The sequence below is a fragment of the Rhizobium sp. 11_C7_N12_5 genome (genome assembly GCF_051811145.1).
GTDB lineage: Bacteria > Pseudomonadota > Alphaproteobacteria > Rhizobiales > Rhizobiaceae > Rhizobium > Rhizobium lusitanum.
The window spans coordinates 1,015,697-1,070,686 of record NZ_JBPWPY010000001.1; the positions used below are offsets into that span (position 1 = coordinate 1,015,697).

General features: G+C 60.1%; 56 protein-coding genes and 4 tRNA genes (2 of these 60 only partly in view). 38 read left to right on the top strand and 22 right to left on the bottom strand.

All coding sequences use genetic code 11. The annotated features are described in order from the left end of the window. The 6 genes from rnr to AB8B29_RS04945 all read right to left on the bottom strand — a co-directional run. Positions 1 to 2,236: the 5' portion of a ribonuclease R gene (rnr, locus tag AB8B29_RS04920; protein ID WP_037194288.1), read on the bottom strand. 143 nt of this gene lie to the left of the window's left edge; the window shows 2,236 of its 2,379 coding nt (coding positions 1-2,236); its start codon is at positions 2,234 to 2,236; its stop codon lies beyond the left edge, outside the window. After that, a complete protein-coding gene (gene topA / locus AB8B29_RS04925) occupies positions 2,233 to 4,905 on the bottom strand; it encodes a type I DNA topoisomerase (protein ID WP_037194447.1) in 2,673 nt (890 codons plus the stop codon). The genes rnr and topA overlap by 4 nt, the downstream gene beginning before the upstream one ends. Positions 4,906 to 5,080: 175 nt before the next feature. Further along, entirely contained in the window at positions 5,081 to 6,229 is a 1,149-nt protein-coding gene (gene dprA / locus AB8B29_RS04930) for a DNA-processing protein DprA (RefSeq protein ID WP_037194290.1), read from the bottom strand. Then, positions 6,229 to 6,846 (bottom strand): glycerol-3-phosphate 1-O-acyltransferase PlsY, encoded by a 618-nt coding sequence (plsY, locus tag AB8B29_RS04935; RefSeq protein WP_037194292.1) that lies wholly within the window; start codon positions 6,844 to 6,846, stop codon positions 6,229 to 6,231. The genes dprA and plsY overlap by 1 nt, the downstream gene beginning before the upstream one ends. A 33-nt stretch (positions 6,847 to 6,879) precedes the next feature. Beyond that, positions 6,880 to 8,169 (bottom strand): dihydroorotase, encoded by a 1,290-nt coding sequence (locus AB8B29_RS04940; protein ID WP_037194294.1) that lies wholly within the window; start codon positions 8,167 to 8,169, stop codon positions 6,880 to 6,882. Beyond that, positions 8,166 to 9,122, bottom strand: coding sequence for an aspartate carbamoyltransferase catalytic subunit (locus tag AB8B29_RS04945; protein ID WP_037194296.1), 957 nt, complete (start codon positions 9,120 to 9,122; stop codon positions 8,166 to 8,168). Before AB8B29_RS04945 ends, AB8B29_RS04940 begins: the two co-directional genes overlap by 4 nt. A 185-nt stretch (positions 9,123 to 9,307) precedes the next feature. Here AB8B29_RS04945 and AB8B29_RS04950 point away from each other — a divergent pair, with 185 nt between their 5' ends. The 6 genes from AB8B29_RS04950 (at position 9,308) to AB8B29_RS04975 (ending at position 13,673) form a co-directional block, all read left to right on the top strand. Continuing rightward, positions 9,308 to 10,966, top strand: a complete 1,659-nt coding sequence (locus AB8B29_RS04950; protein WP_047639229.1) for an acyl-CoA dehydrogenase family protein — start codon at positions 9,308 to 9,310, stop codon at positions 10,964 to 10,966. 93 nt (positions 10,967 to 11,059) lie between these two features. Then, positions 11,060 to 11,305, top strand: coding sequence for a type II toxin-antitoxin system ParD family antitoxin (locus AB8B29_RS04955; protein WP_037194300.1), 246 nt, complete (start codon positions 11,060 to 11,062; stop codon positions 11,303 to 11,305). A 48-nt stretch (positions 11,306 to 11,353) separates the two neighbouring features. Continuing rightward, complete coding sequence (locus tag AB8B29_RS04960; protein WP_439006672.1) at positions 11,354 to 11,512, top strand: hypothetical protein; 159 nt, start codon at positions 11,354 to 11,356, stop codon at positions 11,510 to 11,512. A 149-nt stretch (positions 11,513 to 11,661) separates the two neighbouring features. Beyond that, positions 11,662 to 12,279, top strand: coding sequence for a GNAT family N-acetyltransferase (locus AB8B29_RS04965; protein ID WP_047639230.1), 618 nt, complete (start codon positions 11,662 to 11,664; stop codon positions 12,277 to 12,279). A 104-nt stretch (positions 12,280 to 12,383) separates the two neighbouring features. Beyond that, positions 12,384 to 13,040, top strand: coding sequence for a TetR/AcrR family transcriptional regulator (locus AB8B29_RS04970; RefSeq protein ID WP_047639231.1), 657 nt, complete (start codon positions 12,384 to 12,386; stop codon positions 13,038 to 13,040). A gap of 300 nt (positions 13,041 to 13,340) precedes the next feature. Beyond that, a complete protein-coding gene (locus AB8B29_RS04975; protein ID WP_037194307.1) occupies positions 13,341 to 13,673 on the top strand; it encodes a DUF6105 family protein in 333 nt (110 codons plus the stop codon). Here AB8B29_RS04975 and ruvX read toward each other — a convergent pair. Beyond that, positions 13,610 to 14,104 (bottom strand): Holliday junction resolvase RuvX, encoded by a 495-nt coding sequence (gene ruvX, locus AB8B29_RS04980; RefSeq protein WP_047639232.1) that lies wholly within the window; start codon positions 14,102 to 14,104, stop codon positions 13,610 to 13,612. The genes AB8B29_RS04975 and ruvX overlap by 64 nt on opposite strands. Positions 14,105 to 14,221: 117 nt before the next feature. Here ruvX and AB8B29_RS04985 point away from each other — a divergent pair, with 117 nt between their 5' ends. The 3 genes from AB8B29_RS04985 (at position 14,222) to gatA (ending at position 16,847) form a co-directional block, all read left to right on the top strand. Next, complete coding sequence (locus tag AB8B29_RS04985; protein WP_047639233.1) at positions 14,222 to 14,932, top strand: metal-dependent hydrolase; 711 nt, start codon at positions 14,222 to 14,224, stop codon at positions 14,930 to 14,932. A gap of 86 nt (positions 14,933 to 15,018) precedes the next feature. Next, positions 15,019 to 15,306, top strand: a complete 288-nt coding sequence (gene gatC / locus AB8B29_RS04990) for an Asp-tRNA(Asn)/Glu-tRNA(Gln) amidotransferase subunit GatC (protein WP_037194314.1) — start codon at positions 15,019 to 15,021, stop codon at positions 15,304 to 15,306. 59 nt (positions 15,307 to 15,365) lie between these two features. Then, positions 15,366 to 16,847 (top strand): Asp-tRNA(Asn)/Glu-tRNA(Gln) amidotransferase subunit GatA, encoded by a 1,482-nt coding sequence (gatA, locus tag AB8B29_RS04995; protein WP_047639234.1) that lies wholly within the window; start codon positions 15,366 to 15,368, stop codon positions 16,845 to 16,847. Here the strand turns inward: gatA and AB8B29_RS05000 are convergent. After that, positions 16,825 to 17,250, bottom strand: coding sequence for a hypothetical protein (locus tag AB8B29_RS05000; protein ID WP_162740609.1), 426 nt, complete (start codon positions 17,248 to 17,250; stop codon positions 16,825 to 16,827). The genes gatA and AB8B29_RS05000 overlap by 23 nt on opposite strands. Positions 17,251 to 17,350: 100 nt before the next feature. Here AB8B29_RS05000 and AB8B29_RS05005 point away from each other — a divergent pair, with 100 nt between their 5' ends. Continuing rightward, the gene (locus AB8B29_RS05005) at positions 17,351 to 19,174 is read left to right on the top strand and encodes a DUF4139 domain-containing protein (RefSeq protein ID WP_439006195.1); all 1,824 of its coding nucleotides are present in this window, start codon (positions 17,351 to 17,353) and stop codon (positions 19,172 to 19,174) included. Positions 19,175 to 19,250: 76 nt separating this feature from the next. Here the strand turns inward: AB8B29_RS05005 and AB8B29_RS05010 are convergent, their stop codons facing one another. Further along, entirely contained in the window at positions 19,251 to 19,508 is a 258-nt protein-coding gene (locus tag AB8B29_RS05010; protein ID WP_047639237.1) for a YjhX family toxin, read from the bottom strand. 299 nt (positions 19,509 to 19,807) lie between these two features. Here AB8B29_RS05010 and AB8B29_RS05015 point away from each other — a divergent pair, with 299 nt between their 5' ends. The 6 genes from AB8B29_RS05015 (at position 19,808) to AB8B29_RS05040 (ending at position 23,954) form a co-directional block, all read left to right on the top strand. After that, entirely contained in the window at positions 19,808 to 20,317 is a 510-nt protein-coding gene (locus tag AB8B29_RS05015; RefSeq protein ID WP_037194321.1) for a GNAT family N-acetyltransferase, read from the top strand. A gap of 87 nt (positions 20,318 to 20,404) precedes the next feature. Next, complete coding sequence (gatB, locus tag AB8B29_RS05020; RefSeq protein WP_047639238.1) at positions 20,405 to 21,910, top strand: Asp-tRNA(Asn)/Glu-tRNA(Gln) amidotransferase subunit GatB; 1,506 nt, start codon at positions 20,405 to 20,407, stop codon at positions 21,908 to 21,910. Positions 21,911 to 21,914: 4 nt separating this feature from the next. Then, the gene (locus tag AB8B29_RS05025; protein WP_047639239.1) at positions 21,915 to 22,418 is read left to right on the top strand and encodes a GNAT family N-acetyltransferase; all 504 of its coding nucleotides are present in this window, start codon (positions 21,915 to 21,917) and stop codon (positions 22,416 to 22,418) included. Between the two features lie 18 nt (positions 22,419 to 22,436). After that, on the top strand, positions 22,437 to 22,904 hold the full coding sequence (locus tag AB8B29_RS05030) for a GNAT family N-acetyltransferase (RefSeq protein ID WP_047639240.1): 468 nt from the start codon (positions 22,437 to 22,439) through the stop codon (positions 22,902 to 22,904). Positions 22,905 to 23,010: 106 nt separating this feature from the next. Next, positions 23,011 to 23,409 (top strand): NADH:ubiquinone oxidoreductase subunit NDUFA12, encoded by a 399-nt coding sequence (locus tag AB8B29_RS05035; protein WP_037194329.1) that lies wholly within the window; start codon positions 23,011 to 23,013, stop codon positions 23,407 to 23,409. Between the two features lie 104 nt (positions 23,410 to 23,513). Next, positions 23,514 to 23,954, top strand: a complete 441-nt coding sequence (locus AB8B29_RS05040) for a DUF2155 domain-containing protein (protein WP_047553400.1) — start codon at positions 23,514 to 23,516, stop codon at positions 23,952 to 23,954. A gap of 67 nt (positions 23,955 to 24,021) precedes the next feature. Here the strand turns inward: AB8B29_RS05040 and AB8B29_RS05045 are convergent, their stop codons facing one another. From AB8B29_RS05045 to AB8B29_RS05075, 7 genes are all read right to left on the bottom strand, one after another. Next, positions 24,022 to 24,573, bottom strand: a complete 552-nt coding sequence (locus AB8B29_RS05045; protein ID WP_439006198.1) for a DUF1062 domain-containing protein — start codon at positions 24,571 to 24,573, stop codon at positions 24,022 to 24,024. Between the two features lie 199 nt (positions 24,574 to 24,772). Continuing rightward, positions 24,773 to 25,542, bottom strand: a protein-coding gene (locus AB8B29_RS05050) for an IS5 family transposase (protein WP_423742918.1) whose coding sequence is annotated in 2 segments (ribosomal slippage) — positions 24,773 to 25,203 and positions 25,203 to 25,542 — 771 coding nt in all. Because the reading frame shifts where the segments join, the coding sequence is not laid out codon by codon here. A gap of 322 nt (positions 25,543 to 25,864) precedes the next feature. After that, positions 25,865 to 26,479 (bottom strand): leucyl/phenylalanyl-tRNA--protein transferase, encoded by a 615-nt coding sequence (gene aat / locus AB8B29_RS05055; protein ID WP_037201325.1) that lies wholly within the window; start codon positions 26,477 to 26,479, stop codon positions 25,865 to 25,867. Between the two features lie 3 nt (positions 26,480 to 26,482). Beyond that, a complete protein-coding gene (accC, locus tag AB8B29_RS05060; RefSeq protein WP_173410718.1) occupies positions 26,483 to 27,835 on the bottom strand; it encodes an acetyl-CoA carboxylase biotin carboxylase subunit in 1,353 nt (450 codons plus the stop codon). A gap of 4 nt (positions 27,836 to 27,839) precedes the next feature. After that, positions 27,840 to 28,301, bottom strand: a complete 462-nt coding sequence (gene accB, locus AB8B29_RS05065) for an acetyl-CoA carboxylase biotin carboxyl carrier protein (RefSeq protein WP_037201323.1) — start codon at positions 28,299 to 28,301, stop codon at positions 27,840 to 27,842. A gap of 24 nt (positions 28,302 to 28,325) precedes the next feature. Beyond that, positions 28,326 to 28,763, bottom strand: a complete 438-nt coding sequence (aroQ, locus tag AB8B29_RS05070) for a type II 3-dehydroquinate dehydratase (protein ID WP_034486834.1) — start codon at positions 28,761 to 28,763, stop codon at positions 28,326 to 28,328. Positions 28,764 to 28,947: 184 nt separating this feature from the next. Next, positions 28,948 to 29,715, bottom strand: coding sequence for a DsbA family protein (locus AB8B29_RS05075; protein ID WP_113118414.1), 768 nt, complete (start codon positions 29,713 to 29,715; stop codon positions 28,948 to 28,950). A gap of 209 nt (positions 29,716 to 29,924) precedes the next feature. On the opposite strand from AB8B29_RS05075, the gene AB8B29_RS05080 reads away from it, so the two are divergent. Next, on the top strand, positions 29,925 to 31,082 hold the full coding sequence (locus AB8B29_RS05080) for a pyridoxal phosphate-dependent aminotransferase (protein ID WP_439006199.1): 1,158 nt from the start codon (positions 29,925 to 29,927) through the stop codon (positions 31,080 to 31,082). A gap of 159 nt (positions 31,083 to 31,241) precedes the next feature. On the opposite strand, the gene AB8B29_RS05085 is transcribed toward AB8B29_RS05080, so the two are convergent. Beyond that, complete coding sequence (locus AB8B29_RS05085) at positions 31,242 to 34,142, bottom strand: ribonuclease E/G (RefSeq protein WP_113118413.1); 2,901 nt, start codon at positions 34,140 to 34,142, stop codon at positions 31,242 to 31,244. 641 nt (positions 34,143 to 34,783) lie between these two features. Between AB8B29_RS05085 and AB8B29_RS05090 the strand changes: the two genes are divergently transcribed. The 3 genes from AB8B29_RS05090 (at position 34,784) to prfB (ending at position 40,010) form a co-directional block, all read left to right on the top strand. Continuing rightward, positions 34,784 to 36,034 (top strand): N-acetylmuramoyl-L-alanine amidase, encoded by a 1,251-nt coding sequence (locus AB8B29_RS05090; RefSeq protein ID WP_439006673.1) that lies wholly within the window; start codon positions 34,784 to 34,786, stop codon positions 36,032 to 36,034. Positions 36,035 to 36,292: 258 nt separating this feature from the next. Further along, positions 36,293 to 38,752 (top strand): penicillin-binding protein 1A, encoded by a 2,460-nt coding sequence (locus tag AB8B29_RS05095; RefSeq protein WP_047640963.1) that lies wholly within the window; start codon positions 36,293 to 36,295, stop codon positions 38,750 to 38,752. 126 nt (positions 38,753 to 38,878) lie between these two features. Then, positions 38,879 to 40,010, top strand: a protein-coding gene (prfB, locus tag AB8B29_RS05100; RefSeq protein WP_112442694.1) for a peptide chain release factor 2 whose coding sequence is annotated in 2 segments (ribosomal slippage) — positions 38,879 to 38,947 and positions 38,949 to 40,010 — 1,131 coding nt in all. Because the reading frame shifts where the segments join, the coding sequence is not laid out codon by codon here. A gap of 69 nt (positions 40,011 to 40,079) precedes the next feature. On the opposite strand, the gene AB8B29_RS05105 is transcribed toward prfB, so the two are convergent. Further along, positions 40,080 to 40,853, bottom strand: coding sequence for an NAD kinase (locus AB8B29_RS05105; RefSeq protein ID WP_037201309.1), 774 nt, complete (start codon positions 40,851 to 40,853; stop codon positions 40,080 to 40,082). Between the two features lie 168 nt (positions 40,854 to 41,021). Between AB8B29_RS05105 and AB8B29_RS05110 the strand changes: the two genes are divergently transcribed. From AB8B29_RS05110 to AB8B29_RS05120, 3 genes are all read left to right on the top strand, one after another. Continuing rightward, positions 41,022 to 41,097: transfer RNA gene (locus tag AB8B29_RS05110), tRNA-Thr, on the top strand. 131 nt (positions 41,098 to 41,228) lie between these two features. After that, positions 41,229 to 41,498 (top strand): hypothetical protein, encoded by a 270-nt coding sequence (locus AB8B29_RS05115; RefSeq protein ID WP_037201307.1) that lies wholly within the window; start codon positions 41,229 to 41,231, stop codon positions 41,496 to 41,498. Positions 41,499 to 41,644: 146 nt separating this feature from the next. Then, the gene (locus AB8B29_RS05120; RefSeq protein ID WP_051964339.1) at positions 41,645 to 41,938 is read left to right on the top strand and encodes a hypothetical protein; all 294 of its coding nucleotides are present in this window, start codon (positions 41,645 to 41,647) and stop codon (positions 41,936 to 41,938) included. Between the two features lie 11 nt (positions 41,939 to 41,949). Here the strand turns inward: AB8B29_RS05120 and AB8B29_RS05125 are convergent, their stop codons facing one another. From AB8B29_RS05125 to rlmB, 3 genes are all read right to left on the bottom strand, one after another. After that, positions 41,950 to 42,744, bottom strand: coding sequence for a class I SAM-dependent methyltransferase (locus AB8B29_RS05125; RefSeq protein WP_037201304.1), 795 nt, complete (start codon positions 42,742 to 42,744; stop codon positions 41,950 to 41,952). A 111-nt stretch (positions 42,745 to 42,855) separates the two neighbouring features. Next, positions 42,856 to 43,554 (bottom strand): protease inhibitor Inh/omp19 family protein, encoded by a 699-nt coding sequence (locus AB8B29_RS05130; RefSeq protein ID WP_047640960.1) that lies wholly within the window; start codon positions 43,552 to 43,554, stop codon positions 42,856 to 42,858. A gap of 39 nt (positions 43,555 to 43,593) precedes the next feature. Then, entirely contained in the window at positions 43,594 to 44,502 is a 909-nt protein-coding gene (rlmB, locus tag AB8B29_RS05135) for a 23S rRNA (guanosine(2251)-2'-O)-methyltransferase RlmB (RefSeq protein ID WP_047553216.1), read from the bottom strand. A 199-nt stretch (positions 44,503 to 44,701) separates the two neighbouring features. On the opposite strand from rlmB, the gene AB8B29_RS05140 reads away from it, so the two are divergent. From AB8B29_RS05140 to AB8B29_RS05160, 5 genes are all read left to right on the top strand, one after another. Continuing rightward, positions 44,702 to 44,786, top strand: a tRNA-Tyr gene (locus tag AB8B29_RS05140). Positions 44,787 to 44,812: 26 nt separating this feature from the next. Next, positions 44,813 to 44,886, top strand: a tRNA-Gly gene (locus AB8B29_RS05145). A 307-nt stretch (positions 44,887 to 45,193) separates the two neighbouring features. Further along, the gene (locus AB8B29_RS05150) at positions 45,194 to 45,616 is read left to right on the top strand and encodes a DUF3597 domain-containing protein (protein ID WP_047553219.1); all 423 of its coding nucleotides are present in this window, start codon (positions 45,194 to 45,196) and stop codon (positions 45,614 to 45,616) included. A gap of 406 nt (positions 45,617 to 46,022) precedes the next feature. Then, positions 46,023 to 47,198 (top strand): elongation factor Tu, encoded by a 1,176-nt coding sequence (gene tuf / locus AB8B29_RS05155; protein ID WP_034507401.1) that lies wholly within the window; start codon positions 46,023 to 46,025, stop codon positions 47,196 to 47,198. 70 nt (positions 47,199 to 47,268) lie between these two features. Continuing rightward, positions 47,269 to 47,778: an AAA family ATPase gene (locus AB8B29_RS05160; protein WP_047640969.1), complete on the top strand. Its 510-nt coding sequence runs from the start codon at positions 47,269 to 47,271 to the stop codon at positions 47,776 to 47,778. Positions 47,779 to 47,811: 33 nt separating this feature from the next. On the opposite strand, the gene AB8B29_RS05165 is transcribed toward AB8B29_RS05160, so the two are convergent. Beyond that, the gene (locus tag AB8B29_RS05165) at positions 47,812 to 48,318 is read right to left on the bottom strand and encodes a GrpB family protein (protein ID WP_037201291.1); all 507 of its coding nucleotides are present in this window, start codon (positions 48,316 to 48,318) and stop codon (positions 47,812 to 47,814) included. A gap of 143 nt (positions 48,319 to 48,461) precedes the next feature. Here AB8B29_RS05165 and AB8B29_RS05170 point away from each other — a divergent pair, with 143 nt between their 5' ends. The 10 genes from AB8B29_RS05170 to rplL all read left to right on the top strand — a co-directional run. Next, entirely contained in the window at positions 48,462 to 49,355 is an 894-nt protein-coding gene (locus AB8B29_RS05170) for an NAD-dependent epimerase/dehydratase family protein (protein ID WP_037201290.1), read from the top strand. Positions 49,356 to 49,681: 326 nt separating this feature from the next. Beyond that, positions 49,682 to 50,368: a glycosyl transferase gene (locus AB8B29_RS05175; protein ID WP_037201288.1), complete on the top strand. Its 687-nt coding sequence runs from the start codon at positions 49,682 to 49,684 to the stop codon at positions 50,366 to 50,368. Between the two features lie 5 nt (positions 50,369 to 50,373). Next, entirely contained in the window at positions 50,374 to 51,249 is an 876-nt protein-coding gene (locus AB8B29_RS05180; protein WP_081938879.1) for a 3-deoxy-manno-octulosonate cytidylyltransferase, read from the top strand. Positions 51,250 to 51,463: 214 nt separating this feature from the next. Then, positions 51,464 to 51,539 (top strand) — tRNA-Trp (locus AB8B29_RS05185). A gap of 198 nt (positions 51,540 to 51,737) precedes the next feature. Continuing rightward, complete coding sequence (secE, locus tag AB8B29_RS05190) at positions 51,738 to 51,938, top strand: preprotein translocase subunit SecE (RefSeq protein WP_034513461.1); 201 nt, start codon at positions 51,738 to 51,740, stop codon at positions 51,936 to 51,938. Between the two features lie 18 nt (positions 51,939 to 51,956). Beyond that, positions 51,957 to 52,487: a transcription termination/antitermination protein NusG gene (nusG, locus tag AB8B29_RS05195; RefSeq protein ID WP_034513460.1), complete on the top strand. Its 531-nt coding sequence runs from the start codon at positions 51,957 to 51,959 to the stop codon at positions 52,485 to 52,487. 212 nt (positions 52,488 to 52,699) lie between these two features. After that, positions 52,700 to 53,131, top strand: a complete 432-nt coding sequence (gene rplK, locus AB8B29_RS05200) for a 50S ribosomal protein L11 (protein ID WP_037201287.1) — start codon at positions 52,700 to 52,702, stop codon at positions 53,129 to 53,131. Between the two features lie 4 nt (positions 53,132 to 53,135). Beyond that, the gene (gene rplA / locus AB8B29_RS05205; RefSeq protein ID WP_037201285.1) at positions 53,136 to 53,834 is read left to right on the top strand and encodes a 50S ribosomal protein L1; all 699 of its coding nucleotides are present in this window, start codon (positions 53,136 to 53,138) and stop codon (positions 53,832 to 53,834) included. A gap of 329 nt (positions 53,835 to 54,163) precedes the next feature. Continuing rightward, entirely contained in the window at positions 54,164 to 54,682 is a 519-nt protein-coding gene (gene rplJ / locus AB8B29_RS05210; RefSeq protein ID WP_034513455.1) for a 50S ribosomal protein L10, read from the top strand. 58 nt (positions 54,683 to 54,740) lie between these two features. Next, positions 54,741 to 54,990, top strand: the 5' portion of a protein-coding gene (gene rplL, locus AB8B29_RS05215) for a 50S ribosomal protein L7/L12 (RefSeq protein ID WP_034486692.1). 128 nt of this gene lie beyond the right edge of the window; the window shows 250 of its 378 coding nt (coding positions 1-250); the start codon lies at positions 54,741 to 54,743; its stop codon lies off the right edge, out of view.

Genomic DNA, 54,990 nt, shown 5'->3' on the forward strand with positions numbered 1-54,990 from the left:
GCGGCACGGCCTCCACCAGCCGTACGCTCACCTCGTCGCCAAGGCGATAACCGAGCCCCGTCTTCTCGCCTGTCAGCGCCTGATGCGCCTCGTCATAGATGAAGTAATCGGTGCCGAGCGTAGATATAGGGATGAAACCGTCGGCGCCATAGTCCGGCAGGGTGACAAAAAGTCCCGACTTGGTGACGCCGCCGACGCGCGCCTCGAATTCCGCGCCCACACGCCCGGCGAGATGATGGGCGATCAGCCGGTCGACGGTCTCGCGTTCCGCCGCCATGGCGCGGCGCTCGAATGTCGAGATTTCCGCGGCGATGTCGTCGAGGGCAGCTTCCTCATCCGACGTGATTCCACCTTCGCCGAGGCCAAGCGAGCCGACGAGCGCGCGATGTACGATCAGATCCGCGTAGCGGCGGATGGGAGACGTGAAATGGGCGTATTTCATCAGGTTCAGGCCGAAATGCCCGATATTATCAGGGCTGTAGATCGCCTGGCTCTGCGAGCGCAGCACCATCTCGTTGACCATGGTCTGATGCGGCGTCCCATCGGCTTTCGCCAGAATGCCGTTGAAGCTGTTGGCCCGGACATTGCCGCCCTTGGGCAGCGATATGCCGAGTGTCGCCAGGAATTCGCGCAGCACTTCCTGCTTGGCGAGCGTTGGGCCGTCATGGATGCGAAAGATAAGTCCCTGTTTCTTCTTCTCCAGCGTCTCGGCCGCAGCCACGTTCGCCTGGATCATCATTTCTTCGATGAGCTTGTGCGCATCGAGGCGCGGCGGCACGACGACGCGATCGACGGTGCCGTCGGGCTTCAGCAGGATCTTGCGCTCCGGCATATCCAGTTCGAGCGGCTGGCGCCGCTCGCGGCCCTTCTTCAGGATTTCATACGCGTGCCAGAGAGGTCTAAGGATCGGCTCCAGCATCGGCCCGGTCTTGTCGTCGGCTTGGCCGTCGATCGCCGCCTGCGCCTGCTGGTAGGAAAGCTTGGCGGCACTCTTCATCATGATGCGATGGAAGGTGTGTCCAGCCTTGCGGCCTTCTCTGGAGAAGATCATCCGGACGGCGAGGGCAGGGCGATCGACGCCTTCCTTGAGCGAGCAGAGATCGTTGGAAATGCGCTCTGGAAGCATCGGCACGACACGGTCGGGGAAATAGACCGAATTGCCGCGCTTCAGCGCCTCGCGATCAAGCGGGGAATTGGGGCGCACATACCAGGAAACGTCGGCAATGGCGACCGTGACGATAATGCCGTCGGGATTGTCAGGCGAGGGGTCCATTTCGGCGTAGACGGCATCGTCGTGGTCCTTCGCGTCGGCCGGATCGATGGTGATCAGCGGCAGGCTGCGCCAGTCCTCGCGATGCGACATGCTCGCCGGCTTGGCTGCATCCGCCTCCGCGATCACGGCGGCTGGGAATACGTGCGGAATGCCGTGCGCGTGGATGGCGATCATCGAGATCGCCTTTTCCGAGGCGACGGAGCCGACGACCGACAGTACCTTGGCGCGCGGCAGGCCGAAACGGCCGAGGCGGGCCACTTCGACTTCGACCAGATCGCCGTCCTTGGCTTCGCCGGTATAGTCCGGATCGATTACCATTTCCTCGCCGCGCCGTTCGATCGGCATCAGCCGGCCGCCGCCACCTGGCGTCTCGCGGAAGACGCCCATGGACGCGCCCCTCCGCTTGTCGATGACCTTGATGATGCGCGCGGTATAGGCCGGACCGCCACGATCCACCGCCGAGAAGATCTTGGCAAGGATGCGGTCGCCCATGCCGGCGACGGGCGCCTTGCCCTTGCCGTTGCGGCCGGCGGGCGAGGAGGATTGCTTGATCATCACGGCCGGCGCCACGCCGTTTTCCTCGGCCCACTCAGCGGGGCGGCCGATCAATCCGCCATCCTTGTCGCGCGTGGTGATATCAAGAACGGCGATCGGCGGCAGAGCGCCGGGGCGGATGAGCGACTTGCGGCTCTTCTGCACCATGCCGTCTTCTTCGAGCTCGCGCAGGAGATTCTTCAGCTCGACACGGCTCTCACCCTTCAATCCGAAGGCCTTGGCGAGTTCGCGCTTCGAAGCCTGCTGCGGATGCTCGGCGATGAAGCGCAGGATGATTTCGCGCGGCGGCAACGTGCCGTGAACGATCGCCATCATCGGCTCGGCGTCGCCGCTTGCCTTACCGGCGCGGCCGGGCTTGCCGGAACGTCGTTCCGACGATGAAATCCTGCCGCGTGGTTCTCTGCTCACTCTGCGCTCTTCTTTTTCGCTGCCGTCTTGGCCGCAGGCTTCTTTGCAGCTGCTTTCGGCTTGGCGGTCGTTTTCGTCACTTTTGCGCCGGCGGCCGCAGTCTTTGCCTTGGCGGGCGCCCTCTTCGTCGTGCCGCCGCCCTTGCCGGTCTTTGCAACGATCAGAGCCAGGGCTTCCTCGACTGTGATCGCCTGCGGGTCCGTGCCTTTCGGCAGGGTAGCGTTGACTTTGCCCCAGTTGACATAGGGGCCGTATTTCCCGTCACGAACGGTAATCGAGCCGCCGCCGTCCGGATGCGCGCCGAGATCCTTCAATGCAGCCGGCGTACCACCGCGTGCTCCGCCACCTGCCTTGCTCTGCTTTTCGGCAAGGACTGTCACGGCGCGGTTCAGGCCGACGGTGAAGACATCCTCGACGGTTTCGAGGTTGGCATAGCTGCCGTCATGCAGCAGGAACGGCCCGTAACGGCCGATGCCGGACGAGATCATCTTGCCGCTTTCAGGATGTTTGCCGATATCGCGCGGCAACGAGATCAACGCCATCGCTTTCTCGTAATCGATATCCTCGGGCTTCCAGCCCTTCGGTAGCGAGGCGCGCTTGGCATCCTTGCCATCGCCGCGCTGGATATAGGGTCCGAAGCGACCGGAACGCAGCGTCAGCTCTTCGCCGGTGACCGGATCCGCGCCGAGTGCCTTCGGCTCGTTCAGACCGGTGGATTCGGCTTCGGCGCCGCCTTCCGAGGAGAGCTGGCGCGTATAGTTGCATTCCGGATAGTTCGAGCAGCCGACGAAGGCGCCGTATTTGCCGAGCTTCAGCGACAGGTTGCCCGTGCCGCACACCTGGCAGATGCGCGGATCGCTGCCATCCTCGCGCTTCGGGAAGACGAGCGGCGCCAGCGCCTCGTTCAGCGCGTCGAGCACATTGGTGACGCGCAGCTCCTTCGTGTCCTCGATCTGGGCGAAGAAATCGCGCCAGAAATCGCGCAATACGTCCTTCCAGTTCAATTCGCCAGCGGAGATGCGATCGAGCTTTTCTTCCAGATCGGCAGTGAAGTCGTATTCGACGTATTTGGTGAAGAAGCTTTCGAGGAAGGCGGTCACCAGCCGGCCCTTGGCCTGCGGCACCAGCTTTCGCTTGTCGATCGTCACATAGTCACGGTCGCGCAGCGTCGCCAGCGTCGCCGCATAGGTCGACGGGCGGCCGATGCCGAGCTCTTCCATCTTCTTGATGAGCGAAGCTTCCGAATAGCGCGGCGGCGGTTCCGTGAAGTGCTGCGTCGAATTGATCTTCTGCTTGGCGAGGTTTTCGCGCGCATTGATCTCGGGCAGACGGCCATCTTCGTCGTCGGCATCGTCGCTCTGCTCGCCGTCTTCCTTCTGGTCGGTGTAGGCGGCAATGAAACCGTCAAAGCGGATCACGGAGCCGACGGCGCGCAGGCCGGCCTTCTCGCCGGCATTGTCGGCGAGAATCTCGACGGTGGTGCGCTCGATCTCGGCGGAGGCCATCTGGCTGGCGATGCCGCGCTTCCACACGAGGTCATAGAGTCTCAGCTGGTCGGCATCGAGGAATTTGCGGACGCGGTCCGGTGTGCGATCGAAATCCGTCGGGCGGATCGCTTCGTGTGCTTCCTGGGCGTTCTTCGCCTTGGTCGAGTAGAAGCGCGCCTTTTCCGGCAGGTAGCGGTTGCCGAATTGATCGGCGATCGCCGCGCGTGCCGCATCGATCGCTTCCGGCGCCATCTGCACGCCGTCCGTACGCATATAGGTAATGAGACCGACGGTCTCACCGCCGATGTCGACACCTTCATAGAGCTTCTGTGCGACCTGCATGGTGCGCGAAGCGGAGAAGCCGAGTTTGGAGGAAGCGGCCTGCTGCAGGGTGGAAGTGGTAAACGGCGGGCTCGGATTGCGCTTGACGGGCTTTGCCTCGACGCTGTCGACGACATAGGCGGCGCCTTCCAGCAACGCCTTCAGCTTGCCGGCCTCTTCGCCGTTGCCAATCGCGCGCGGCTGCAGGCGTTTGCCGTCGGCGGACACGAGGCGAGCCTCAAATTCGTCGCCGCGCGGCGTCTTCAGGATGGCCGAAAGGTTCCAGTATTCTTCCGAAATGAAGCGCTCGATTTCGGATTCACGGTCGCAGACGAGGCGAAGCGCGACAGACTGCACACGGCCGGCCGAGCGGGCGCCGGGCAGCTTGCGCCACAGAACCGGCGACAGATTGAAGCCGACGAGATAATCGAGGGCGCGGCGGGCGAGATAGGCGTCGACCAGCGGCACGTCGATGTCGCGCGGGTCGGCCATCGCGTCGAGCACGGCCTTCTTGGTGATGGCGTTGAAGACGACGCGCTTCACGGGCTTGCCGTTGATCACACGCTTCTTGTTGAGCAGGTCGAGCACATGCCAGGAAATCGCTTCGCCTTCGCGATCCGGGTCGGTCGCTAGAAACAGGCCGTCGGCGGATTTCACCGCGTCAGCGATGTCCTTCATGCGCTTTTGCGAAGCGCCATCGACTTCCCAGAGCATTTCGAAGTCCTGGTCCGGCAGCACCGAACCGTCTTTGGCGGGCAGGTCACGCACATGGCCGAAGGAGGCAAGAACCTTATATCCGGGTCCCAGATATTTGTTGATTGTCTTAGCCTTGGCAGGCGATTCTACCACTACAACGTTCATCATTAAGTCTCTGAATAGGAGGTCGTGCCGAAACAAGGCACGGGAGAAGCCGAGTTTTTTCGTCTCCCCGGCCCTCCGACATGGACAGGGAAATCGTCGCGGTCAAGAGGCGATGTCAATTTTTGCGCCTGGCGCGACGATGCGATGCTTAGAATTGGTATGCGCGTCACAGTTTTCAATCCAGCATGGAGAGCGACACGAGCCCGCCGGGATGGCGATGCAGCCGGCCGGCCATATCGAGCTCGAGAAGAACGGAATGGATCGAGGATATCGGCAGGCCTGTATGCCTGACGATGTCGTCGATCTCGACCGGTGTCGGCCCGAGCGCATCGACGATGTGATCGCGTTCAGCATCAGCGGGCGGTGCGGAGAACGGTTTGCTCCGTTCGACTGGCGCTTCGGAAGGGCGAGGGCGGAAGAGATCGGGCTCAGCCAGCGGCCGCAGAGCATCGACGATATCGTTCGGCGTGGTCACGATCATCGCGCCGTCCTTCAGCAGGCCGTTGGTGCCTTCGCAGCGCGGATCGAGCGGCGAGCCGGGAACGGCAAAGACCAGCCGGCCGAATTCGCCGGCAAGGCGCGCGGTGATGAGCGAGCCGGAGCGGGTCGCCGCCTCGATGACGACGACGCCGAGCGAGATGCCCGATATCAACCGGTTGCGGCGCGGGAAGTCGCGAGCCCGCGGCTCCCATCCGAACGGCATTTCGCTGACTGCAAGCCCGTTGCCGTCCCATATGTCGTTGAGCAGGCCGATATTCTCAGGCGGGTAGGGCTGATCCAGCCCGCCGGCCATGGCGGCGATCGTGCCGGTCTCGAGGCTGGCGCGATGGGCTGCCGTATCGATGCCGCGGGCAAGCCCGGAGATGACAACGTATCCGGCCTCGCCGCAGGTGCGGGCGATCATTGCGGTGAACTTGGCCCCGCTGATCGAGGCATTGCGCGAGCCGACGATGCCGATTGCCGGACGGGTTGCCGTCGGGACATTGCCTTTGACCGCAAGAAGCGGTGGCGCGCCATCGATCTCGCGGAGCGCGGGCGGATAATCCGGCTCGCCGATGCCGACGAAGCGCGCACCGAACCGATGCATCGCTTCCAGTTCCCGCAGAGCGTCGCGCTCGTCGGCAATGCGGATCGCCCGCGTCGAGCCGCCGCGCTGGGAAAGCTCCGGTAGCATGGCAAGCGCCGCCTCTGCCGAGCCGTAGTGATTGATGAGATGGCGAAAGGTGGATGGACCGACATTGTCGGAGCGGATAAGCCTGAGCCAGGCGATCCTTTGTTTTTCGGTCAGCGCAACTCCGGTCCGTCTTGCGCTGCCTGTATCCATTACCCCTTCGCTCCGATCTTGCCTTCCGTTCCGGCCGCCAGCCGGGCGATGTTGGCTCTGTGTTTGTACCAGGAGATGACCGTCATCAGCGCCATGGCGCCGGCGATCTTGTCGACGCCCAATATCCACAATACAACCGGGATGGCAAGGGTTGCAACCAGCGCGGAGAGTGACGAGTAACGGGTGGTGAAGGCGATGGCGAGCCAGACGATCGCGAAAATCAAGGCCATCAGCGGAGCCAGACCGAGCAGGATGCCCAGATAGGTCGCAACGCCCTTGCCGCCCTTGAAGCCGATCCAGACCGGGAAGATATGACCGATGAAGGCCGCGAAACCGGCGAGCACCGCGGCGTCATTGCCGAAGAAATGCGCGACGATCAACACGGCGACGGTGGCCTTGAAGGCGTCGAGCAGCAGGGTGGCGGCCGCAAGCCCCTTGTTGCCGGTGCGCAGCACATTGGTTGCGCCGATATTGCCCGAGCCGATCTTGCGGACGTCACCGAGGCCTGCCATGCGCGTCAGCAAGAGGCCGAACGGGATGGAGCCGAGCAGGTAGCCGATGACGAGGGCTGCCAGCGCTGTCTCCGGGGTAAGCTGCCAAGTCCAGAAATCCGCCATCACGTCTTGTTCTCCGTAAACCCTGGGCCTGCTCTAGAGACTGTGAACCAGCTTGCCGGCGACATAGGTTGCAACCGCCCGGCCGCTCATTCTTGCATCCTCGAAAGGTGTATTCTTCGAGCGCGACAGAAGCATTTCTTTGGCGACAAGCCAAGGCTCGTCGAGATCGATCAAGGCAATATCCGCCTTCGCGCCCGGCTTCAGCGTGCCGGCATCGAGACCGAAGATCTGGGCCGGCCGCGTCGACAGGGCATCGATCAGCCGCATCAGGCTGATCTCACCGCTATGATGGAGGCGAAGGGCGGCGGCCAGCAGCGTTTCCAGCCCGACTGCGCCGTCCTCAGCCTCTGCGAACGGCAGGCGCTTGGTGTCCACGTCCTGCGGGTCGTGTGAGGAAACGATGATGTCGATGGTGCCGTCCGCCAGCGCCTGGATCATGCCCGTGCGGTCGTCCTCGGACCGCAGCGGCGGGTAGAGCTTGAAGAAGGTGCGGTATTCGCCGATGTCGTTCTCGTTCAGCGCGAGATTGTTGATCGAGATGCCGCAGGTGACCTTGGCGCCGCGCGCGCGGGCAAGGCGGATGGCTTCAGCCGATTCAGGCACGGAAATCATGGCGGCGTGATAGTGGCTGCGCGTCAGCGCCGCAATGCGCAGGTCGCGCTCGAGCGGGATGAGTTCGGCCTCCTTCGGGATGCCTGACAGCCCGAGCCAACTCGCAAGCAACCCTTCATGCATGACGCCGTTGGCGCCGAGATACTTGTCGCGGGTCTCGCAGGAAATGACCGCGCCGAATTCCCGCGCATAGGTCATCAGCCGCCGCAGGACCTGTGTGTCGTAGACTGCGGAATGCGCATCGGTGAAGGCAACCGCGCCGGCCGCCCGCAGAAGGCCGATTTCCGTCATCTCCTCGCCGGCAAGACCCTTGGTGAGGGCGGCGGCCGGATAGACATTGACGACCGCGGTGTCGCGCGCCGTCTTTCTGACGAATTCCACCAGGGCGATGTCGTCGATGACGGGATGGGTGTCCGGCATCATGATGAAGGAGGTGACGCCGCCGGCCGCGGCCGCGCGGCTCGCCGAGGCGATCGTTTCGCGATGCTCGCCGCCAGGCTCGCCGACATGGACGCGGGCGTCGACCAGACCCGGCACGGCCACGAGGCCGGTGCAATCCCGTACCGTCGCGCCCTTCGGCGTCGGGTGGCCTTTCGCATCCTTGCCGGCGGCGACGATGATGCCGCCTTCGACCACGATCGCACCGACCTCGTCGAGATTACGGGAGGGGTCGATGATGCGGACATTCTGCAGGACGATCGAGTTGTTCATGCGCCTGATACCTCGCTGCGAGGTCCTTGGTTCTGTGAGACGAGCAGCACTTCCATGACTGCCATGCGCACGGCGACACCCATTTCCACCTGCTCGGCGATGACGCTTTGAGGACCGTCGGCCACCTCGGATGCGATCTCGACCCCTCGGTTCATCGGCCCCGGATGCATGACGAGCGCATCCTCCTTGGCAGCTTTGAGCGTCTCGGCGTCCAGCCCGTAAAAATGATAGTATTCGCGCACCGATGGCACGAAGGCGCCGGACATGCGTTCGCGTTGCAGCCGCAGCATCATGACGACGTCGGCATCCTTCAGCCCTTCCTTCATCGAATGGAAGACCTCGACGCCCATGTCGGCAATGCCCGCGGGCAGCAGGGTAGCGGGCGCCACGACGCGGACACGAGCGCCCATGGCGTTCAGGAGCAGGATGTTGGAACGGGCAACGCGCGAATGCAGCACGTCGCCGCAGATGGCGACGATGATGCGCGAGAGCTTGCCTTTCGCGCGGCGGATCGTCAGCGCGTCGAGCAGCGCCTGGGTCGGATGTTCGTGCTGGCCATCGCCGGCGTTTACGACTGAGCAGGAGACCTTCTGCGCCAGCAGCGCAGCGGCACCTGCGCTCGAATGACGGATGACGAGCACATCCGGCCGCATGGCGTTCAGCGTCATCGCCGTATCGATCAGCGTTTCGCCTTTTTTCACGGACGAATTGCCGACCGACATATTCATCACATCGGCGCCAAGCCGCTTGCCGGCCAGCTCGAAGGAGGACTGGGTGCGCGTCGATGCTTCAAAGAAAAGATTGATCTGCGTGAGACCGCGAAGCGTCGACGTCTTCTTCTCACGCTGGCGGCTTATCTTGACCGCCTCGTCGGCCTTGTCGAGAAGATAGGTTATATCCTGCTCGGTAAGACCCTTGATGCCGATGAGGTGGCGGTGGGGAAAGAAGACCATGGACCTGCCCTCTGGATGTCGTCAGGGGGTCTATAGAGAGGGAGCGCCAAAGGGGCAAGCGCGCGCATGTGACAAGGTCGCGTGTTCCCCATGCAATTTCGCTCGAATCCGGTTACAGCAGCTATGCTGTTAGGAGACAAAACTTCCGGTTTCCTTTTGCAACCCTCTTGCTCTAAAAGCGAAATATGACCCAACAGACCCGGACTGATGACCCATTTGCCGACCTGAACCAGCCGAGCCTCTGGTCCGGCATCAATGCCTATCGTTCCGATCCGTTGATAGTCGATCTGACCTCCGGCCTGCCGCGTTCGACACGGGAAGACCTGGAGCAGCTCGGTCGCTTCGTCACCTCGCACGAGGCGCAGGAACTGGCGCGCATGGCGAACCAGGGCACCCCGCAACTGCGCACCCACGGTCCGCGCGGCGAGCGTCTCGATGTGGTCGAATTCCATCCGGCCTGGCACGCGCTGATGCGCCGTTCGATGTCGTCGGGCCTGCATTCCTCGATCTGGGATGCGCAGGCCGATCCCGAAGCGGTGGGGCAGTCGCACAAGGTGCGCGCGGCCCGCTTCTATCTGACCGCGCAGCTCGAATGCGGCCATCTCTGCCCGCTGACGATGACCAGCGCGTCCGTGGCAGCCATGATGGCGTCGCCAGCCGTCCAGAAGGACTGGGCGCCGAAGATCCTGTCGCGCAGATATGATTCTTCCAACAAGCCGGCCATGCAGAAGACAGCCGTCACCATCGGCATGGGCATGACGGAGAAGCAGGGCGGCACCGATGTGCGCGCCAACCGGACGGCCGCCGACAAGGTGAGCGAGGGCATCTACAGGCTCTCCGGCCATAAATGGTTCATGTCGGCGCCGATGAGCGACGCCTTCATCATGCTGGCCCAGACCAAGGAGGGCCTTGGCTGTTTCCTCGTGCCGCGGCTGCTCGAGGATGGCTCGGCCAACGGCCTGCAATTCCAGAGGCTGAAGGACAAGCTCGGCAATCGCTCGAACGCCTCCTCGGAGGTCGAATTTACCGACACCTTCGGCTTCCTGCTCGGGACGCCCGATGCCGGCATCCGCACGATCCTCGACATGGTGACGCTGACACGGCTCGATTGCGCGCTGGCGTCGGCCGGCATCATGCGGGCTTCGTTGGCCGAAGCCGTGCATCATGCGCGCGGCCGCAGCGTCTTCGGCAAGATGCTGGTCAAACAGCCGATCATGACGCGCGTGCTCGCCGACATGGCGCTCGATGTCGCTGCCGCGACTGCGCTCGCCTTCCGTTTGGCCGAAGCCTTCGACAAAGCGAGCGGCAGCACTGAAGACGCCGCCTACGCCCGCGTCATGACGCCGGTCGCCAAATACTGGTGCTGCAAGATCGCTCCGGCGCTGATTTATGAAGCGATGGAGTGCATCGGCGGCAGCGGCTACATCGAGGAGCGCCCGATCGCCCGCCATTACCGGGAAGCACCGGTCAATGCGATCTGGGAAGGGTCCGGCAACGTCATGGCGCTCGACGTTCTCAGAGTCTTGAACCGGGGCAAGGACCTGTTCGAAACCGTCTTCGCCGGCCTTGCCCGCGATCTCGGGCCCGCCGGCAAGAAGACCATCGAGGTGCTGCGCGCGGCCATGGCGCTTTGCGAGCAGGATGAGGGGGCAGCCCGCCTCCTGGTCGAACAGATGGCGCTCGCCGCCGGTGCGGCCGAGCTCTATCGCCTCGGCGCGGGCAAGATCGCCGATGCCTTCATCGAGACCCGGCTGGCCGGCGGCTGGCGCGCCACCTACGGCATGCTCGATGCGCGCTTCGACGCCAGCTATATCGTCGACCTTCTCTATCCGCCGGCGACATAGAATTTGCGCTAGCGATTGCCGGGCTCGCAGCGGCATCGCCGATTGTCGCGATACCAATATTTACTATGTTGGTATCGGCATAGGAGTGTTTACATGGCCCGCAACACATCCGTTTCGCTTGGTGATCATTTCAGCGCCTTTATCGAAGCTCAGATTCAGACGGGCCGATACGGCTCTGCCAGCGATGTTCTTCGCGCAGGTTTGCGTCTGCTTGAAGAGCATGAAGCGAAGGTCAGGGCTCTTCAGGATGCATTGATTGCTGGTGAGGAATCCGGAAAGCCTGCCCCCTTCGATAACGCCGCATTCCTGAGGCGGATGCGCGCGACATATGGCGAATAGTCCTCGAAAGTACGGCCTGTCCCCGCTAGCGGGGCCGATCTTGAAGACATCTGGCGATATACCGTCGAGAACTGGTCCGTAAAGCAAGCGGAAGCCTACCATGCAGAATTCGTCGAAGCCTTCGAGGGATTGGCGTCCGGTCTGAAAATCGGGCGTCGCATCCATATCCGCGAAGGTTATTTCAACATGCCATCGGCTCCCACTTGATCTACTATCTTCTGCTGCTGCTGGATGCGGAAGTCGCCATCATTCGCGTGTTGCATCGGCGAATGGATGTAAGTCGGCACCTCTGAAGAGACATTGGAGTTTTGATTGTTGGCCGCACAAGATTCTCACGTCAGCTCGCAGAGGCTCCCATGATCAACCTCCGTCAGGTCCAATCCGATGATATCGACCAGCTCTATGCCATCTCGCTGCTGACCGGTGACGCCGGCAAGGATGCGACGGCGCTTCACCGCGATGGCCGTTTGATCGGGCACATCTATTCCGCGCCCTATGCTGCACTCCACCCTGAGATGGTTTTCGTCGCTGAGGATGACGAAGGCGTCTTCGGTTATATCGCGGGCGTTTTCGATACGGTTGCTTTCGAAGAGCGCCTGGAGCGTGAGTGGTGGCCGGATCTGCGGCGCCGGTACGCCGATCCCGTCGGTGATCCGGCACTCTGGGATGCCGATCAGCGCCGGATATCGACAATCCATCATCCGAAACGGACGCCTGCCATTCTCACCGATCCATTTCCCGCACATATTCATATGAACCTGCTGCCGACGGCTCAGGGAAAAGGCGTCGGCACGGCGTTGCTGGAGCGCTGGATGGCGTACGCCAGCGCCAGCGGCGTTAAAGGGGTTCATCTTGGCGCCAATTCCGGCAATCATGGCGGTATCCGTTTCTGGTCGTCGCGAGGCTTCGTACCGGTGGAACTGCCGCCCGATCTGGCGTCGGAAACGACCGTATGGTTCGGCCGGTATCTCTAAATCTGTGGATTCGCAGGCTTTGACGGTGCTGCCGATCACACCTTTGTTGTTCGCGCCAATTCGACTTGTTACTCACCGCTCGGTGACAGATTGGAGCTGAGTCGATGGCCGTTGCAAACGCAGCCGTTAAAATCCTGATGGAAGCGCCCGTTCCGGAAAAGCGGATGCGCAACCGCGCCGCAACCGAGCAGGCGATTCTCGATGCCGCCAAGCGGCTCCTTGCGGAGGAGGGGTTCCAGAATTTCGGTATCAACGCGGTAGCGCGTGGCGCCGGCTGCGACAAGCAGCTGATCTATCGCTATTACGGTGGGCTCGACGGACTGGTGGAAGCCATCGGTGCGGATCTCGGAAGCTGGGTGAAGGATCGCATTCCCGACGATACCGGCGGCATGTTTCTTCTGACCTATGGCGATCTGATGGAGCGGCTTGCCCTGTTGTTTCTCGATGCGTTGCGCGCCGATCCGCTGATGCGCCGTATCGTTGCCTGGGAAGTATCCGAAAACAGCGAGCAGGTTCGCAGGCTCTCAGAGGCCCGCTCCAAGGCACTCGCCGGCTGGATCGAGCGCATGCGCGGCTCGCTCACCCCGCCGAAGGGGATCGACGCACAGGCGGTCAACGCCATGATCTTTGCCGCCATCCAACATGTCGTGCTTTCTGCCACGGTCAGCAATCAATGCGCCGGCCTTGTCTTGAAAACCGCTAGGGATTGGGAGAAGGCGGCAACGGCGCTGAAGCGGATCGTGCGCGGCGTCTACGGCTGATACCGGCGCTCATCCGGGAGATATCCACAAGCCCGCCGCGCCGTTAACCTTAACAAATGGTTTACATTGCGCCGCAACGGTTAACTCGGCAGTGTGAAAAGACCGATTGTTAACTATTAAGCGTGCAGCCATGGGGTCCAGACCCACAAAATTAGTGTTTCTTGTCACGGCGATGATGTTCTTCGCCGTGCTGGCCCTAGATATGACGTTGCCCGCGATGGTGTTGAGCGCCATGGCGCTGTCGAACTGGCTCGTCCTTTCGGCTGGGACGACGCAATATCCGCGTCGAAGAGGTGCCGCATGAAGTGGTTGCTGATTTGCTGGGCTGGGCCCGTCTCGTTTATCGGGGCATGGTATTATCTGTCGTACTACGACATGAGCTTCGGCATCTTCATGCTGACGCGGCAGATGCATGACCTGGTGTTCGAGATCTACGGCAAGATCCTCGGCATTCCGCCGGAAGCCATCCCGCCGCTCGTCGCCCGCGCCATCGCCTTCGACAGTCTGCTGGTTTTCGCGATCTTCGGCTTTCGCCGGCGCGCCGCCATCATGGGCTGGTGGAGGCACCGTCAGGAGTCGAGATCGGACAAGGTTGCTCTGCCGAGCGCCGAAAGCCTGTCCAAGGCTCCCTGAAGAATAAAGCTCGCAGCGGCCGAATCGATGCGCTCGGCCCGCTTGGCACGCGAGACGTCCATTTCCAGAAGCGCCCGTTCGGCCGCAACCGTCGAAAGCCGCTCATCCCAGAAGACGAAGGGCAGGGCGGTCTTGTCGGCCATGCTGCGCACGAAGGCGCGCGTCGCCTGCACCCGCGGCCCCGAAGAACCGTCCATATTGACAGGCAGGCCGATAATAAAGGCCGCCACCCTTTCCTTCTCGGCGAAGGCGAGCAAAGTCTGAGCATCCTGGGTGAACTTCACCCGCTTGATCACCGGGCGCGGCGTGGCGAAGCGGCGGCCGAGATCGGACATCGCAAGTCCGATCGTCTTGGTGCCGAGATCGAGGCCGGCGACCGCCTGCCCGGGCAGGAGCGTCGCGGCTAGGTCTTCGATGGTCAGCGTCGTCATCAAGGTCTCGCTCTCGTCAAAACAAATTGAAGTTCGAACCGCTTTTCTTTGCCGCGGTTTGAGATATCTCCTAGACACCAGCCTGCCATTTCAAATCAAGCATTAAGGAGAAATCCAATGAAGATCACCTGGCTCGGCCATGCCGCTTTTCGCATCGAAACGGCAAAGGCCAAAATATTGATCGATCCTTTTCTGACGTATAACTCTTCCTTTGCCGCCGCTGGCCTCGATATCAAGGATGTTGCCTCGGGTGTGACCCATATCCTATTGACCCACGGCCATGGCGATCACGTCGGCGACACGGTTCAGATCGCCAAGGATACGGGCGCCGTCGTTCTCGCCAATGCCGATCTGGCCTCCTGGCTCGGCACCAAGGGCGTCGAGAAGCTGGAAATGGGCAATACCGGCGGCACCGTTGGTCTCGGCGGCTTCTCAGCCACATTCACCAATGCGCTGCATTCGTCCGCCCAGATCACCGAAGACGGCGTTTCCCACGCGCTCGGCAATCCCAACGGCCTGATGCTGCATTTCGACGACGAGCCGACGCTGTTCCACATGGGCGATACCGATATCTTCTCCGACATGGCCCTGATCAACGAGTTGCATCAGCCCGATATCGGCATCGTGCCGATCGGCGACCGCTTCACCATGGGCGGTGCCGTTGCTGCGCTCGCCTGCCAGCGCTTCTTCAACTTCAAGACCGCCATCCCCTGCCACTACGGCACCTTCCCGATCATCGATCAGACCCCGGAAAAGTTCGTTGCCGGCATGGAGGGCTCGAAGACCGCAGTTGCCGCGCCGAAGGTGGGCGAGAGCGTTTCTGCCTGACGATACCCGTTGCGTATGGCGGACATGGCCTTTATAGCGTGAAGCAAATCCGCTTTTGTGGATAATCTTGCTATCCGGAGAATGCCATGTCCGTCGATCTCGCCACTGTCAAACGCGTCGCCCATCTTGCCCGCATCGCCGTCAATGAAGACGAAGCGCAGCGGATGATGGGCGAACTCAACGGCATTCTGGGCTTCGTCGAACAGCTTTCTGAAGTCAATGTCGATGGCGTCGAGGCCATGACCTCCGTGACGCCGATGGCGATGAAGAAGCGCGCGGACGAAGTGACCGACGGCAACAAGGCCGCCGACATCGTCGCCAATGCGCCGAATACCGATCAGAATTTTTTCCTGGTTCCCAAAGTCGTCGAATAAAGGCTTCCTTTTAGCCCGTTCCGACCCGTTGCCTATTTCCAGATCTGAAGCGAAACAAAATGAGCGAACTGACCAGCCTGACCATTGCCGAAGCCCGCGACAAGCTGCGCGCCAAGGACATCACCGCCACCGAACTGACCGAAGCCTATCTTTCGGCGATCGACGCGGCCAACGGTCAGCTCAATGCCTATATCGCCGTGACGCCGGAAAAGGCGCGCGAGATGGCCAAGGCTTCGGACGCGCGGCTTGCCGCCGGCAAGGCCGGCGCGCTCGAAGGCATTCCGCTCGGGATCAAGGATCTGTTCGGCACCGAAGGCATCCACACTCAGGCTTGCAGCCACATTCTCGATGGTTTCAAGCCTCGCTATGAATCGACCGTTACGCAGAACCTCTGGAACGACGGCGCCGTCATGCTCGGCAAGCTCAACATGGATGAGTTTGCCATGGGCTCCTCCAACGAGACTTCGTATTACGGCCCGGTCATCAACCCTTGGCGTGCCGAGGGCTCGAACCAGCAGCTCGTTCCGGGCGGCTCATCCGGCGGTTCGGCTGCTGCCGTTGCAGCCCACCTCTGCGCCGGCGCCACGGCGACCGATACCGGCGGCTCCATCCGCCAGCCAGCTGCCTTCACCGGCACCGTCGGCATCAAGCCGACCTATGGCCGTTGCTCGCGCTGGGGCATTGTCGCCTTCGCTTCGTCGCTCGACCAGGCTGGCCCAATCGCCCGCGACGTTCGCGATGCCGCCATCCTCCTGAAGTCGATGGCAAGCGTCGATGCCAAGGACACGACCTCGGTCGACCTGCCGGTGCCGGATTACGAAGCCTCGCTCGGCCAGTCGCTGAAGGGCATGAAGATCGGCATCCCCAACGAATATCGCGTCGACGGTATGCCGGAAGAGATCGAAACGCTCTGGCAGCAGGGTATCGCCTGGCTGAAGGACGCCGGCGCCGAGATCGTCAACATCTCTCTGCCGCACACCAAATACGCGCTGCCGGCCTATTACATCGTCGCGCCCGCCGAAGCATCCTCGAACCTCGCGCGCTACGATGGTGTCCGCTACGGCCTGCGTGTCGACGGCAAGGATATCGTCGACATGTACGAGAAGACGCGTGCTGCCGGCTTCGGCCAGGAAGTGAAGCGCCGCATCATGATCGGCACCTATGTTCTCTCGGCCGGCTATTACGACGCATACTACCTGCGCGCCCAGAAGGTCCGCACGCTGATCAAGCGCGATTTCGAGCTTGCCTTCCATGCCGGTGTCGACGCCATCCTGACGCCCGCCACGCCGTCCTCCGCCTTCGGCATCGCCGACGAGGATCTCGCTTCAGATCCGGTAAAGATGTACCTCAACGACATCTTCACGGTGACGGTCAACATGGCCGGTCTCCCCGGCATCGCCGTCCCCGCCGGCCTCGACCCGAAGGGCCTGCCGCTCGGCCTCCAGCTCATCGGCAAGCCGTTTGAAGAGGAAACCCTGTTCAAGACCGCCCACGTCATCGAACAGGCCGCCGGCAAGTTCACGCCGGCGAAGTGGTGGTAAGCACCATAATTTGAGGTCCATGACCGACGCCGACCACGAAACGGCCGGCGCGGTCGGCTTTGCCGCTCGGTGGAGCGGCGACGCTTTGGATGCAAGATTCAAAAGTCCTGACGTTATTGCGGCCGTCGGTCGAGAATGCTTCTCTGACCCCTTCATGGCCAAAGACGAAGTCATCGTCTCCGAGGTTGATGGTCGCGTCACCGGCTGGATCGCGCGCGAAGACCATCGCCATCACATTTTGGACCGAAATACGATCATAAATTGCAGCAGGCCGCTTGGTCTTGTCCTCTGCAACCGAATCGGAAGGTCTCTTCATGCTCAAGCAAGTCACGGCGATCCTGCTTCTCAGTGTGGCATTTCCTGCAATTTCGCTGGCGGCGGACAACGGGGCCATTCGCGCCATTACCTTGTCCTCGGGTGGCCTTGCCGAGGTCTCTCGATCCGCGGCAGTCGGTAGCGACGGCGTGGTCCGGCTCGAGGTGCCTCTCGACCAAGTTGATGACATGCTCAAGAGCCTTGTGGTCAATGAGACCGACGGCTCCGTGGCCGGTTTCTCGCTGGCGGGGCCGCAACCTCTAGAGGAAACCTTCAAAGGCCTGCCGTTTACGCCGGAAGCGCTCTCATCCGTGCCGTCGCTTTTGACATCGATACAGGGCGCCGGAGTATCGGTCACCAGCGGTGGGAAAACTGTTGAAGGAAGCATTCTCGGGATCGAGATCAGGAAGGCTGGCGAGAGTGCGCCGGTTCCGCTGCTGACCGTTCTCGACAAGGATGGCGCTGTGGAGACGCTGGCGCTTGGCGAGGATGCGTCCGTCCGGATTGAGGATGCTGAGATGAGAGCGAAGGTTGCCAAGGCGGCGGCGGCCATTGCCCGTGGCAAGAACGACGGCAGCCGCACCATCGATATCAAGCTGAGCGGTGTGAAGAACGGCGGCGATATCGGCCTGACCTATGTGGTTCCGTCTCCGATCTGGAAAACGGCCTACAAGGTTGTGACCGAGGCAAATGGCAAGGCGCGTTTGCAGGCATGGACCGTGCTGGAAAACGCCAGCGGTGAGGATTGGAAGGGCGTCAAACTGACGTTGACGTCGGCCGAGCCAGTGACGCTGAAGCAGGGCCTGCACAAGCTCTATTGGAGACAGCGGCAAGAAGTGCCGGTCAATACGGCTTCGAATATTGCCCCTGATCTCGATAGCGGAGACCTGTCCAACAGGCAGCGGCTGTCATCGGATGCGGAGGAACCAGTAACAGCGCCCGCGCCTGCCAAGGCAATGATGGGTGGCGCCAGCAGAAAGGCAGCCGCATCTGGATACATGGCCGACGAGTTGGAAAGGCCTGCAGCGCCAATGCAAATAGCTGCTGGTAGTGCTGCCAATGCCACCGAAAGCGATATCTCGGCCACGTTCGAACTTCCGGGGACTTACGATCTGGCAAATGGCGACACCTTATCGGTGCCGATCGTGGATGCGGAGCTGGATGCCGATATGGTGGACATGTATCGGGCTGGCAGCTCATTTCCCAATCCCATCGCTGCCGTGATGCTCAAGAACACCACAGGCGTCAGCATGCCGGCGGGAATTCTGACGCTGTACGATAGCAAGATCGGCTACATCGGCGACTCCCAGCTATCCGCGCTGCCCAAGGGCGATACGCGCCTTGCCAGTTTCGCAACCGACCGAAAGGTGTCGATCAGTGAGCAGCAGACGCCGACGGAGGAGATTGCCTCTCTCAAGGTTTCCGATGGCGTGATGCAAACAATCGTCAAATACCGCCAGACGACAACATACACTGTTTCAGGGGCGCTCGACGGCGAAAGGACCGTTATTGTCGAACACCCGATTAGGGACGGTTGGTCGTTTTCGTCGGACGAAAGTCTCGGCAAGACGGCAACACACCAGCGGCTCAAGACGGTCGTGCCGGCGGCTACGGAAAAGACACTGACGGCAGTCGACGAGCAGCTTCAGAGCAACAGTTACGCTCTGGTCGATGCAGAGCCGGACATGCTGCTTGGATGGTCGGCTTCGGCCCATGACAAGGTACTTGTAGACAAGCTCGCAAACCTGGCGGAGGCGCGCAAAAAGCAGGTCGCTGCCCAGAACGATCTGGAGAGTTTCGACAACGAAATAGAGAAACTCACCAATGACCAGGAGCGGATAAGACAGAATATCGGCGCGGTTCCGGAGAACAGCGATTTGAAGAAGCGCTATTTGAAGGCTCTGGCAGATAGTGAAGACCAAATCGCTGCAGTCGGCGAAAAACGCGCCGCGATGCAAAAGGACAGCGATCGTCTGGGCAGCCAGGTGGCGGAGCTCATCAGGACATTCTGATCGCCACCTGTGCTTCGTCACATGAGCCGCACGAGCGGATGAGAGCCGCCCGACCGGGGCGGCTCTCATGTTTTCTCTACCTATTATCCAATTGCGCCCTCACCAGCCTCAGGCCCCGTTCCGTTATCCGGTAGGGATGTCCGCCGGAGGATTTGATGGCCTTTTGCTGTTTGAGCTTGCGGAAGAGCTCGATACCGAAACCGGGGTAGAGCCAGCCGTCCCGCGTGTAGCAGTTGACGGTCTCGATTTTCTTGTTTTCGGTGCGTTCGATTTCAATGCGCCCGCCTTGAGCGAGCAAATGCAGGATGCGCTGCTCTGCGCGTGAGATATCCATTGTCGTCAGAATCCGGAAAGCGCCAAAGGCGCAACAAAACGATCCGACACTCCCTTTAGGGAAGTCGGGGCTTCGTTTTCGGGCCCAGCACGCAAGAAGGCTTGCGGGCAGGGCCTTTACCGGGTCTGAGAAAAGGTAGACATCAAAACTCCATTGACGCGGCAGTTTTAAAACAGGTTGCAACCGGCGGTCAAGTTTCACTCTCGTTGGACTTGGGCCGCCACCGTGCGCTTGCTTTTATCTCGTCGCTGGAAAAAGCTGTTTTCCGGTGCTTTACTGCTGGAAACGGCGGGGGCCCGATGATCCATATTCGCAATGCGCATGAAGGGGAAGCGGAGGTACTGGCCAATATCGGCCTGCGCTCATGGCAGAAGGCCATGGGCTCGATCGGAAGTCCGGTCGAGCTTCTGGAAAGTGCAAGCGACGCCTTTTCGAATTTCACGCGCAACGTCTGGCTGACAATCACGGTCATCGAGCTGAACGGGGAGGTCGCCGGCTGGGCGGCGCGCGAGGGCCTCGATGAGACCATCTCCGATTTCTGGATCGACCCGGGGTTTCTCAGGCGAGGTCTAGGTTCGGCACTCCTGGCGCGTATCGAGCAGGACATGCGCGAACAGGGGCTGGAAAAGGTTTCGCTGCACACTCATGCCGGCAATGTCGACGCGATCGGTTTTTTCAAGGCTCGTGGCTATGAGATCAACTGGCTGTCGATCGTCTATTCCCCGAAGCTCGATAGTGATGTGCCGACCATCGGGCTTTCAAAAGCGCTGGTCGAAGATAGCGACGGCGTCTACGGTCCAGGCATATAGCGCGCCGGCGATGCCGAAAGCCTTGCGCCATCTCGCCAATTGCTCTACCTCACAAAGTTCAGAAGAACAGCATTTCAAGAGCTTCCCATGACCCTTGTCGACGTCCGCACGCCAGATCCGAAACGCTTCATTCCCGGTGCCACCGGCGATTGGGAAATCGTTATCGGCATGGAAGTCCATGCCCAGGTGTTGAGCAATTCCAAGCTCTTCTCCGGTGCCTCGACCGAGTTCGGCAAGCCGCAGAATTCCAACGTCTCGCTGGTCGATGCCGCCATGCCCGGCATGCTGCCCGTCATCAACGAGGAGTGCGTCAAGCAGGCCGTGCGCACTGGCCTCGGCCTGAAGGCGCAGATCAACAATCGTTCGATCTTCGACCGTAAGAACTATTTCTATCCCGACCTGCCGCAGGGCTATCAGATCTCGCAGTTCAAGGATCCGATCGTCGGCGAGGGCAAGATCGTCATTTCGTTGGGGCCGGATCGTCAGGGGCAGTTCGAAGATATCGAGATCGGCATCGAGCGCTTGCACCTAGAGCAGGACGCCGGCAAGTCGCTGCACGACCAGCACAGCACCATGTCTTACATCGATCTGAACCGGTCTGGTGTTGCATTAATGGAAATCGTCTCCAAGCCGGATATGCGTTCGTCGGACGAAGCCAAGGCCTACATGACAAAGCTGCGTTCGATCGTACGCTATCTCGGCACGTGCGATGGCAACATGGACGAAGGCTCGATGCGCGCCGACGTCAACGTCTCCGTGCGCCGTCCCGGTGGCGAATTCGGTACGCGCTGCGAAATCAAGAACGTCAACTCCATCCGCTTCATCGGCCAGGCGATCGAATACGAGGCTCGTCGTCAGATTGATATTCTGGAAGAGGGTGGTTCTATCGAGCAGGAAACCCGTTTGTTCGATGCAGGCTCGGGAAGGACTGAATCCATGCGCACCAAGGAAGATGCGCATGACTACCGCTATTTCCCCGATCCGGATCTGCTGCCGCTCGAATTCGATGACGCCTTCGTCAAGGAGCTTGCGGCGCACTTGCCCGAGTTGCCCGACGACAAGAAGGAGCGCTTCGTTCGCGAGCTAGGCCTGTCGATCTACGACGCCTCCGTTCTGGTCTCGGAAAAGGCGATCGCAGATTATTTCGAAGCGGTCGCTGCCGGCCGTGACGGCAAGATGGCGGCAAACTGGGTCATCAACGACTTGCTGGGTGCTCTGAACAAAATCGGCAAAGATATTGAAGAGACTCCGGTTTCGCCCGCCCAGCTCGGCGCGATCATCGATCTCATCAAGGCTGAAACCATCTCCGGCAAGATCGCCAAGGATCTGTTCGAGATCATCCTCACCGAGGGCGGCGATCCCGCAGAGATCGTCGAGGCCCGCGGCATGAAGCAGGTCACGGACACCGGCGCCATCGAAAAGGCCGTGGACGAAATCATCGCTGCAAACCCGGATCAGGTCGCCAAGGTCAAGGCCAAGCCGACGCTTGCCGGCTGGTTCGTCGGCCAGGTGATGAAGTCGACCGGCGGCAAGGCCAATCCGCAGGCCGTGCAGGCGCTGGTCAAGGCCAAGCTCGGCATCGAAGAGGAATAGTCCGGTGTTCTTCGTCCGCACCGCCGGCGAGCAGGACCTGGAAAAGGTTCGCGCTCTGCTGCGCGAAACCTGGCATGTGACCTACGACCATATCTATGGGGCCGACAAGGTCAGCGAGTTGCATGCCTCCTGGCATTCTCTGGCGTCGCTGAAGGCACGGCTGGCGAAGAAGAACGCCGAATTCCTCGTCGCCGACGACGGCAAGACGATCGGCGGCATGGGCTATGCCGCCATGTCCACGGAGATGACAAAGACTGTCGAGCTCTACATGCTCTATGTCGGCCCGCGCTACCAGCGCCAGGGCGTCGGCCGCGATATCTTCGCAGAGCTGGAAACCTGCTTTCCGGACGCAGAAGTCATGCGCCTGGAGGTCGAACCACAAAACGAGCCTGCGATCGCCTTTTACACGGCGCATGGCTTCGTCGAAGTCGGCCGCACGGAAAACTGCGGAAATGCGCAATCGGGCATTCCGGCGCTGATATTCGAGAAGCCTCTCGAAAACCACTGACAGCTAGGCAGGTCGATCATGAACAGTGCCGATTTGATCATTCGCGAAGCTCGTGAGGCTGACCTTCCTTCCTTGATCGACCTCTTCGCCGCAGATGCTGTCGGAGGCCACGGCGATACCACCGATCCATCCGCCTATGGCGATTACCTCCGGGCCTTCCGCACGGTCGATGCCTCATCCGAGCAGACGCTCTACGCCGCCGAACTGGCCGGCGAAGTCGTAGGCACGTTCCAGACGATGATCACGACATCGCTGACCGGCCGTGGCTCCTCCGCGATGATCATCGAAGCTGTGCAGACGCGCACGGATCTGCGTGGGCAGGGGATCGGCGCCACAATGATCAATTTCTGCATTGCCGAGGCAAAAAGCCGCGGCATGCGGCTGGTGCAATTGACCTCGAACGCCCAGCGCAAGGATGCTCACCGCTTCTATGAGAGATTGGGTTTCAAGCCGAGCCATCTTGGTTTCAAGATGACATTGAAATGACAGCGTTTGCCTGCTGGAATCACTGGACAAGCCCGTCCGGTGGCGGCATAAGCAAGCTATCGAATTCTGGTATCGCTCGCCATTCAGCGGGTATCGAGGAAAAGACATGTGGAATTTCATCGTACAAACCTTCACCTGGTGGAATGGTCAGACAATGGGGACGCGGTTCGCGACCTGGCGTTTCGGCAAGCGCGTCGGCGAGGATGAATTCGGCAATGTCTATTACGAAGGTGGCATGTCCTCCTACGGTCTCCCGAAGCGCTGGGTGATCTACAAGGGTTACGCGGAAGCCACGGCAATTCCCCCGGGCTGGCATGGCTGGATGCATCACCGCACCGACGTTCCGCCGACCAAGGAAAACTATGTCGCCAAGGAATGGGAAAAGGGGCACCGCGCCAACCAGACCGGCACTCCGCAGGCCTATCGCCCGCCGGGCTCGCTGGCCGTTGCCGGCGAGCGTCCGCGCGTGACCGGCGACTATGACGCCTGGACCCCGGGCAACTGAGCAGAAGGGGCCGGCTCGTCCTTTGGCCACAATTGGCCGTTAGGCGCGAGAGATGCCGGCTCTTGCTCGGCGCTTTGACCGAGACCAAGCGGAGATTGTCGGATATGACGTTTTTCACGCGGAGCGCTTCTTTGCGTGTAATGGCGGGAGCCGTGATCGCTCTCTTGGCTGGCATCGTTTTGCCGCCTTCCGCAGAGGCGGCCCGCATCGCCAATCCCGTCGCCGTTTTCTCCGGCCTCGACAAGATCACCGGCCGTATCACGACGTTCGATGTCTATATGAACGAGACCGTGCAGTTCGGCGCGTTGCAGGTGACGCCGCGGGCCTGCTACTCGCGTGACGATACCGAACAGCAGAAGGTGGACGGTTTCATCGAAGTTGATGAGATCACGCTGGATCGCCGCATCCGCCGCATCTTCACCGGCTGGATGTTCGCCGACAGCCCCGGTCTCAACGCGGTCGAGCATCCGATCTACGACGTCTGGCTGAAAGAGTGCAAACAGAAATCCGACATCCCGCCGCCGGATACCGCCGGCGCGAAATAGCCGATCCCTGGAGAATCCGCAGCCGTGCCGACTCGCCCGCAGGAGCATCGCTCCCGCGGACGGTTTGCTATTTTGCCTTCGGATTTGAGGCTGCCTCACCGATCGCATCGCGATCATCTTCATCGGACAGATCGATGACGATGCGCATGCCGGCCTTGATGCGATGACGTAGAACGTCGCTGCGGTCCGGATGGCCTCTCAGCTTGCCGCAGCCATGCAGCACCTTGAGCCTGGATCTCGAAATAGTCAGCTCGGACGCAAGCAGGCGATCAAGGCGAAGGTTCAAGGCGAACACGCTCGCAAGCTCGATTTCCAGTGTTGTCCAGCTCGCTTTCCCCTGCGCTACTTCCTTCCGGACAATGGCGTCAGGCAATTCATCGACGCGCAGCGCCTTGCGCTTCAGTCCGTCGAGATCGAATTCCTGAAGTCGTACCCAGTCCGGATCGTTGCCTTGCAAGGCTTCCAGGGTAGCAGGGCTGAGATCACGAATGGTCCGCCGTTCGAAGAGGGTCCGATTCCACGTCTTCCCGCAATCGGAGCATTTATAGACGAGCCAGGCATCAAGCCTTTTGCCATTGGCATTGAGCCTGATCTTGCCGCTCGATCTGAAGGGTTTCAAGCATCCGCAGCCGCTACAGGCGATCCATGGCTGGGGTGCGGTCTGAGGATAGATGGTCCATCGGACCCGAAGAATATTGCACATACCGTCTTGGTCTTCCGTCTGGAAGTTCACCAAGCTGATGGCGGGACAAGCCCTTTACGGGCACGGTATGGCGATGTTGCGGGACGGCTGAAGATCTGAGACAGCAATGGCTGCTCTAGGTGACCGACTCATAAGATCGGAGCCAAATTCGAATTGAGGCTAGCTGGACGGATGCGAGGAAGTTGTCGTCGCGTTTGTCGTATCGGGTTGCGACTGCTCTGAAGTGTTTGAGTTTGTTGAAGAACCGCTCGACCGCGTTGCGCTGTTTGTAGAGCCATGGGCTGAAGACGGGAATATTGACCCTGTTTGGCATAGGGCGAATACATCCCCATGCGCCACGGGTTTTGAGGTTTTGGCGCAACGCGTCGCTGTCGTAGGCACGATCAGCCAGAAGGATATTTCCGGCCCGAACAGTCTCGAACATATCGGCAGCCGAACGTCCATCATGCGCTTGGCCTGGCGTCAGCTTCAGCAAGATTGGACGGCCATCAGCATCGACAAGTGCATGGATTTTGGTTGTCAGTCCGCCACGCGAGCGACCCATGCAACCGGATCGCTCTTCTTTTTTTGGCCGTTGGCAGCATGTTGATGTACGCGGATTGACGAGCTGTCGATCATCTGGATGTCGCCATCGTAAGCTTCTGATATTGCGTTGAGAATACGCTCCCAGTGCCCAGCATGGCGCCACCGGTTGAAGCGATTTACGCAGGTGGTATAGGGACCATATCGAGCCGGGATATCCGCCCAGGGCGCACCCGTTCTCAGTCGCCAGAAGATACCATTCAGCACCCGCCGATCATCAACCCTCGCCTTGCCGCGTACCTTCGTTGGAAGAAGCGGTTCAATCACCGACCATTCGAAATCCGTCAAATCAAAGCGAGCCATCACTGCCTCCAAATCAACGGAAGCAGTGAATCACAATCCATTAAAAACAAAAACTATTTTATGGGTATGTGACCTAGGCGCGTTGTGACAATGCCAAACCGGTCTCAGACCACCACCCGATGAACATGAACATGCATCGGGCGGCGACACGCTTCCCTATGCATGGGGTGAAACTGGATGAGACCGGTATTTACGACGGCAAAGCGAAACCTCTATGCACCAACGCTCTTCGCGTCGAGCGATAGCAAATACCAACCGGAATTTGAAGTCTTCGGCGCACGAATAGCTTTAGTACGATCCGCGGGGCTCAGCTGTGATCGCCTCAAAAGCTCAGATTGGGTGATTCCATCGCCTTTTCGAGCATTTTCGCGTAGTCGTCCTTCGGCACGTCGATCGCGCCAAACGTCTTCAGGTGCTCGGTTGTGAACTGCGTGTCGAGCAGTGTGAAGCCCCGTTGCCGCAGGCGCTCGACCAGATGGACGAGGCAGATCTTCGAGGCGTCGGTGCGGCGGGAGAACATGCTCTCACCGAAGAAGGCAGACCCCAGCGAGACCCCGTAAAGGCCGCCGACCAGTTGGTCATCCTCCCAAGCCTCGACGGAATGCGCATGGCCGATATGGTGCAGCGTCGAATAGAGCGCGCGGATGGTCTGGTTGATCCAGGTGCTGGGCCGGCCGCTCGTGTGCTCGGCGCAGGCGGCGATGACGGCGTCAAAATCGGTGTTGAAACGGATGTCGAACGGCCTATGGCGGATGGTCTTTGCCAGGCTCTTCGAGACATGAAAGCTATCGAGGGGCAAGACACCGCGAATTTCCGGCTCGACCCAGAAGATCTCCGGGTCGTCGGCCGATTCGGCCATCGGGAAGAGCCCGATGGAATAGGCGCGCAACAAAATCTCCGGGGTAACGCCGGGACGTCTGCTGCGCGTTCCTGGCACGGCTTAGGCCGATGTCCTGGCCAGGTAGTCTTCCAGCCAATGGATATCATAGTCGCCGTTGGCGATATCCTGGTTGGAAACCAGATCCTGGAATAGCGGCAGGGTGGTCTTGATGCCGTCGACCACGAATTCGTCGAGCGCGCGGCGCAGGCGCATCATGCATTCGACGCGGGTCCGGCCGTGCACGATCAGCTTGCCGATCAGGCTGTCGTAGTAAGGTGGGATCTTGTAGCCCTGATAGGCGCCCGAATCGATGCGCACGCCAAGCCCGCCGGGCGCATGGAAATGCGTGATCGTGCCGGGCGAGGGGATGAAGGTGCGCGCGTCCTCGGCATTGATGCGGCATTCGATGGCGTGACCATGGAAATGCACTTCATCCTGCGTCACCGAAAGACCGCCGCCGGAGGCGACGCGGATCTGTTCGTGCACGAGGTCGATGCCGGTGATGGCCTCCGTGACCGGATGCTCCACCTGCAGGCGGGTGTTCATTTCGATGAAATAGAACTCGCCATTTTCATAGAGGAATTCGATCGTGCCGGCGCCGCGATACTTCAGCTTCTTCATGGCGTCGGCGCAGATCTGGCCGATCTTCATGCGCTGCTCGACATTGAGCGCCGGGGAATTGGCTTCTTCCCAGACCTTCTGGTGGCGGCGCTGCAGTGAGCAGTCGCGTTCGCCGAGATGCACGGCGTTGCCTTCACCGTCGCCGAACACCTGAACTTCGATGTGGCGCGGCTTGCCGAGGTATTTTTCCATGTAGACGGAATCATTGCCGAAGGCAGCGCCCGCTTCCGTGCGCGCCGTCGACCATGCTTCGACCAGGTCCGCTTCCGTGCGCGCCACCTTCATGCCACGACCGCCGCCGCCGGCGGTTGCCTTGATGAGCACCGGATAGCCGATCTCGCGCGCCGTCTTCAGCGCGTCTGCCTCGGTCTTCACTTCGCCGTCAGAACCCGGAACGACCGGGATGCCAAGCTGCAGAGCGGTGGTCTTGGCGGTGATCTTGTCGCCCATGATGCGGATATGATCCGCCGTCGGACCGATGAAGGTGATGCCATGCGCCTCGAGGATGTCGGCGAACTTGGCATTTTCCGACAGGAAGCCATAGCCGGGATGCACGGCGTCGGCGCCGGTGATCTCACAGGCGGCAACGATCTGGTGGATGTTGAGATAGCTTTCGCGCGACGGCGGCGGGCCGATGCAAACGCTTTCATCCGCAAGCCGTACATGCATCGCGTCGGCATCGGCGGTGGAATGAACCGCCACGGTGGCAATGCCGAGTTCCTTGCAGGCGCGCAGCACACGCAGGGCGATCTCTCCGCGATTGGCTATGAGAATCTTCGAAATCATGGGCATGGGCTTACTCGATGACGACAAGGGGTTCGCCGTACTCGACCGGGCGTCCGTCCTGAACGACGATTTCCGTGACCGTGCCGGATTTAGGCGCAGGGATCTGGTTCATCGTCTTCATGGCTTCGATGATCAGCAGCGTCTGGCCTTCCTTGACGACCGAGCCGACCTCGATGAAGGCGGCCGAGCCCGGGGCCGGCGCCAGATAGGCGGTGCCGACCATGGGTGCGCTGACGACGCTATCGGGATTGCGCACCTTGCCTGCGGGAGCGGCCGCCGCGATGGGAGCAGCGGCTGCTGCATAAGCAGGTGCTGCGACCGGCGCCTGAACATATTGCGGCGTGCCGGCGCGAGACACACGAATGCGCAGATCTTCCTGCTCGACTTCGATCTCGGTCAGATCCGTCTCGTTGAGAATATTGGCGAGATCGCGAATCAGCGCCTGGTCGATACCCGATTTCTTTTCAGCCATTGGTTTTCTTGCCCTGTATTTTTGTTATTGGGTGATGGATTTCAGCGCGTGCAGCGCCAGGATGTAACTATAAGGTCCGAAACCACAGATCATGCCCTTGGCAGCGGGCGCGATCATCGATTTGTGTCGGAATTCTTCTCGCGCGTGGATGTTGGAGATATGCACCTCCACCACGGGAACGGAAATGGCGCGGATCGCATCGTGCAGCGCGATCGAAGTATGGCCATAGGCGCCAGGATTGATCGCGACGCCAGCGGCGGTATCGCCGGCTTCATGCATCCAGTCGACCAGCACGCCTTCATGATTGCTCTGGCGGAAATCGATGATGAAGCCCAGGCTTTCGCCCGCGGACTTGCAGTCTGCTTCTATATCCTTGAGCGTCTTGCCGCCATAGATGCCCGGCTCGCGCTTGCCGAGAGCGTTCAAATTGGGTCCGTTGAGGACAAAAATAGTTTGCGCCATCAGAGGTTCCGTCAAAGTGCAGCGCAACCTATAGACTCCCGAGGCCTTGTAGGAAAGCCCCGGAGCGTAGGTTGCGCGTCTCTAGGTGTGGAAACGCCGCGATTTTGGCAATTTTGAGCCCTGTCGAAATCCACGTGGTTTCGATGGTGCCTCAAATGCAGCGCGCGGCGCGGAGATGTGATCGTCAGCAGGTGGTCTTGCCGCAGCTGCGGACATTGGCAATCTTCTGCTGAATGGCTTCGAGCCCGATTGCGCCGGAAATGGTTTCGTTGCCAATGACATAGGCGGGCGTGCCCGTGACGTTGAGATCGGTGGCAAGCTGGTAGGTCGCCTTGATCATATCGTTGTTCGGGCTCTTTGCCATTTCCGCGCGGATGGCTGCTTCTTTGACGCCAAGCGAGGCGGCAACCTCGATGGCGCTGTCCTCCGAGGCGCGGCCGTCGCTGCTCAGCAGCGTGTGATGGAATTCGGCATATTTTTCAGGCGCAAGCTTGCGGAATGCATCGGAAACCCGCGACGCGGCGACCGAGTCCGCCCCGAGGATCGGGAATTCCTTGAGCACGAAACGCACGTCCTTGTCCTGCTTCAGCAGCGTGTCCATGTCGCCGAGCGCATGGCGGCAATAGGTGCAGTTGTAGTCGAAGAACTCCACGACGGTGATGCTGCCCTTCGGATTGCCGATCGCGACATCATCCTTGGAGTTGAAGATCGCGTCCTTGTTCTGAGCGATCACTTGGGACGACTGGGCGAGGCGGGCCGCCTCCTGCTTCTTCTCGAGCGCGGCCTGCGCATCGAGCAAGACTTCCGGATGTTCGACGAGGTATTCCTTGATGAATTCCCCGATTTCCTTTTTCTGCTGATCGTCCAGCGCGGCGGCGGGCTGGATTGTGGCGAAGGACGCTGTGAGGGCAATCGCCGCAACCGTCAGCAGGCTTTTGAAAGAAAAGGTCATTGGGTCCTCGTTTGGATCTATGCGGAGACTTTCTCGGATGCGGCATAGCATCGTCGGGTCAACTTCCGCAAATACGGATCAGCAACTTACGGCGCAAGCTTGCTTCCAGAAACAGGAATTTTCGCGACGAAGCCGCAATCGCGGGATTGTGAATGAACCATTATTGCGGCAAATGTCGCACGGCGATCCGATCCGAGAGAGAATTGATCTTGTTTTCCCTATCCAAGCGCAGCGATGTCGAACCCTTCCACGCCATGGATGTGCTGGCCGAGGCGACGCTTCGGCGTCAGGCCGGCCATCCCGTCATTTCGATGGCTGTGGGACAGCCGTCCCATCCGGCGCCCCAGGCGGCGCTTGAGGCGGCGCGCGCGGCACTCGGCCACGGCCGCATCGGCTATACGGACGCGCTGGGGACGCTGGCGCTGCGCCAGGCGCTCTCCGCGCACTACCAGACCCGTCACGGCCTGTCGGTCGATCCGAAGCGCATCGCCATCACCACCGGCTCGTCGGCTGGCTTCAATCTTGCCTTCCTGACCCTGTTTGATGCGGGCGACAGCGTCGCCATCGCTCGCCCTGGCTATCCCGCCTATCGCAATATCCTCGCGGCATTGGGGCTCAATGTGCTGGAGGTGCCGGTGACCGAGGAGACGCAGTTCACGCTGACGCCGGAAAGCCTGGAGGCGGCACAGGCGGTGAGCGGCAAGCGGTTGAAGGGCGTGCTGCTTGCAAGCCCCGCCAATCCCACAGGCACCGTCACGGGCAGGGCGGCGCTGAAGGCGCTCGCCGATTATTGCGCCGATCGTTCCATCGCCTTCATTTCCGACGAGATCTATCACGGGCTCACCTTCGTCGGCGAAGAGACGAGTGCGCTGGAACTGACCGACGAAGCGATCGTCATCAACTCCTTCTCGAAATATTATTGCATGACCGGCTGGCGCGTCGGCTGGATGGTGCTGCCGGAGCGGTTGGTGCGCCCCATCGAGCGTGTCGCCCAGAGCCTATATATCTCCGCGCCGGAACTGTCCCAGATCGCTGCAGAGGCAGCGCTTGGCGCAGGCGCCGAACTCGATGTCTATCGCGAAAGCTATGGGCGCAACCGCGATTTCCTGATGCGGCGTCTGCCCGAAATCGGCTTCCGTATCGCTTCTCCGATGGATGGCGCTTTCTACGCCTACGTCGATGTCAGCCGCTTCACCAATGACAGCATGATCTTCGCCCGCAAGATGCTCGCCGAAATCAACGTCGCCGCCACGCCCGGTCTCGATTTCGACCCGGACGACGGGCATCGCGCGATGCGGATCTCCTATGCCGGCTCGAATGCCGAGATCGAGGAGACGGTTGAACGCATGGCGGCCTGGCTGAAATAGGCTACCGGATCAATGTGTTGCGCCAGTCTGCGAATGTGGTTGCGCGGGCGTGAGCACCGTTTCCAAGCATGAGCCTTAAACCTGGCGATCTGCAGAAACAAAAAACCGGCCGCGTCACCACGGCCGGTTTTTTGATCAATTCTTCCCAAACAGCAACGCTCAGAAGAAACCGCGGCGCTGCCACCAACCAGCCTTCTTCGGCTTGGTCGGATCGCCGTCACCATCACCGCCCTCGTTGGTGCGGGTGGATTTGACCACCGGCTCGGAGGACGAGACGTTCGACTCGCGGTTGGCGCGTGCCGGCTTGGCCGCGGCTGTTTCGGATTCCGCCGCAGCTGCCGGTTCGGGTTCTACGGGGCGGTCGAGATCAGCGACAATTTCGGCCACCGTCTCGGCTTCGGTATCAGTTGCAGGTGCCGCTTCGACGACTGGTGCTTCGACTGGCGATGCTTCCGCCTTCGGCTTGCGACGGCTGCGGCTCTTGGCGGGCTTCACGTCCTCGGTGACGACGGACGCCGTCTCGACGGCTGCCATGGCCGGCTGGCCTTCGACGGCGGCTTCGCCTTCGGCAACGACGATTTCGGCGACGCTCACAGCAACATCGCTTTCGCCGTCATCCTGATGATCAGCGCCTTCGTCGGAACCGGCTTCGTCGCCGGCAGCCAATTCATTGCCCTCGCCATCGCGATTGCGGCGGCCGCCACGCTTGCCGCGGCGGCGGCGCTTGCGCTTCTGCTGCGCGTCGTCGCTGCCGGACACGGCGGAGATTTCGGTGTTGCCGACGTTGTCGTCTTCGTCGCCTTCATCCCCGTCCTCATCGCCATCTTCCGTAGAGGTGTCGGAGGTTGATTCGGAGGCTGTCTGGGCATCGCCGCTGCGACCGCGACGACGACGGCGGCGCTTGCGCTTGCGGTTGCCATCATTGTTTTCGGAGCGGGCGGCAGGCTGCTGCTCGACGCTTGCAACCTTTTCTTCCAGCTCCTCGTCTTCATCCTCATCGGCCTCGATGACGATATCGTCGTCATCGTCCTCCGGAATGGCGGCGAAGTTGAACAGGCTCTCGATCTTCACCGGATTGGCCACCGGCTCGCCGCGGTCAATCGCGAAGTGCTGCGTGCCCACGGCATTGTCGGCGCCGATGACGATGGAAACGCCGAAGCGGCTTTCGTAGTCGGTGATCGTCTGGCGCTTGTGATTGAGCAGGTAGAGCGCAATGTCCGGCGTCGTGCGCACGACGATGTCGTGCGTCGTGTTCTTGAGCAGGTATTCCTCGATGCCGCGCAGGACATGCAGCGCGACAGAGGACTGCGAGCGCACATGGCCGGTGCCACCGCAATGCGAGCAGATCTGCGTGGTGCTTTCGAGAACCGATGCGCGGATGCGCTGGCGCGACATTTCCAGCAGGCCGAAATGCGAGATGCGGCCGACCTGGATGCGGGCGCGGTCGTTCTTCAGGCATTCCTTCAGCTTCTTCTCGACGGCGCGATTGTTGCGCTTTTCTTCCATGTCGATGAAGTCGATGACGATCAGGCCGGCAAGGTCGCGCAGACGAAGCTGACGGGCGACTTCATCGGCTGCCTCGAGGTTCGTCTGAAGCGCCGTATCCTCGATCGAATGTTCGCGGGTCGAGCGGCCGGAGTTGACGTCGATCGAAACCAGAGCTTCCGTCTGGTTCATGATCAGGTAGCCGCCGGACTTCAGCGTGACCTGCGGCTGCAGCATGCGGTCGAGCTGTGCCTCGATGCCGGAGCGCGAGAAGATCGGATGGATGTCGCGATAGGGCTGAACCACCTTGGCGTGGCTCGGCATCAGCATCTTCATGAAGTCTTTCGCTTCACGATAGCCTTCCTCACCGGAGACGATGACTTCGCTGATATCCTTGTTGTAGAGGTCGCGGATCGAGCGCTTGATAAGGCTGCCTTCTTCATAGACGAGGCAAGGGGCGGTCGAAGCGAGCGTCAGCGTGCGGACGTTTTCCCACAGGCGCATCAGATATTCGAAGTCGCGCTTGACCTCGACCTTGGTGCGGTTGGCACCGGCGGTACGCAGGATGACACCCATGCCCAGCGGCACTTCGAGCAGCTTGGCGATTTCCTTGAGGCGCTTGCGATCCTGCGGATTGGTGATCTTGCGGGAGATGCCGCCTCCGCGCGCCGTGTTCGGCATCAGAACCGAATAGCGACCTGCGAGCGAGAGATAGGTGGTCAGCGCCGCACCCTTGTTGCCGCGTTCCTCCTTGGCAACCTGCACCAGCAGTATCTGCCGGCGCTTGATGACTTCCTGAATGCGGTACTGCTTGCGCGGCTTGCGCTGCACGCGATCCGGAACCTCTTCCATAGCGTCTTCGGCGCCGACGGATTCGATCACTTCCTCTTCATGGTCGTGATCATCATCGTCGTCATCGTCGCTGCGGCGCTTGGAAAGGTCGACATTTTCGGAGATCGAATCGGTTTCGACCATCGCGGCCATTTCGCCTGACGGACCTTCCTCTTCTTCGCTCGGTGCATCGACGGCAGTCGTTGCCTCGGCGGCAGTCTCGTCAGACGGAGCGGTCGCGACCGACTTCTTGCGGCTGCGGCGAGGCTTGGTCTTCTTTGCCGGAGCCTCTTCCTGAGGGGTGGCGATTGCCTCGGCGGCAGGGGCCTCTTCGGCGATCGCGGCAGGCACAGCGTTGTCGTTGCCGTCTTTCGCAAGGATGCCGACATCCGGCTGCTCCTGCTGGGAGAGGTCGAGCGCCGTTTCCACATGCTCGACATCGTCGTCGCGGCGATGTTCCTCTGCTTCGGCCTTCAGCAGCGCTTGCCGGTCGGCGAGGGGGATCTGGTAATAATCAGGGTGAATTTCGGCGAAGGCGAGGAAGCCATGGCGATTGCCGCCATAATCAACGAACGCGGCCTGAAGCGAGGGCTCGACCCTCGTTACTTTTGCGAGATAGATGTTGCCGCGTATCTGCTTCTTGTGCTGCGACTCGAAGTCAAATTCTTCTATGCGGTTCCCGCGAACGACAACGACGCGCGTCTCTTCCTCGTGAGACGCATCGATAAGCATTTTGTCTGCCATGAAAGCTGTGCTCCTCGGCGCGGGCAACCGGATGGGGGCCTGCCTGTCGCTGGGACAAGCCGGACGCGATCCGCCGTTGCTGCACCGGATAATGAAAGTCGCGATTGGTTGTACGGCGATGACAGCATCCAGACGGCAGCCGGGGCATTACTTCCCTGGGGTCTGTTCACTTCCTGAAAAAGCTGCTGCGGTAACATCCGTAACCAAGCGAGATCAACTATGCCTTAGACCCAACCGGGTCCGATGAATTTGCTCTCTAAAGAGCGTTTGGCGGCTCTCCACCGATGAATTTTCCGCCTAAGACTGAAAATTCAGATATCCACTGTTGGAGCAGAAGCTCTTGTAGACGGCGGATGACTGCCGCTTATGGCGCCTGGTACTCGAGGCGGCTGCCTTTGCGGCGACTCTATCCCGTCAACACTTCTACCCTAATATGCGTTGTATGTTTTATCTGTCACAATAGCAAGGGAAAAGCCAAGTATGCCATAATATTGATGGATTCGTCGGATGATGAGAATGAAGGAGGGCGTCTTCTGATTCTTCTCCCGGCGTATCGCCGGGCGGCGCCATCATGTCACACTTGGTTCCCGTTATGGGACTTCAAAAATAACGTCGAAACCAATATGGGGCGCGTTGGACACGTGTTAAAGGGATTGCGGCATGCGGCGGAGACTGGCGTGAGGGCTTTGCGACTTGCGGTGGCGACCTTCGCCCTCATGATGCTGGCAGCGTTTTTGCCGTTCGCGGCGACGAATGCGGCGGCCGATCCCGTGCTGGCCTTTGGCGCCCGTATCGCCGGCGACGATGCCCGCACGCGCATCGTGATCGACATGGATCGCGAGCCGACCTTTTCGGTTCATTATCTCGACAATCCGGTTCGCGTCGTGGTCGATCTCCCGGCGACTGCCTTCGGTTTTCCGGCTGCGGATTTGAAGGCGGCCGGTCTCTTCAAGGATATTCGTTACGGGACGATGGACGCAGACAGCGCCCGAATCGTTCTGACGGCGAAAAAGCCCGTGAAGCTGGTCATGGCCAAGGTGCAGGCCAATGAAGACGGTAAGGGCAGCCGCCTCGTGCTCGACGCCGAAATGCTGCCCGCCGAGCAATTCGCCGAGCTTGTGAAAGAGCAGAGCTGGACGAGCGATGATACGGCAAAGGATGTCGGCCCGGTCGAATCGACGCAAAAAGCCGATCCGAACACCTTTCTTGTGGCTGTCGATGCCGGCCACGGCGGCATCGACGCCGGTGCGACCGGCAGCGATGGTGTCACGCAGGAAAAGGACATCACGCTCGCCTTCGCAAAGATGTTCGCCGACAAGCTGAATGCCCAGCCTGGCATCAAGGCGTTTCTCGTACGCGACAAGGATCAGTATCTGTCGCTGTCGGAACGGGTGACCATCGCCCGCCAGAATCACGCCTCGCTTTTCATTTCCCTTCATGCCGATACGCTCAAGCAGAAGGATATTCGCGGCGCGACTGTTTATACTATCTCCGACAAGGCTTCGGACAGGCTCGCCGGCGAAGTGGCCGACCGCGAAAACAATTCCGATCAGATCGCCGCCGCCGAAACGCAGGCTCAGCCGCCCGCCGTTACCGACATCCTGATGGACTTGACCCGGCGGGAGACGCAGGCCTTCTCCATCTCACTGGCGCAGGATGTGTTGTCCTCGTTCAATGGGCAGGTCTCCACGATCAATAATCCGCATCGCCACGCCGGCTTCCGCGTGCTGCAGGCGCCGGACGTTCCGTCCATTCTGCTCGAACTGGGCTTTCTCTCCAACAAGGACGACGAGAAATTGCTGCTCGATCTCGACTGGCGGCAAAAGGTGGTCGATCGGCTGACAGAGGCCGTGAAGCAATATCGCGTATCGATCATCGCAAATGGTGGCTAGCCGCGTCATGCATCCGGTCGTACGTGGCTTCCATGTAACAGCTGCTATTATTAGCGCCTAATGAAACTGGGAATACCGGAGACAAGCCCTATTTTGCTCACATTCCCGCCTTTACAGCAAAGTATCGTTCGTCCGCGGGTCGCACACGGCTTTGTCTCGTCGCCGTCTTGCATTAACACCGCGGGCGTGCAAAACGCCCGTGGTTATGCGATGATCTCGCGCATATGCCGCATGAAGAACAAGCACCGGTAGTATCACATGATCAGACTGATTGGATATTTCTTTGGGCTGGGCTGCCTCCTGTTTCTGGGTGCTGCCGCGGCTGCGGCTATCTATCTGAGCGTCGTTTCCAAGGAACTTCCCGATTACGAAGTGCTTGCGAAATATGCGCCTCCGGTGACGACCCGCATTCATGCCGGCAACGGCGCGCTGATGAAGGAATATTCGCGGGAGAACAGACTTTTCGTGCCGATTCAGGCTATACCTGACCGCGTCAAGGCCGCCTTCCTCTCCGCTGAAGACAAGAATTTCTACAATCATCCCGGCGTCGACGTCGGCGGCCTGGCACGCGCCGTTGTGGTGAACCTGCAGAACATCGGCTCCGGCCGCCGCTTCGTCGGCGCGTCGACCATCACGCAGCAGGTCGCCAAGAACTTCCTGCTGTCCGCGGACCAGACCTTCGACCGCAAGATCAAGGAAGCGATTCTGTCGTTCCGCATCGAGCAGGCCTATAGCAAGGACAAGATCCTAGAGCTCTATCTCAACGAGATCTACTTCGGCCTCAATTCTTACGGCATCGCCGGCGCTTCGCTCACCTATTTCGACAAGTCCGTTAACGAGCTGACCATCGCCGAAGCGGCCTATCTCGCGTCGCTCCCCAAGGGTCCTTCCAACTACAATCCGTTCCGCCGTCCGGAAGCAGCGATCACCCGCCGCAATTGGGTGATCGACCGCATGGTGGAGAATGGTTATGTCAGCCAGAGCGATGGCGAGGACGCCAAGAAGCAGCCGCTCGGCGTCGTGCCGCCAAAGAGCGGTCCGTCGCTGTTTGCCTCGGACTATTTTGCCGAAGAAGTGCGCCGGCAATTGATCGACCAATATGGCGAAAAGACCCTTTATGAAGGCGGTCTCTCGGTTCGCACCTCGCTCGATCCGCAGATGCAGCTGGAAGCGCGCAAGGCTTTGCAGGATGGTCTCGTCGATTATGACGAGCGCCGCGGCTATCGCGGCCCGATCAAGCAGATCACGACGTCGCAGGATTGGGGCGTCGAGCTTGCCAAGGTCCCGACCTTGAGCGACGTTCCCGAATGGCAGGTCGCCGTCGTACTCTCCGTGTCCGATCAGGCCGTCGATATCGGTTTGCAGCCGAGCGTCGATGCTGGCGGCAAGGTTTCGACGGATCGCAGGCGTGGCACGATCGCCGCAGCCGACATGCGCTGGGCTTTCCGCTCGGCCGGCGGCAAGGCTGTGAAATCACCCAGCGGCGTGCTGAGCGCGGGCGATGTGATTTTCGTGCAGAAAACCGGTGGTGCCGATTCCAGCACCTATCGCTTGCGCCAGCCGCCGAAGGTACAGGGTGGCCTGGTCGTCATGGATCCGCATACGGGCCGTGTGCTCGCCATGGTCGGCGGCTTCTCTTACGCGCAATCCGAGTTCAACCGTGCAACCCAGGCAAAACGTCAGCCGGGCTCGTCGTTCAAGCCCTTCGTCTACGCGGCGGCAATGGATAACGGCTATACGCCGGCCTCGGTTATTCTCGATGACCCGCTGCAGATCACCCTCAGCAATGGGGATGTCTGGAAACCGACAAACTATGAAGGCGAGGGCGGGGGCGTCCACACGCTGCGCTTCGCTATCGAACATTCCCGCAACCTGATGACGGTTCGTCTCGCCGCCGACATGGGCATGCCGCTCGTCGCTGAATATGCCGAGCGCTTCGGGATCTACGATCATATGAATCCGGTTCTCGCCATGTCGCTGGGCGCCGGCGAGACGACGGTGCTGCGCATGGTCTCGGCCTATTCGGTCATCGCCAACGGCGGCAAGCAGATCAAGCCGACGCTGATCGACCGCATTCAGGACCGCTACGGCAAGACCATCTTCAAACATGAGGAGCGCGTCTGCGACAGCTGCAATGTCAGCGCCTGGCAAAATCAGGACGAACCTGTGATCGCCGACAATCGCGAGCAGGTGCTCGATCCGATGACCGCCTATCAGGTCACGTCGATGATGCAGGGCGTCATCATCCGCGGTACGGCGGCCGGCAAGATCAAGCTCAACACCGATGTCGCCGGCAAGACCGGTACGACCAACGATGAAAAGGACTCTTGGTTCGTTGGCTTCACGCCAAGCCTCGTCGCCGGCCTGTATGTCGGTTACGACACCCCCGCCACGCTCGGCAGGGGTGGCACCGGCAGCGGGCTTGCCGCGCCGATCTTCAACGAATTCATGCAGGCTGCCACGAAGGATGAGGCGCCGGAGAAATTCCAGGTTCCGGCTGGCATGACGATGATGGCTGTCAATCGCGCGACCGGTATGGCGGCGGAACCAGGCGATCCGAGCGCCATCATGGAAGCCTTCAAACCCGGCACCGGCCCGGCTACGAGCTTGACGGTCATTGGTGGCGGCGAGGCTGCGCAGGTTGCGCCAGAGGAAATTCTGAGGACGTCGCCGCAGGCGAACCAGGCTGTTACCTCAGGGTCGGGCGGCCTCTTCTGATCCCATCCTATTTGTCCGATCATCATGCCGCGGGGCTTTACACCCGCGGCATGTATATCTATGTCACCAGCATTCTTTGAATTGAACAACGGTTCACATCGAACCGCCGAATAAAGAAGCAGGATTATGCGAGCGGAAATCGAGAAAATAGTCGACGAAACCAAGCAGGCCATAAGCCTGCTGAGGAGGCATCTTTGACTGGGACCAGGCGGTAAGACGACTGGACTGGTTGAACAACAAGTCAGAGGACCCGACCCTCTGGAACGATGCTGCCGAAGCGCAGAAACTCATGCGCGAGCGCCAGCATCTCGATGATGGCATCAGCGGCGTACGCGCGCTCGAACAGCAGCTTAACGACAATATCGACCTGATCGCGCTTGGCGAGGAAGAGGGCGACGACGATGTCGTCCGCGAAGCCGAAGAGGCCCTCAAGAGCCTGAAAGCGGAAGCTGCGCGCCGGCAGGTGGAGGCTATGCTCTCGGGCGAGGCCGATTCCAACGATACTTATGTCGAAGTCCATTCGGGCGCCGGCGGCACCGAGAGCCAGGACTGGGCGAACATGCTGCTGCGCATGTACACCCGCTGGGCCGAACGCCAGCGTTTCAAGGTGGAGCTGCTCGAAGTCCATGATGGCGAAGAAGCCGGCATCAAGTCGGCGACGCTCCTGGTCAAGGGCCACAATGCCTATGGTTGGCTGAAGACCGAATCGGGCGTTCACCGTCTGGTCCGCATCTCACCCTATGACAGCAACGCACGTCGTCACACGTCTTTCTCGTCGATCTGGGTCTACCCCGTCGTCGACGACTCGATCCAGATCGACATTAACGAAAGCGACTGCCGCATCGACACCTACCGTTCGTCCGGCGCCGGCGGCCAGCACGTCAACACCACCGACTCGGCCGTGCGCATCACCCATATCCCGACGGGTATCGTCGTGCAGTGCCAGCAGGAACGCTCACAGCACAAGAACCGCGCAAAGGCGTGGGACATGCTGCGCGCCCGCATGTACGAGGCGGAGCTGATGAAGCGGGAAGAGGCTGCCAATGCCGAAGCTGCTTCGAAGACCGACATCGGCTGGGGTCACCAGATCCGGTCCTACGTCCTGCAGCCCTATCAGCTCGTCAAGGATCTGCGCACCGGCGTCGCCAGCACGGCTCCCAGCGATGTGCTGGACGGTGATCTCAATGAGTTCATGGAAGCCGCTCTCGCGCACCGCATCAGCGGCGCGGCAGATGCGGTTGTCGACGACGTCGAGTAACCTCAAATATACCGAGATAACCAAAAGCCCCGGAAACGGGGCTTTTTTCATGTGGCCATGCGATCGGCTTCAATCCGAAAATTGTTCCGCAAGTATCCGCTCTGACCAGGAGCGATCCGGATCGGAAAGGATGCGCGCGGTCGTGTCCTCGGTCTGGGCGATTCGCACGCTCAGTACCGATTTGACCTCGGCATTGTCGGCAACGGCATTGACCGGTCTTTTTTCCGGCTCCAGCACGGTGATGTCGATCGACACCTTGTTCGGCAAGAGAGCGCCGCGCCAGCGGCGGGGGCGGAAGGCGCTGACGGGCGTCATGGCAAGCAGCGGCGCTTCCAGTGGAAGAATGGGGCCGTGCGCCGAAAGATTGTAGGCTGTGGAGCCAGCAGGCGTCGTGACCATCAAGCCGTCGCAGATCAGCTCCGGCAGGCGCACATGCCCATCGATCTCGACCTTGAGCTTCGCCGCCTGATAGGATTGGCGAAAAAGCGACACCTCGTTGATGGCAAGCGCGACCGAAGTGCTGCCATCCTCGTTACGGGTGCTCATCTGCAGCGGATGAAAAGCATTTTCCACAGCTGCGTCAATGCGCTCCGCCAGGCAATCCGTGCGGTAGTCGTTCATCAGGAAGCCGATGGAGCCGCGATTCATGCCATAGACGCGCTTGCCGGAATTCATCGTCTTGTGCAGCGTCTGGAGCATGAAGCCGTCGCCGCCGAGCGCCACGACGACATCCGCTTCCTGCTGCGGCGTCTGGCCATAGAGGCGAATCAGCTCTTCCTGTGCCTCCAATGCTTCCGGCGCAGTTGAGGCGAGAAAACAAACAGATTGAAAACTACGCGACATGCAATGTCCTTTTAATGATCGTACTACGTAATGATATTCCCCCTATGCGACAAGACGTTTTGTAAAGACTGGTGAATCCCCAATCCGCTCTTGTGCGAGGGATCATGGGGAAGGCGGCCGATTTTCTCTTTACAGGAAATCAAAATCTGCTACTTGGCATGCCGATGTGCCCTTGTAGCTCAGTTGGTAGAGCACCTGATTTGTAATCAGGGGGTCGCGGGTTCGAACCCTGCCGGGGGCACCAGATCTTTTCAAGAATATGGTGGCCGTGTTATCGCTGGTATGGAAAACCGGCGGCAGCAGACCAATATGTAGATGCCGACGCCTTCGGGACGTTCGCAACGATCATCAACAACATCGTGTCCTTGGAAAAACATGACCCTCAAGCCCAAGAAGCCTAAACTCGAACACTCCGAGCTCTCGGGTGAGTTCACCGATGACGATGTGACCGTTTTGGTCGATATCTTTCGTCCGGCAGGCAGCAATGCCGACTGGCGGATGGAAGTCATCACGCCGGAAGAGGATCTGATCGAATGGGAGGAGCCCTTCGCGACCGACCGTGAAGCTTTCGACGAATTCCTGGCAACGATTGCACGCGATGGCATCAGGTCATTTTTCGACGAAGCGGATCCGGCGGTTCACTAGCGGGCCCCAGCGGCTCTGCCGGCTTCAAATTGCGCCTCGGCTCTCCGCCGGGGCTTCATTGGGCCAATGCCTTAAAATGCGGGCTCATTTACAATGTTTGCAATAGGCATACACTCATCTCGTCAGTGGCGGGTGAGGATATGTTCATGCGCAAGACATCGAGGTATGTCGTCTTGGGATTGCCGCTTGTTGCGATCGCGGTGATTACCAGCGTGTCGGCGTTGGCCGGCGAGAATTGCTACTGCAAGAATACGGATGGTAAGCAGCATGCGGTCGGCGAGGTCGCCTGCATGACCGTGGGCGGCAAGAGCTATCTCGCGCAATGCGAGATGAACCTCAATGTCACCTCGTGGTCGAAGCTGCAGGAGGGATGTCCGGTTACCCAAAGATCGCTCTGGCGGCAATCGGCTTGGCACGTGACGCCGATTGCCCTTCGCTGAACATTGCCGCTCTAATGGCAGCGATAGGCGCGTTCGGAAATGGCACCCATGCCGGAACGGGTCATGAGCTCGTAGAGAAGACGCCGGCTGAAGGGATTGTGCAGGCGCACGGCGTCGGACCCCAGAAAATGCGTTTCCGCCAATTCGAAGGCTCCGAGGTGCGGCGCCTGTTCTATGGCTGCGCGATAGAGGTCGTGAAATTCCCGCCGACAGACATAGGTCTTGTATTTGGTCATGCAGAAGGCGGAGAAGATCTCGTCGTTCTCGCGGAGGAAATCGGCGACCCCGACTGTCACTTCCGGCCAGGCGGGATTGAAGGTGTCGTCAAAGATAATGACGCCGTGATCGGCGAGGGTGTCCTTCGCCAGGCTGCTATCGCTGACCAAATTGGACAGGCTGTGGCCGCCATCGACGCTGAAGAAGCGCACCGCGCCGACTTTGTCGACGATATCACTTGGCGATACGTCCGCGCTGTCGCCGACAACGAGCAGTTCCTCGTCCACGGGCAGGCCGAGCCTGTCTCCGTTTTCGAGAAAGAGGCGATACTGCTCGGAGATGCCGTCCGCCGTATCTCCAATATCGAAGAGGTCGATGCCGAGCACGCTGGCGTCAGGCCCTGCAATCTTCTTCAGCAGAAAATAGGAGCGGCCGAAATAGATGCCTATTTCCGCGATGCCGCCATCAAGATCGTTCTGGTTTTGCCATTCCAGGAGTGAAAGATAAACAAGCGCATCGGGCGGATCGATATATCCCTCCACGCTGCGTAGATCGTGGAAAATGAACTTTCGGATATTCGGTAGTACCATGCGCGCCGCACCAACCCTGCGTTATGTGACAATCGTTTCCAGCCTTTGAGCTGGTTCCATAACACATAGTCACATTTCCGGGAGGTCAACCCATGGCGCGTTTTCAGGCGTTCAGCCGCCCTGTTTGCGCACCAGCAACAGCGGCTCGCCTTCCTCTTCGTCGGATTTCTGGAAACTGCCGTCCGGCTTCATATCGAAGGAAAGCGAGGAGCCGTCATTGCCGAGCATCACCAGGCCGAAGCCTTCGGTTGCCCAGAGCGAAAGCTTGAGATCGCCGATCTCGCTTGCGCAGTCCCCGCTAGGTGACATCTTGGCGGTGCCGTCCGGATCCTTGTCCGTGGTCAGCGTGATGTCGCAGACCGGTTTGCCGTCCGGCCGCTGGATGCGCCACGCTCCGGCAAGGCTTGCGACGGTCGGCACGTGATCGACGTCGTCGAGCGCCGGCAACAGCCATGTGGGATCGCCTGCGTCGCTCTCCCAGGGGGAGCCTTCTTCCTGCTGGAACCGGATGAGCGCCTTCGCTGCGGCATCGACGATAGTGAGCGCACCGTCATCGGTGAAATTCCAGGCGCTTGCCTTGGAGAGCGCGGGCAGGGCCGCCGCGCAGGCTTCCGCCCCGCTTATGGCGTAGCCGCCGGAGATCGCGCGGGTCTCGAAGGTCAGACGGCAGCCTTTGGCGCCGTTTTCGGGCGCAACCAGCCATGCGCCAGCTTGAGCCTTGACGAGTTCGTCGTCAACTGCGCGTGCCGGCTGACCGATTGTGAGAACAAGGGCGGCGGAGAGCGCCGTAAGGCCAAGAATGCGGATCAAAGCAAATTCCCCCAACTTGCTGCGGCAGCCGCAGTGCCGCTAGATTTTCAGATAGGACCGCGCCGCATAGAGCGCGATCGCAGCTGCGTTCGAGACATTGAGCGATTTGATCGCGCCCGGCATGTCGAGCCGCGCCAGCGCATTTACCGTTTCCCGCGTTTTCTGGCGCAGTCCCTTGCCCTCGGAGCCGAGCACCAGGGCGACCTTGTCGCCGCTGAAGGTACCCTCGAGCGGCGCGGGGCCTTCCGAATCAAGGCCGATGGTGGTGAATCCGAGGCGATGCAGCTCACTGAGCGCATCGGCGAGATTGGTGATCTGTATATAAGGTATGAGCTCGAGCGCGCCCGAGGCGGATTTTGCCAGCACACCTGATTCGGTCGGGCTGTGGCGCTGGGTGGTGATCACGGCCCCCGCATCGAAGGCTACGGCCGAGCGCATGATCGCTCCGACGTTGTGCGGGTCGGTCACCTGGTCGAGAACCAGCAGCAGCGGGCTGTCCTTCAGCGCCTCGAGGCGGCGCACGGGCAGGGGGCGCGTTTCCAGCATTACGCCCTGGTGGATTGCTTCAGGGCCCAGCACCTTGTCGATATCCTGCGGTGAGACGATCTCAACGGGAATGCCAAGCGCGTCGACCGGGCCGACCTCCAGCCGCACCAGCGCATTCTGCGTCGTCGACAGCTTGATGTTCTTGCGCTCGGGATTGGCAAGGGCGGCGCGAACCGTATGCAGGCCGTAAAGAAGGACCTGATCGGGCGCGAGCGCCGGAGGCTTCCAATCATCCGCGCTGGGCCGCTTTCGCTTCTGCGGCTGTGGCGTCGGGATTTCGCCGCGCTCGCGCTTGGCATCGCGATGTGCGCGACGCAGGGTGGCGTAATGCGTGTCCTTGGCCGACTTGTCGTCGGTGGTGTTATCGGGGCCGGAGCGGCCGGATGTTTTGTCTTTGCTCATGCGGCTTTATAACCAGCGCCTTCCCGGGCGCATAGCCCTCTTTCGCCGCCGCGCTTTTCTCACAGGCTGAAATTTTTTCGTCATTTTTGGCAATTCCTTATGTTGACAGACGGAAGTCGTCCGGTCATATACGCGGCGCAGATCACGGCGGCGACGCCACGGTCGAGCAAACTTGGTCGCAAGATCCAGTCGGAATACTGGAGGGATGCCCGAGTGGTTAAAGGGGACGGACTGTAAATCCGTTGGCTCAGCCTACGTTGGTTCAAATCCAACTCCCTCCACCATTCCGCACAGGATCTTGACCACCCGCGCGGGTATAGCTCAATGGTAGAGCAGCAGCCTTCCAAGCTGAATACGCGGGTTCGATTCCCGCTACCCGCTCCAAGTCTCGAAATTTTTAGTCATTCGGACAGCTACTTATTGCCTTAGCGGATCTCGCTGGCAATTGCCGCAGCAGACCGGCGAGTTGTGCCTCGCCCACCGGCCCGAAAAATTCCGCGTCGGCGGTCTCGACAGCCACGATGGCGCGCTGTGCCGCCGCCCCGGCTGCGGTAATGCGTATCACCTTGGCCCGGGAATCGTGAGGTTCGGTCTCCCGCGCTCACCCGTCTTTGCACAGTTGACATGAAGGGTTGCTTATATCAACGCGAGCGTTAGATATTGCTCAGGCAACCGAAACGGGAGAACGGAAATGGGTATTTTCGACAAGATCAAGGGTGCAATCTGGGGAGAGGCAAAGGCTGCTCCGGCACCGACGCAGACCACAGCGGCAACCGCCAACCCGGCCCCTGCGCCGACGCCGGCTCCTTCAGCGACCACGGCAGCAACATCGCCTGCGACCAGCGCGCCGGCCGCTCCGGTCGATATCGCCTCGATCCTCGACGCGGCCGTCAAGAAGAGTGGCCAGAAGCTCGACTGGAAACATTCGATCGTCGATCTGATGAAGGCGCTCGGCATGGACGCGAGCCTTTCGGAGCGCAAGGAGCTGGCGCAGGAACTGGGTTATACCGGTGATGCCGGCGATTCCGCCAAGATGAACATATTTCTCCACAAGGCGCTTCTGAAGAAGCTCGCGGACAATGGCGGCAAGGTGCCGGCCGAGCTTCTCGACTGACAAGCGCTGGGCTTCGGTGCTGACGGCACCGGACATCGATCGTTATAGACGACGATTTGTCGTCGCCTAATTGCTCTGCGCCCTTTCCCACCGGGAGAGGGCGCTTTGCATTGATGAGTGGCGTTACCCGATGAATGCTTCCATTCCTGCATCCGGCACTGGAATTCATGCCGGCGCGTGCCTATCTAAGCCATTGAACCGGCAAACGCTTTTATATCTTTCCGGATCGGCCGGCGAACCTTGGGCGGCGAATGAATATCGAGGGCTGCGGATCCCGCGCCATCGACCAGGCTTCGCCCGGAATAGGCCCTGCAATTAAGTCTTGCGCAAACGCGACGAAAGCCTTAAACGGCGGCACTAAACCGGTTCGCCGGGGTCACTCATTACGTTCATAGGAAGCATTCAAATGGCAAAGAGTAAGTTTGAGCGCAATAAGCCGCACGTTAACATTGGTACGATTGGGCACGTTGACCACGGCAAGACGTCTCTGACGGCAGCGATCACGAAGTACTTCGGCGAGTACAAGGCGTATGACCAGATCGACGCTGCCCCGGAAGAAAAGGCACGTGGCATCACGATCTCGACGGCTCACGTCGAATACGAGACGCCGGCCCGTCACTATGCGCACGTCGACTGCCCCGGCCACGCCGACTATGTGAAGAACATGATCACCGGTGCCGCTCAGATGGACGGCGCGATCCTGGTTTGCTCGGCTGCCGACGGCCCGATGCCGCAGACGCGCGAGCACATCCTGCTTGCTCGCCAGGTTGGCGTTCCGGCAATCGTCGTGTTCCTGAACAAGGTCGACCAGGTTGACGACGCCGAGCTTCTGGAGCTGGTCGAGCTCGAAGTTCGCGAACTACTGTCGTCCTACGACTTCCCGGGCGACGACATTCCGGTGGTCAAGGGTTCGGCTCTGGCAGCACTTGAAGATTCGGACAAGAAGATCGGCGAAGACGCGATCCGCGAGCTGATGGCGGCTGTTGACGCCTACATCCCGACGCCTGAGCGTCCGATCGACCAGCCGTTCCTGATGCCGATCGAAGACGTGTTCTCGATCTCTGGCCGTGGTACGGTTGTGACGGGCCGCGTCGAGCGCGGTATCGTCAAGGTTGGTGAAGAAGTCGAGATCGTCGGCATTCGTCCGACGTCGAAGACGACGGTGACCGGCGTTGAAATGTTCCGCAAGCTGCTCGATCAGGGCCAGGCCGGCGACAACATCGGCGCGCTGATCCGCGGTGTGAACCGTGACGGCGTCGAGCGTGGTCAGATTCTTTGCAAGCCGGGTTCTGTGAAGCCGCACAAGAAGTTCATGGCCGAAGCCTACATCCTGACGAAGGAAGAAGGCGGCCGTCATACGCCGTTCTTCACGAACTACCGTCCGCAGTTCTACTTCCGCACGACGGATGTCACCGGCATCGTGACGCTTCCGGAAGGCACGGAAATGGTCATGCCGGGCGACAACGTCACGGTTGCCGTTGAGCTGATCGTGCCGATCGCGATGGAAGAAAAGCTGCGCTTCGCCATCCGCGAAGGCGGCCGTACCGTCGGCGCAGGCATCGTCGCATCCATCGTCGAATAATCCTCGGATTATTCCTTTATAAGAAGGCCCCGCTGGAAACAGCGGGGCCTTTTGTATTGGGGGAAGTGCCATGGGATTGATCATTCTGACGGGCGCCTCGGGCTCGGGCAAGACGACGATCGCGCAGGCGATAGCGAGGGATCATGCGCTTGAGGTGACCGTCCATCATTTTGACAGCATCGGCGTCCCCGCACTTGACGTCATGATCCAAGATCATGGCTCGCCGGAGGCCTGGCAGCGCGCCAAAACCATGGAGTGGCTGGCACGTCTTGCCCCACATGTCCGGAGGGGTGAGGCGGCGCTGCTCGAGGGACAGATGCGGATGTCCTTCGTCATTGAAGCTATCGCGGCAGCAAAGATCAATGAATACAAACTGTTATTGGTCGATTGCGACGATGCGGCGAGAACGCATCGGTTGACGATGGAGCGCGGCCAGCCAGAGCTGGCCAATGCGGAGATGATGAACTGGGCAACCTATCTGCGCAATGAAGCCTTGGCGCAAGGCTGCGGGATTCTCGATACAAGTCGCCTTTCGATCGAGCAGAGTGCCGCGCGGGTTTTGCAGCATCTGCATAGGTAATGCAATTTGTCACCATTCGTTGATGAACGGCGCTTAAATCAGCTCCGCGATGGCGCGGCGGACGACGTCGGCGACGAAATCAGCTTTTCCTTCAGTATAATGATCCCAATCGCCGTTGGCCTCTTCCGCCAATCGCTGCTTCAATGCGGCATAGCTTGCCGCGATCTCCGGATGAGTGCGAAGATGATCGCGGAAAAGGATGCGCTCGTGATGGGCGCCATTGCCGGGCAGGCAAAGGTAGAGGCGCGTGCCGTAGGGCTTTTCGTCCATGGTGAAAGCCCATCTGTCGGCACCGTGCAGATCGCCGTGAAAGCGATAGCCGGCCTTCTTCAGGCGTTCGGTTGCATCGACCCTTGCATCTTCCGATGCAAGAACGGCATCGATATCAAGCTTGGGCTTGGCTCGCATTCCGGGGACGGCGGTGCTGCCGATATGATAGATTTGGGCAGGATGGCCGAGCAGGGTACTGATCGTCTCGCGGCGGTCCTCAAAGAGCGCGGGCCATGCCGGATCGTATTCGACGAGCGTGATCGGGCGCATTCGTTTTCCACCCCTTCAATGATCGCCTGACACATCAATTCCACCGCAAGCACGTCGGTCAAGTGATTCCAACCGCCGCACCTGCCTTGCGAAAAAGCCGAAAAGGTCTACCTATCGCTAGGATTTTATCCGGAGGAGATTTCATGAAGAAGCGCATTCTGTTTACTGGCGGCAGCGGCAAGGCCGGACGCCACACCGTGCCCTGGCTGGTCGAGGCCGGTTACGAAGTCCACAACATCGATCTCGTGCCGCTGAACAGCCCCGGCGTCACCAATCTGCAGGCCGATGTCACCGATTCGGGACAAGTCTATAACGTCCTGACCATGCATCGGGATTTCCCCGATCTCGATCAGGGCAGGGGCGTGCAGCCCTTCGATGCCGTCGTGCATTTCGCAGCCGTCCCGCGCATCTTGCTGAAGCCCGACAACGAGACGTTTCGCATCAACACGATGAGCACCTATAACGTCATCGAGGCGGCGGCGAAGCTCGGCGTGAAGAAGATCATCGTTGCCTCAAGCGAAACGACCTACGGCGTCTGCTTCGCCGAAGGCCATCGCGATTTCCATCAGTTCCCGCTGGAGGAGGACTATGACGTCAATCCGATGGATTCCTATGGCCTGTCCAAGGTTCTGAATGAAAAGACGGCGCGGGCCTTCGCCGAGCGCTTCGGCATCGACATCTATGCGCTGCGCATCGGCAACGTCATCGAGCCCCACGAATATGAGCGCTTCCCGGAATATTTCGCCGACAGCGGGATCCGCAAGCGTATCGCCTGGAGCTATATCGACGCCCGCGATCTCGGCCAGATCGTTCACCTCTGCATCGAAAAAAGCGGCCTCGGCTTCCAGGTATTCAACGCCGCCAACGACACGGTTTCAGCCAACACGCCCTCGCGCGAACTCGCCGCCAGGCACTATCCGAACGTGCCTTTCACCCGTGAGATCGGCGAATATGAAGGCTTGCTTTCCAACCGCAAGATCCGCGAAGTCCTCGGTTTCAAGGAAGAGCACGACTGGCGGCGATATGTGAAGGTCTGAAGCTGCGTGACCTCCGAATAGGACCGGGCGCTCTCGCGGTGCCCGGCAGAGGCGTCGACCAAGTACGAAGCCTCTCCATTTGTTACGCAGCATAACCAAAAATGCTTCCGCAAACACTCGACAAATATCCCCGTTTATTTAAGTAGGGTTGCGTATGCTGGGTATCTCCTGGAGATTGCAGCGGGTGGTACGGCATATTCGCGCCCCTGTTTCGAACGAACATCCCCCGGCTCTGGTGCTTTGGGGATGGAATCGCGGCAGTTTGCGTCGCTACGAAAAATGGTTTGCCGGCTGGCTCTCAAGGGGTCAGCCGTTTCGGAGGTGTCATGAAGGATAGTGTTGCACGTATTTTTGTCGGTTTCGATTCCAAGGAGGTCGTGGCCTATCACGTCCTCGCCCAGAGCATCATCGAGCGGTCCTCGATCCCGGTGGTATTCTCGCCGATCGTGCTCAACAATCTGAGCGGCATTTTCACGCGCGAGCGTAATGCGCTGCAGTCGACCGAGTTTTCCTTCTCGCGCTTCCTGGTGCCCTACCTCAGCGACTATGAGGGCTGGAGCATCTTCATGGATTGCGACATGCTGGCCCGCACCGATATCGCCGAACTCTGGGCGCTGCGCGACGATCGCTATGCGGCCATGTGCGTCAAGCACGATTACCAGCCGAAGATCGAAACCAAGTTCCTCGGCCAGACGCAGACCAAGTACGCGAAAAAGAACTGGTCGAGCATGATCCTGTTCAACAATGCCAAGTGCAAGGCATTGACGAAAGACTTCGTCAACACGGCCACCGGCCTTGAACTCCATCAGTTCAAGTGGCTGGAAAGCGACGACCAGATCGGCGAGGTGCCGGTGACCTGGAATTATCTCGTCAATGAATACGACTACCGCGAGGATGCCAAGCTGGTGCATTTCACCGACGGCGGCCCGTATTTCGACGAATACCGCAACGACGATTACGCCGAGGAATGGTTTGCCATGCGTGAGCGTATGCTGCACGTACAGCAGAAGTGAGCAAGTTGAGACAAGAGCCGACAGGGGCCGCGGATGCCGGCCTCCCGGCCGCGGGCTCCGCGGCTGGCCTGAGCAGCGCCGACGAATGGCGCCCCCTGCTGGCGGCCTATTCTCATATCGTGCTGGTCGCCAATAGCGACGCGGTCGACATGGGAAGCCTGCAGGCGCAGTTTCCGCCGACAGCGCTCTTCGTCTTCTTCAATAAGGTCTACAAGGTCCTGGACCGTCCTTTCCCCGGGCACTCGCTGCTGATCTCGCGCGGCCAGCCGCGCGGTGCGAATATCGTCTATCGGGGCGAGGTGGGCGAGGTCGTCAAATTCTTCCCGAAGGAATATTTCCTCGGCATCATGAACATCCGCCTCGGCCCGGAGGAGAAGCTCAATCCGGCCGCCGACTTTCAGGGCGCGCCGACAGGCCATCTCGATCTGGTCGGTTTCTGCTCCGATTTCTATACGGAAGGCAAGACCCCGACCAGCGGTTTCGCCATGGCGCTATGGCTCAGCGATTTGAAGCTACCCGGAGCCATCGTTCTTGCCGGTTTTTCGGCGAGGCGTAGCCAGAAGTGGAGGGTGGTCTCCGCCCATGACTGGACCTTCGAGCAAACCTTCCTGCGCCTCTTCGCGCGTCTCGGGAAGATCACCATTCATGGCGGCGTTTCCCTTAATCCCTATATCAGGCTGGCCGAACGTTTTTCCGAAATACCATCGGCTGAGATTTCGCTGGCCGCCGCGGAAGTGCTGTCCGAGCGATTGGGCAACGCGGATGCGGAAGTGGACAAGCTGATTTCGCTGACCAATGTGATTCGTTCGACGGATAATTTCCTGCGCCGTCTCAGGCCAAAATTTCTGAAGCGGAAGCCGAAGGGTTCGCCTGGGGAGTAGCGGCGCAGCGAGAGGCGCCTTTTCGGCGCCTTCCGCAATGGTTCTGCGCGGCGGCGCTATTGACCGTGCTGGGCTGCATGCCGCGAAGCTGCGGGCTCGATTGGGAAAAAGCGAAAAACGCTCTTGCCAATCGTTTCGTCCCGTCTTAAAGGGAGCGCCATGTCTTCGAACTGCTCAGGCGGTCCACCGCTTGATGTAAATACTCGAAGAATGAAGGGGTATAGCTCAGTTGGTAGAGCGGCGGTCTCCAAAACCGCAGGTCGTAGGTTCGAGCCCTGCTGCCCCTGCCACTTTCCTTTGATTTGATTGGCGCGGTTATTTCGCTGCTTTTCAAGTTGAGGGAGCATGCCGTTTTGACGGCAAATTTTCGAAAACACTGGATTGCCTCTTGTTAAATTGGGAATCGGTGTTTATGTAGGGTTCAACAGACACGCGGTGCGTGGGGCTGATATGTTCAGCTTTACGCGCCGTAATTGCGTGGGCAGTCAATGGCATCCAAAACGAATCCACTAGCGTTTCTGCAGCAAGTTCGCTCCGAGACGTCGAAAATCACTTGGCCATCACGCCGTGAGACGATGATCTCGACGGTGATGGTACTTGTCATGGTTGTTTTCGCCTCGTTGTTTTTCTTTGCTGCCGACCAGCTCATTGGCTGGATACTCAGCTATGTGCTGAATACCGGCAACTGATATCGGGTGGAGATGAACATGGCGGCACGTTGGTACATCGTTCACGCTTATTCTAATTTTGAAAAGAAAGTGGCTGAATCCATCGAGGAGAAAGCCAGGCAGAAGGGTCTCGGGCATCTGTTCGAACGGATCCTCGTGCCGACTGAAAAGGTCGTCGAAGTGCGTCGCGGTCGCAAGGTCGATAGCGAGCGTAAGTTTTTCCCGGGTTATGTGCTGGTTCGCGCCAACCTGACGGATGAAGCTTACCACCTGATCAAGAATACGCCGAAGGTCACTGGCTTCCTGGGCTCCGACAATAAACCCGTTCCGATTCCGGATTATGAAGCCGAGCGCATTCTCGGTCAGGTCCAGGAAGGCGTCGAGCGGCCGAAGGCTTCGGTATCCTTCGAGATCGGCGAGCAGGTCCGCGTTTCCGATGGTCCGTTCGCCTCGTTCAACGGCACGGTTCAGGATGTGGACGAAGAGCGTTCGCGCCTGAAGGTGGAGGTCTCGATCTTCGGCCGCGCTACGCCGGTCGAGCTGGAATACAGTCAGGTCGAGAAGGTTTGATCGTTTCCGTCCGGAAAGATCAGTTTGATTGCTGATCTTTCCAATGAGTTTGGATATAAGTAAATGCTTACTTATATCTCGCGGCGCAGCCGCAATCCGCGTGGAAGGGTGGGGCCTTAGCCAGGTCTTTAATCCGCACCACGCAACCGCAGCCGCCGGAGCGATCCGGCATCGTGGGCCGGGAGACCGGCCATTCAGAAAGGCAGAGAGAAATGGCTAAGAAAGTTGCAGGCCAGCTCAAGCTGCAGGTTAAGGCCGGCTCGGCGAATCCGTCGCCGCCGATCGGTCCTGCGCTTGGTCAGCGTGGCATTAACATCATGGAATTCTGCAAGGCGTTCAATGCCGCCACGCAGGAAATGGAAAAGGGTATGCCGATCCCGGTCGTCATCACCTACTACCAGGACAAGTCCTTTACCTTCATCATGAAGCAGCCGCCGGTCAGCTACTTCCTGAAGAAGGAAGCAAAGATCCAGTCCGGCTCGAAGACCCCGGGCAAGGGCGCCAAGGCTGGCACTTTGACCAAGGCTCAGGTGAAGTCTATCGCCGAAGCCAAGATGAAGGATCTGAACGCCGCCGATATCGAAGGCGCAATGGCCATGATCGAGGGCTCCGCCCGCGCCATGGGCCTGGAAGTGGTGGGTTGAGACCATGGTAGCAAAGCGTATTCAAAAGACTCGTGAAGGCGTTGATCCGACCAAGCTTTATGCTCTGGATCTGGCCATCAACATGGTCAAGGAACGTGCCGTCGCCAAGTTCGACGAAACCGTCGAAATCGCGATGAACCTCGGCGTTGACCCGCGTCACGCCGACCAGATGGTTCGCGGCGTCGTCAACCTGCCGAACGGCACGGGCCGCACGGTTCGCGTTGCCGTCTTCGCTCGTGGCGTCAAGGCTGATGAAGCCAAGGCTGCAGGCGCTGACATCGTTGGCGCGGAAGACCTGGTCGAAATCGTTCAGGGCGGCAAGATCGACTTCGATCGTTGCATCGCGACCCCGGACATGATGCCGCTCGTCGGCCGTCTCGGTAAGGTTCTCGGCCCGCGCGGCATGATGCCGAACCCGAAGGTCGGTACCGTCACGATGGACGTAAAGTCTGCCGTCGAAGCTTCCAAGGGCGGCGCTGTCGAGTTCCGCGTCGAGAAGGCTGGTATTGTCCATGCCGGCATCGGCAAGGCTTCCTTCGACGCCAAGGCTCTGGAAGAAAACATCCGCGCCTTCGCCGACGCCGTCATCAAGGCAAAGCCGGCTGGCGCCAAGGGCAACTACCTGAAGCGCGTAGCGATCTCCTCGACCATGGGTCCGGGTGTCAAGATCGAGCTGTCGACGGTTACGGCGCCGAGCGCCTGATGATTATGCCGGGCATCTTGCCCGGCACTCAAGAATTCCCGGCCTTTCGGGGCCGGGATTTCCGGAGAAATCCGGAATTCCTGTCCGAGATTGCAGGTGGTTATCCCTTAATCACTTAAGCCTGCATGAGACGGGTAAGACCCGAATTTTGAAGAAGCGTTGCTTCGATGAACTCGGTTCGAGCCTTGGATGCCTTGTGCCTTGGAGCCGTCAGGCTCGAGCGCGAGGGGACAGGATCCTCAAGCGTCGCTTGGGATCTACTTGATCCCATGAGGCAAAAGGCAACCCGGCAGGTCCGTTAACCCGGTCCTGTCAACTGGAGAAAAGCAGTGGAAAGAGCGGAAAAACGCGAATTCGTCACGGAACTGAACGAAGTCTTCAAGGCTTCGGGCTCAGTTGTCGTGGCCCACTATGCTGGTGCTACAGTCGCTCAGATGAACGATTTTCGTTCGAAGATGCGCGCTGCTGGCGGCACTATCAAAGTCGCGAAGAACCGCCTGGCCAAAATTGCTCTTCAGGGCACGGACGCGGAAGGGATTTCCGATCTCTTCACCGGTCAGACGCTGATCGCATACAGCACTGATCCGATTACCGCTCCGAAGGTCGTCGTGGATTTCGCCAAGGGCAACGATAAGATCGTTGTCTTGGGCGGCGCCATGGGAACAACAACGCTCAACCCCGAAGGTGTGAAGTCGCTCGCGACCCTGCCTTCGCTGGACGAGCTGCGCGCGAAGCTGCTGGGCATGATCCAGACTCCGGCTACCCGCATCGCAGGTGTTGTTGCAGCGCCGGCAAGTCAGCTTGCTCGCGTGTTCTCGGCCTACGCCAAGAAGGACGAAGCCGCGTAAGGCGGTTTTTCGCTGTTCATAATCAACCAGTTCGAACCGAACAAAAGGAACTACAAAAATGGCTGATCTCGCAAAGATCGTAGACGACCTCTCCTCGCTGACCGTTCTCGAAGCCGCAGAACTGTCCAAGCTTCTCGAAGAAAAGTGGGGCGTTTCCGCCGCTGCTCCGGTAGCTGTTGCTGCCGCTGGTGGTGCTGCCGCTGCTGCTGTCGTTGAAGAAGAAAAGACCGAATTCGACGCCATCCTCACGGATGTTGGCGCGAACAAGATCAACGTCATCAAGGAAGTCCGCGCTATCACCGGCCTCG

What these genes read in the sequence shown, in the direction of transcription:
- plsY (WP_037194292.1), bottom strand. Translation starts at nt 6,846, where the DNA reads ATGGCGGATTTCTGGACTTGGCAGCTTACCCCGGAGACAGCGCTGGCA.
- AB8B29_RS05030 (WP_047639240.1), top strand. Translation starts at nt 22,437, where the DNA reads ATGAACAGTGCCGATTTGATCATTCGCGAAGCTCGTGAGGCTGACCTT.
- AB8B29_RS04975 (WP_037194307.1), top strand. Translation starts at nt 13,341, where the DNA reads ATGAAGTGGTTGCTGATTTGCTGGGCTGGGCCCGTCTCGTTTATCGGG.
- AB8B29_RS05010 (WP_047639237.1), bottom strand. Translation starts at nt 19,508, where the DNA reads ATGGATATCTCACGCGCAGAGCAGCGCATCCTGCATTTGCTCGCTCAA.
- rplA (WP_037201285.1), top strand. Translation starts at nt 53,136, where the DNA reads ATGGTAGCAAAGCGTATTCAAAAGACTCGTGAAGGCGTTGATCCGACC.
- gatC (WP_037194314.1), top strand. Translation starts at nt 15,019, where the DNA reads ATGTCCGTCGATCTCGCCACTGTCAAACGCGTCGCCCATCTTGCCCGC.
- AB8B29_RS05040 (WP_047553400.1), top strand. Translation starts at nt 23,514, where the DNA reads ATGACGTTTTTCACGCGGAGCGCTTCTTTGCGTGTAATGGCGGGAGCC.
- AB8B29_RS05115 (WP_037201307.1), top strand. Translation starts at nt 41,229, where the DNA reads ATGACCCTCAAGCCCAAGAAGCCTAAACTCGAACACTCCGAGCTCTCG.
- rlmB (WP_047553216.1), bottom strand. Translation starts at nt 44,502, where the DNA reads ATGAGCAAAGACAAAACATCCGGCCGCTCCGGCCCCGATAACACCACC.
- topA (WP_037194447.1), bottom strand. Translation starts at nt 4,905, where the DNA reads ATGAACGTTGTAGTGGTAGAATCGCCTGCCAAGGCTAAGACAATCAAC.
- AB8B29_RS05005 (WP_439006195.1), top strand. Translation starts at nt 17,351, where the DNA reads ATGCTCAAGAGCCTTGTGGTCAATGAGACCGACGGCTCCGTGGCCGGT.
- AB8B29_RS05105 (WP_037201309.1), bottom strand. Translation starts at nt 40,853, where the DNA reads ATGTCGCGTAGTTTTCAATCTGTTTGTTTTCTCGCCTCAACTGCGCCG.
- gatA (WP_047639234.1), top strand. Translation starts at nt 15,366, where the DNA reads ATGAGCGAACTGACCAGCCTGACCATTGCCGAAGCCCGCGACAAGCTG.
- AB8B29_RS05125 (WP_037201304.1), bottom strand. Translation starts at nt 42,744, where the DNA reads ATGGTACTACCGAATATCCGAAAGTTCATTTTCCACGATCTACGCAGC.
- AB8B29_RS04955 (WP_037194300.1), top strand. Translation starts at nt 11,060, where the DNA reads ATGGCCCGCAACACATCCGTTTCGCTTGGTGATCATTTCAGCGCCTTT.
- AB8B29_RS05160 (WP_047640969.1), top strand. Translation starts at nt 47,269, where the DNA reads ATGGGATTGATCATTCTGACGGGCGCCTCGGGCTCGGGCAAGACGACG.
- AB8B29_RS04965 (WP_047639230.1), top strand. Translation starts at nt 11,662, where the DNA reads ATGATCAACCTCCGTCAGGTCCAATCCGATGATATCGACCAGCTCTAT.
- accB (WP_037201323.1), bottom strand. Translation starts at nt 28,301, where the DNA reads ATGGCTGAAAAGAAATCGGGTATCGACCAGGCGCTGATTCGCGATCTC.
- AB8B29_RS05175 (WP_037201288.1), top strand. Translation starts at nt 49,682, where the DNA reads ATGAAGGATAGTGTTGCACGTATTTTTGTCGGTTTCGATTCCAAGGAG.
- AB8B29_RS05095 (WP_047640963.1), top strand. Translation starts at nt 36,293, where the DNA reads ATGATCAGACTGATTGGATATTTCTTTGGGCTGGGCTGCCTCCTGTTT.
- gatB (WP_047639238.1), top strand. Translation starts at nt 20,405, where the DNA reads ATGACCCTTGTCGACGTCCGCACGCCAGATCCGAAACGCTTCATTCCC.
- AB8B29_RS05150 (WP_047553219.1), top strand. Translation starts at nt 45,194, where the DNA reads ATGGGTATTTTCGACAAGATCAAGGGTGCAATCTGGGGAGAGGCAAAG.
- aroQ (WP_034486834.1), bottom strand. Translation starts at nt 28,763, where the DNA reads ATGGCGCAAACTATTTTTGTCCTCAACGGACCCAATTTGAACGCTCTC.
- tuf (WP_034507401.1), top strand. Translation starts at nt 46,023, where the DNA reads ATGGCAAAGAGTAAGTTTGAGCGCAATAAGCCGCACGTTAACATTGGT.
- AB8B29_RS05035 (WP_037194329.1), top strand. Translation starts at nt 23,011, where the DNA reads ATGTGGAATTTCATCGTACAAACCTTCACCTGGTGGAATGGTCAGACA.
- ruvX (WP_047639232.1), bottom strand. Translation starts at nt 14,104, where the DNA reads ATGACGACGCTGACCATCGAAGACCTAGCCGCGACGCTCCTGCCCGGG.
- AB8B29_RS04940 (WP_037194294.1), bottom strand. Translation starts at nt 8,169, where the DNA reads ATGAACAACTCGATCGTCCTGCAGAATGTCCGCATCATCGACCCCTCC.
- AB8B29_RS05120 (WP_051964339.1), top strand. Translation starts at nt 41,645, where the DNA reads ATGCGCAAGACATCGAGGTATGTCGTCTTGGGATTGCCGCTTGTTGCG.
- secE (WP_034513461.1), top strand. Translation starts at nt 51,738, where the DNA reads ATGGCATCCAAAACGAATCCACTAGCGTTTCTGCAGCAAGTTCGCTCC.
- AB8B29_RS05085 (WP_113118413.1), bottom strand. Translation starts at nt 34,142, where the DNA reads ATGGCAGACAAAATGCTTATCGATGCGTCTCACGAGGAAGAGACGCGC.
- nusG (WP_034513460.1), top strand. Translation starts at nt 51,957, where the DNA reads ATGGCGGCACGTTGGTACATCGTTCACGCTTATTCTAATTTTGAAAAG.
- accC (WP_173410718.1), bottom strand. Translation starts at nt 27,835, where the DNA reads ATGCCCATGATTTCGAAGATTCTCATAGCCAATCGCGGAGAGATCGCC.
- AB8B29_RS05170 (WP_037201290.1), top strand. Translation starts at nt 48,462, where the DNA reads ATGAAGAAGCGCATTCTGTTTACTGGCGGCAGCGGCAAGGCCGGACGC.
- AB8B29_RS04985 (WP_047639233.1), top strand. Translation starts at nt 14,222, where the DNA reads ATGAAGATCACCTGGCTCGGCCATGCCGCTTTTCGCATCGAAACGGCA.
- AB8B29_RS04950 (WP_047639229.1), top strand. Translation starts at nt 9,308, where the DNA reads ATGACCCAACAGACCCGGACTGATGACCCATTTGCCGACCTGAACCAG.
- AB8B29_RS05165 (WP_037201291.1), bottom strand. Translation starts at nt 48,318, where the DNA reads ATGCGCCCGATCACGCTCGTCGAATACGATCCGGCATGGCCCGCGCTC.
- AB8B29_RS04945 (WP_037194296.1), bottom strand. Translation starts at nt 9,122, where the DNA reads ATGGTCTTCTTTCCCCACCGCCACCTCATCGGCATCAAGGGTCTTACC.
- rplK (WP_037201287.1), top strand. Translation starts at nt 52,700, where the DNA reads ATGGCTAAGAAAGTTGCAGGCCAGCTCAAGCTGCAGGTTAAGGCCGGC.
- AB8B29_RS04970 (WP_047639231.1), top strand. Translation starts at nt 12,384, where the DNA reads ATGGCCGTTGCAAACGCAGCCGTTAAAATCCTGATGGAAGCGCCCGTT.
- AB8B29_RS05075 (WP_113118414.1), bottom strand. Translation starts at nt 29,715, where the DNA reads ATGACCTTTTCTTTCAAAAGCCTGCTGACGGTTGCGGCGATTGCCCTC.
- AB8B29_RS05000 (WP_162740609.1), bottom strand. Translation starts at nt 17,250, where the DNA reads ATGGCGCGAATGGCCCCGTTGTCCGCCGCCAGCGAAATTGCAGGAAAT.
- AB8B29_RS05015 (WP_037194321.1), top strand. Translation starts at nt 19,808, where the DNA reads ATGATCCATATTCGCAATGCGCATGAAGGGGAAGCGGAGGTACTGGCC.
- dprA (WP_037194290.1), bottom strand. Translation starts at nt 6,229, where the DNA reads ATGGATACAGGCAGCGCAAGACGGACCGGAGTTGCGCTGACCGAAAAA.